The sequence below is a fragment of the Marinoscillum sp. genome (genome assembly GCF_965229915.1).
In the GTDB taxonomy this organism is placed as follows: Bacteria; Bacteroidota; Bacteroidia; order Cytophagales; family Cyclobacteriaceae; genus Marinoscillum.
Genome location: NZ_CBDDJZ010000001.1, coordinates 4,829,289 through 4,886,959 on the forward strand (window position 1 = coordinate 4,829,289; position 57,671 = coordinate 4,886,959).

Genomic DNA, 57,671 nt, shown 5'->3' on the forward strand with positions numbered 1-57,671 from the left:
TGTGAATCCTGTGGTGTTCACCCCAGAGGTATTGGTGTCAGCTTTGTTGCTAGTGCCGTCACCATCTATATCGCTATCTTGATAATTATAAAGGCCATCGCCATCAGTGTCGGCGCTCGGATCGATACCTACACCACCATCTTCAGAGGCATTGGCCAATCCATCATTGTCTTGATCCAGGTCATACGCGTCGGCAACTCCGTCTCCGTCTGTGTCAGGATCTCCAAAAAGATAGTCCGGAATTATGCCATTTGGATCGTCATTTGCTGTGGTAGCTTCTGAGTCTGTATTGATGCCATCATTGTCGTCATCTACGTCCTGAAAATCCCAGGTACCATCCAGATCGGTGTCCTGCACGGCAGCTGTTGACCCGGTGACATTCGAATTTCCTTTGCTGGAGACATTGTCATAAATGTCCAGAAGTCCATCTTCATCAGTATCTGTGTCAAATCCAGTATCATCAAAATTTCCATTTTGATTTGCATCCCAGTCGGCATACAGGTTTTTGTCGGAATTATGTCCCTCAATACGATCCAGCACTCCATCATCATCAGCGTCCGTGTCCAAATAGTCTTCGCTGCCTGTGCCGTCCGTGTTGACCGGGGTGATCAGCGTAGCTCCGACATTAGGATCGAAGGCATCATCTAGTCCATTTAGATTGGAATCAACGCCAGATAGGGCAATATAGGAGCTCTTAGTTTGAGCTTCTCGTATGTCCACAATGCCGTCGTTATCTGAGTCAAGATCCAAATAATCAGGGATTACAGCTGAGACTGGTTCTGATCCACTGTCTGTGTTGAGTGGAGTGATTGGAGTTACGGAGGCATTTACTGAAGTGCCGATGTATCCATCTTGCGTATCATTAAAGCCGTCATTGTCACTATCAGTAAATGAAGCGATACCGCCAGTGCCTGAATCAGCTGTTAAGCCAAATTCAATAACGTCTACAATTCCATCATTGTCTGAATCCAAATCTCTGAAGTCTTTGATGCCGTCATTGTCAGAGTCTAACAGATCATATGGGAATGATTCTACCGCATCACTAAATCCATTACCGTCTTTGTCAAAATCGTAGCTATCATCTATTCCATCATTGTCGTTATCATTACCCAGGGTGTATGATACGTCATACAGATCATCTATTCCATCACTGTCCGCATCTGTACCACCTGTCTGATCTACATCGACATTAGCTGGGATTCCGTCCTGGTCAATATCCAACAAGTTATCTACTATACCATCAAAGTCACTGTCTGTTCCACCGCCTTCGATGATATCTGGGTAGCCATCATTGTCTGAATCCAGATCGAGATAATCGTCCAGTCCATCACCATCTGTATCTCTACTTGTAATCGCACTTCCGCCGTTATCGGGATCCACTGCATCGGCCAATCCGTCACCATCAGTATCCGTAGCATAGCTATCAATGAGTCCGTCACTGTTGGTGTCACTTACTCCATTTTCGATAGCATCGGTAATGCCATCATTATCCGAATCAATATCTTTTAAATCGGCATAGCCATCATAATCGGAATCTGGATAGGCGAGGGCCGTGCCGCCATTATCGGTATCTACCAGGTCTGCAAGTCCATCATTGTCCGTATCGGTAGTATTGTCCACTTTGCCATCGCCATCAGTGTCAGTGCCTCCAGCCTCAACCAGATCAGGAATCCCATCATTGTCGGTATCCAAATCTACCTGATCATTGATGCCATCGCCATCTGTATCTAATGGAGTAAGTGCAGTACCACCATTGTCAGGATCATATGTGTTTGGAAGACCATCACCGTCTATATCCGTGTCAGCAGAATCAATGATGTCATCACCGTCCGTATCTGTACCTCCCGAAACACTAAAATCAAACGCATCATCAATGCCATCTGAGTCGGAATCCGCTCCGCCTGTATTGTCTACGTCTACATTGTCAGGTATGGTATCCCAGTCACTGTCATCCAGACCATCGATCATACCATTGCCGTCTGTATCAACCCCACCGACCTCAACCAGGTCAGGAATTCCATCGTTATCCGAATCGGCATCTCTAAAATCAGGAATCCCATCCAAGTCAGTATCATAGACATCATACACTCCATCACTATTGATGTCAGCTGTACTGGTCAAACCTGCCAAAACGGTACCATCATCGGAGTCTCTAAAGTTTGGTATTCCATCACCATCTTCATCACCGCTTGGGTCGATTGACTGCCCACCATCTTCATCTGTATCGGCTATTCCATCGTTATCAGAGTCACTATCCAAGGCATCAAGAATGCCGTCCTTGTCATAGTCTCCATTGAATAGGTAATCAGGGATGCCCGCGGCCTGGGTTTGATCATCTTGCAGGTTGCCATTGGAGTTGGCATCTTCGTTCATGGTAAGAATACCATCTGCGTCATCGTCGGTGTCTCTGAAATCTAGTTCATCGAGACCATCCGTATTTTGTAGGGATGCATTGGAGCCAGTACTGTTTCCTGTGGTTCCCAGAGTTACATTGTCAAAGGCATCAGGCAATCCATCTCCATCTGAGTCGGTGGAGAAGTCTGCCTCGTTGGTGGTGCCATTTTGATCATCGTCCCAGTCACCAAAGCCATCATAGTTGCTATCACTGCCCTCGACTATGTCGAGTACTCCGTCGTTATCCGAATCATCGTCCAGATAGTCTTGAAGATCTAAGCCGTCAGAGTTAATTGGAGTGATTAGTACGCCTCCCTGATCTGGGTCAAAAGCATCGTCGATACCATCTCCATCAGTATCCGTGTTGGTCAATTGAATGAGGTTGCTGGTTGATTGACTTTCAATCAGGTCTACAATTCCATCACCGTCGCTATCAATGTCTACATAATCCCGATATCCATCACCGTCGGAATCAGGATTGGCCAGAGTAGAGGATCCGCCTGCTGCTGCTGGTGACGAATCAATGTAGTTCATCAGTCCGTCATTATCCGGGTCATTCAGTGTGAATTGTCCCGAGGTTTGATCCAAACCATTAGGTATGGAACCTTCATAGGCTTCTACTGCATCCCACAATCCATCATTGTCTGAGTCTAGATCAAGGAAATCAGGAATTCCATCTAAATCTGTATCAAAGACATCAAATACCCCATCCCCATTCTGATCAGCCGAGGAGGTCAGTGAAGCTCCAACACTGGCATCTTTATAGTTTGGTATGCCATCAGCGTCATCATCACCACTTGGATCAATGGATTCACCATTTGCTTCTATGGTGTCTGGGATTCCATCATTGTCAGAATCTGTATCTGAAGCGTTGGCGATGGCGTCCCCATCAAAATCACCACTGAACAAGTAATCAGGAACTGTATTGCCTCCTTCGGTGAAGTCATCTGACCAATCATTGTTGGAGTTGGCATCCTCTCCAGCAGTTAAATTGCCGTCATTGTCATCATCATCATCTTGCCAGTCTTTTTCATCAGCACCATCAGTGTTTTGTAGAGGAGCATTGAAGTTTTCAAAAATATCAAGTAACCCATCTGCGTCTGTGTCATCTGTAATGTCACCACTGCAGGCATCCGTTCTGGTCAGGGTAAAATTGTCAAAAGTCAGAGTGCCGGAGGTGCCATCTTTGTAGGTCCATACTTCTACATAAACGGTATTTGCAGGAGCTGTGGCGGTGACAGTGTATTGTGTGTAAGTAGTAGCCAGCACTTGCTGCTGTGGTTCGCTCAGTCGGGTAGACTGGTCTGCGTCCCAGAAGGTGATACCGATAGCCGAGTAACCCGGTCCGCCTGCTATTTTGGCATAACCAGTAAACTGATAGTTCGCTCCTGCTTCTGCTGGGAGGAAAGTGCTTACGGAGGTGCCGGAGACACTAGGGCCTACAATAATTGCCGCATCTCCTGATTGTGCATCATCAGTCACAAATGCATCACCTGAGAACGAAGACAAGGACTTCAGTCCATTTTCAAAGTCAGCATTTTCAGTGAGCAGCATTCCGGCTCCAGAATAAGCTACGCACGCATCAGTGTTGTCCAATACTCCATCAGCGTTGGTGTCCAAATCCGAGATACCATCACTATTGGAGTCATATCCCTCTATAAAATCTTCTACGCCATCACCGTCAGCGTCTGTGTCTCGATAGTCTACGTCGGAGTCTCCATCCGTATCTATCGGTGTGATCAAATCTCCACCGTTTGCCGGATCATAGACATCTATAAGTCCATTGGAGTCTGTGTCTGCTGAACTTGAAGCAATATAATTGGAGCTAGTCTGACCCTCTACGTTATCAATCAATCCATCATTGTCACTATCTATATCCAAATAATCAGGATAAGAGTCTCCATCCGTATCCAGAATCACAGTAGGAGTGATCAAGAAGTCATCGTTAAGTCCATCGCCATCTGTATCTGTGAACGCAATACGACCTGTGCTGACATCTACAGATAGATCATTTTCGTAGGTGTCGGTGATACCGTCATTATCCGAATCAAGATCCAGGTAATCTGCTATACCGTCTCCGTCTGTATCAGGTAGTGGTAATGGTGATGCCTCAAGGTTGTCATCCACACCATTGGCACTGGACCAAATGAAGGATCGACATTCAGCAATGGTGATGGTGTAAGATTGAAGGTTTCTATTCGATACAGCATAGGCTGTGGTGCCATCCAGATTTAAGCCCATCGAGTTATTGTTACCATTGCTGGGATCAAAATTGGTGGTAACAATTTTGATCTCACTGGTAGTCTCCAGTATTTGAAGCTGAACGGTAGCGGTACCAGAGCCTGAGTAGAAAGGCACACTTGTGTAGGTAACGACAAAGGTTCTGTTTGGTGCTATACCATTGGTTCCATAGGTTACAGTGCCTCCGTTGTTTGGGCTCCAGTCCTGATGGTTTAAAAAGATGGTGTTGGTATAGGTAGCACTTGGCATAGCTACTGCATTCCATGGGTTGCCCACGGCCGTAAGGTTGGAGAAGCTCACCCAGCCATTAGGAGATATGGTTCCTGTGGTACCGCTGGTGATGGTGGTGCCAAAAAAGTCAATGTCAAAAGGTGTAGAAAACGTGATTTCGTCATCATCAGTGGTTGGTCCGGTGGTATGTCCAGTCTGGCTAGCAAATGTGGTGCTACAACCGGTTGTTTCTGAATATGCCGGGGAGCCACTACCTGAAATGTCGGTAAACCCGTCTACTTTGCCGTCATTGTCTGAATCCGTACCACCAGCTTCTACCAAATCGGTGATGCCGTCATTGTCACTATCAAGATCCAGAGCATTGGGAATGCCGTCCAGATCGGTATCGTAGTTGTCATTGACGCCATCGCCATTGGAATCTACAAATCCAGCTAAATCAGCATCCAAATAATCTGGAGCTCCATCTCCATCCGTATCAGCCAATGCGTCGCCCTCTGTAGCATTGGGAATACCATCATTGTCAAAGTCTCCATCGTTACTATCAGAGACTCCATCACCATCTGCTTCACAGTTGTAAGTGAATGTGATATTTTGAGTATTGATTTGATAATATCCAAAGGACCAGGTGTTGATCAAATCATCATCACCGCTCGTCCATGTATGTAGAGAAGTATTGGTACCGTCTAGCTCAATTTCGGGGTTGGCATTGGTGAAAATGTCGCTATCATCCCAATAGATCAAGTCAAAACTTGTACTTGGTCGAACATCAAGCATATTGATCCCCACGGCATTCTCCTCCACATCCCAGAGGGGAACATGTATGGGTCCTGCGGTAAAGCGACCTGAAATACTGATATCTGTGCCACTTGGTACTGTGCCACCCAGACCATCCAAGCCATCCCAAATGATGGTGGTATATCCTTCGGACGTGATCTCAGCTTCAATAATGCGGTCTTCAGTTCCTGCCTGATATCCATTGGTCCCATTAAGATCTACTATAATAGCTACTTGCCCCACTTGATTGGATTCAAACGTGATGGCAGCCTCACCACCATTGGACGATGCGCTACAATAGAAGTTGGCATTGGAGATTTTTACAGTGGGTAGCGTGGTGGTAGGGTACTCCTGCAGATCAGGATTGTTGATGAACAGGTCATAGTCAATATCTGCTACCTCATTGGTCAAACTCATTCGATAATCCTGAAAATCAGCAGTCCCGTCACCGTTAGTATCTCCATCTGATCCATCTGATCCCTGAGCATTTGCATAAACTACAAGTGAAAATGGATTTAGTCCACCCAGATCAATTTGTTTGATGTAATTCCCCTGGTTAGCTCCATCGATGACCGATGGAACTCTCACATAAAACTGACAATCATCTGACAACAAGTTGTCAAAATCCTGGGCTGTTAAACTCCAACGCTTACAGTGCAGCCTTCCTGGTTTTTCTTCGTTTCCGTCATAAACACTAAAATCCCACAGATCGTACCAGCTTCTGACATCTATATCTGTGGTGGCACCATCATCCTGAATGAAGGCTATATAAAAGTCTTGATCACCTTCCGGATCATTATTGGTATATTCCAGAGGTGTGTAACCTCCAGAATTATAGGTAGTTGAGTTATAGGTGAATTGAGGTCCAAGTAATGAAGATGCCACTGTTTGTATGACACCAGGCTGTCCGGCATCTAGCCATGCTCCATGTGATGGACTGTTGTCGTTTGTCAGTGTGGTGGTTTGAACTATATTGCCATCAGCATCATAAACGACAATGGTCAAGTATTCATGATTGCTGTGTTCTAATGCAGCATTGGTGTAGGCATTAGTCTGGTCATATTTGACCGGAATACGTCTGATTCCGTATCGAAGTGTTTCTCCAGCTTTGAGTCGAATGTAGAGTCTTTCATCAGCAGGTGCAGAAGGGTCCAGGAAGTTGTCCTGAGCTCCTCCAAATCCATCATGCTCTAACCAGGCCATATTATTATTGGCAGCTCCAGGAGCTACCAAAGAAGTGGTGTCTCCATAGTTTGGCGCTAAGGTCCTGGACCCCTCGGCAATAGCTGGGGTGGTCATGATAAGCAAAAGGATAAAAAAGAAAAGTAAGGTAAGAAGGGTAAATAATCTTTTCATAAACAAGACGATTACAAAGGCGGTGTAAAATAAACGGACGCAAAAATAGGTATTTTTACAGCTAATAGCTTTTAAATCATGTGATTTAGGTCATATCTCAACTTCAAATAATCCACTACAAATTAGTTGGATTTAGTGAAGATGTAATGTAAGTATTAGATGAGTAGCGTTTTTTGATCGTTGTTTCGACGAATTAAACCTTTTCTTCCATTTTTTGGATATAATCGAAGGCCTTGATTACTCCTGTACTGGCTGGTTCTAAAATGTAGTGAATTTTGGGGTGGGACCTCATAGCAGGTAGGTTAGGATCTACTATGATTTTGGGTACATCTTTGCTAACGTAATCAATCAAACCGGCGGCAGGATAGACAACAAGAGAAGTGCCTACTACCAGGAAATAATCGGCTTTCATGGATTCGGTCATGGCCACTTCCATCATGGGTACCAGCTCCCCAAACCACACGATGTGAGGCCTCAGTTGACTGCCACGGTCGCAGAGGTCTCCTTTTTTCAGCTCCCAGCCATCCAGGTCATAGATGAGTGTTTCATCCAAAGTGCTTCTAACCTTGAACAACTCGCCATGGAGATGAATCACGTTGGTACTGCCGGCTTGTTCATGTAGGTTATCTACATTTTGGGTGATGACCGTGACATCAAATTGCTCCTCCATAGCGGCAAGTGCCAAATGACCCGGGTTGGGTTTTGCCGTTAAGGCTTGTTTTCTGCGCTGATTGTAAAAGTCAAGCACCAGTTCCTGGTTAGCAGCCCAGCCTTGTGGACTAGCCACTTCCATCACGTCGTGTCCTTCCCATAAGCCTCCAGAGTCTCTGAAGGTTTTTAAACCACTTTCAGCGCTTATTCCTGCACCCGTAAGTACGACAATTTTTTTTCTCATTGCCTAAAACTAATGAGTCTGTCATACAGTATCAATCATCTCTGAGGTATTTAGCGGGATTAGAACTGGCTGCTCTGAGTGCTGTGATAGAAACCGTAAGCACTATCAGTAAAAAGATAGATAGGGCGGCGGTCAGGTAGATCAACCAGTGATTTGGTATGTGGTAAGCAAAATTAGAAAGCCAGTTATTGACCAGGACATAACTCACTGGCAGCGCAATGCATCCAGCAGTAAGAAATACAATCATTACTCGTCTATTGAAAAGCATCATTAATGACTTGATATCTGCTCCCAAAACCTTCCGTATACTAATTTCCTTCAGTCTTTGCTCAATGGAGAAAGCAGTTAGGCCAAATAAGCCAACTAGTGAAAGGATTATGCTTAGCGCTGCAAAACCGGTTATCATTTTAGTGAATCGCTGATCTTGCTGATAGAACCTTGCGAGCTTATCATCTAAGAAGCTGTAGGCAAAGGGTACTTCCGAATCAAATTCTTGCCAGGAAGCTTCGAGTTTTGGCATCAGGGATGTTAGATTTTCTGGATCAAATTGGACACTGAGGTTCCAGAAATTTCTTTGTGCGAGGTATAATGCGGCAGGAGTTACTTCCTGATGAAGGCTTTGGAAATTGAAATCTTTAACCACTCCAATTACGTTCATGGAGCGACTGTCCTCACCGAATAGTTTTATTTTGGAGCCCACGGGTGATTCGAGCCCTAGCTTAGTTGCAAGTGTTTGATTGATTACCACAGCGTTCGAGTCAGAAGCCATCTGAGCCTCAAGATTTCTTCCTTCACTCATTTGCAAGCTGTAAGTAGGAATAAAATGTGGATCTACTGAAAAGTATGTGCTCATCACACCATTTTCATTGGCATTGGTTTGACCCTCCTTTATGGCAAAATAGGAGTTGTTTGTATAACCGGTACCTATTATATCTGTAGTGATACTTGCTGATTTAACTTCCGGTAATTGGCGCAAAACCTCAGCGAAAGCTTGGGATGAAGAGGATATTTTTCCAGAATTCCCAATGTTGAGGATCAGTACATTGTTTTTACTAAATCCTAACTCTTTGTTTTGTACAAAGGAATACTGCCTAAAAACCACGATAGACATGATCAAAAGGCCAAATGTGATCATGAATTGAATGCCCATGAGTACATTTCGGACATAACCCTTTTGACTTCTATTGGTCAGTTGACTCTTCAACCCATCAGAAAGTTTGATCCGTGAAATGAAAATAGCGGGATAAAGTCCTGAAAGCACGCCAATAATCAACGTAAGTCCCGCGAGAATACTTGAGGTTTGGAGACTAACAAACGGACCGTTCAGGTTTTCAAAAAGATCTGGCATTTTGCTTATCATCAGATCGGATAAAGTAATAGCGATAAGGCTGGCACCTAAAACCAGAGTGATACTCTCTGCCAGAAATTGTGCACCTAGTGACATTTTTGTAGCTCCCATCACCTTGCGCATGCCTATTTCTTTGATCCGTTTGAGTACGAGTGAGATGTTAATATTGATGTAGTTAACAACAGAGATGACCAAAATCAATACTGCGATCAGTGATAGGATCCTTATGCTTGTTTCATTACCAGATCGGTATCCTGGTAGAAATTGCACATGCGCTGTTTTTAAGTAAATATCTTCCAAGGGGTAGACACGGAATGAAATATTGTCTTCGGGAAATTCCTCCCGGTGCCTGGATGTCAGGGTTTGAGCTAGTTTATCGGGATTTTCAGGTTGCGCCGTTTTAAAGTATTCATTGAGTGAATACCGGTACCAATGCCCCAATGGGTGTTCAGAATCCTTTGGTCTGGAATCCCATGATACCAGGCAATCGTAGTTAAAGTGCGTATTCAGGTTGTCTTTGATGACACCAGTGACTTGTAGCGGCATCAGGTAGTCTCCAAAAACCTCTACTTGCTGCCCTATTGGATTTGCATCACCAAAGAGAGCGGTAGCAGTAGTTTCTGATAAAATGATACTATTGGGTTTTGACAGGGCGGTTTTTGCATCACCTTTCAGCAGCGGAATGTTGAAGTAATCGAAGAAGTTCGGCTCGGTCAAGGTTAGAGTTGGTTCGGTTTTTACATTCCCATTACGGATCAGTGCTTTGCCGATATTTCTAATCACATGAGTAGATGCAATTTCTGAGTTTTTGGATTTTAACCATTCGTTGGTACTCATGCTGAAGAGGCCTACTTCTCTGGAGGATGCTTCGGTTTGCTGTACGGCCGTGATCAGGTAGGTGGAGCGAACGTTTTGCTGAAAAGCATCAACTGAAAGCTCAGACTGAACAAACTGGTAGATGGTGAATATACCAGCAATTGCCACTGACAAGCCCAATAAGTTAAGGGCAGTGAAGGTTCTGTTTTTTCTAAAGTTTCTTAAACTGGTGAGTAGAAAGTTCTTAAGCATGACAATTTTTTTCTGTTCAAAAGACTATTGTCGTGCCAATGTTTAAAATGCAGTTTGAATGATTAAAAACGGCTACTCGAAGAGTGTGCACTGTTTCAAACTGAAACAACTAGTGTCAGCATATGGTACAAAAAGAGGTTCTAATTACTCATCAAAAACAAGCTTGGATTTAATAGGGCCATGGCGAGAATTTCAAAGTTCGAAATACTGCTAAGGATCAAACTTGTCGTTGTGTATTAAACGCGGTAATTTGCAGCACTTTACAATTTCGACTGAAAATGAAAATTCCTTTTTTAATTGTTTTATTGGCTTTACTGGGTGGAGATCAAGATTTTGAGTGGTTGAGTTTCAAAATGGTGAAGCGGGTGAACGCTCAGGGCAAGACAACCAGAATGGATGCGCTCATCTTTTTCAAGAAGAATGGAGATATGGTTACCTATCTTGATAAGCCAACAGAACTGTTTATTCTGAACAATAGCGAAGGAGAATTGCAGATATATAATCCGGACCAAAATTCGGTATACAAATCGGTCAATGCCAATTATGGTAGTCAGAACAACCCGTTTTATTACTTCCTTGGTGAAGTGCCCAATATGGGACTGGAGCAGGTAGGCTACAAGCTGACAGACACCAAAGTAGATGACGGTTTTCTGGTGAGTACCTGGGCTGCACCACCAAGCCTTGGATCAGAGATAAAATCCATTGAGTTGGTGAGTGATGGTGATAAGGCCGTATTCATGGGCTTCAAGGACAAAGAGGATGCTTATTTTAAGAAAATGTATTTCTACCAGTTTACCAAATTGCGCGGACTTACTTTTCCAGAGGCAATTACAGAAATCGACTATATAGAAGAAGACTCCATCATAACCAAGACCACTTTTCATGATTTTAATTTTGACAATGTGGGTGATAAGGAAATTCTGAATTTTCAAATCCCTGAAAACGCCACTTTGCTGAAATGAAAGGATTGTTCTCACTTTGTTTGGTGCTGATGCTCACTTGGAGTTCCGCTCAGACGATTAAAAATGATTTGTCATTGCTGAAGGCCAAGGAAAAGGCAAATACTACCTCCAAAGTGGAATTTAAAGGGGTTCTCAAGTTTTATAGCAGCAGCGTATCGGAGCAGATTCTAAACGATTGTATTTATGAGTATTCTTGCTCAGAGTTCAGTCAGGGTTCATTCAATGAATACGGTTTGATGAAAGGCCTCATGATGACTTGTGATCGCCTGACTCGATGCAATCGTGCCACATTAGTGGAGACCTCCAGGTTTTTATTGAACCGACAAGGACATATAAAAGAGCATTGGGATGAGTACAAAAAGCCTCAATAGCTTTTTCCTTTTTATTGTTGTTTCCTGCTGGGCTTATGGTCAGAGTTTTCATGATCAAGTTCGGTTTTTGGAGCATCTCGAGACCATTGGAGAGTACAAGGAAGCATTGTTCTACATTGACCAACTGCATGAACAAGGTGGTTTGTCGTCTTTTGAGATGGATTCTCTTTTCTTTTTCGAAGGGAGATATCATTACGAACTGAAAGAAATCGAGCAGTCCATTGCCGCATTTAATAGCGTGGGTGTTCGTAGTAAGTCACTTCACGAGATATCGAGTATTTATGCTGGATTTCAGCTTTCTTATCTTAGAAAGTTTGAAGAGGCTGAGCAGCGATTTGACTCCTTTCAGAGTTCGGATTCTCTTAGGTTGGCCCTGGTCAATTATCAAAAAGCTTCTTTGTCCCTTTTGCAGAGAAACCTGGATCAGTTTAACCATTATGCTAATCGGTTCAATGATACATACTATGTGCTGACAGACTATCAGAAGGACATGACAGGGATCTACCAGGAGTTGGCAAAGCACAAACGGAAATCTCCATTTGTGGCGGGGTTGCTGTCAGCAATAATACCGGGTAGCGGCAAGCTGTATAATGGGCAAATTGGGCCAGGAGTGATGGGGCTTGTGAGTACAGGGATTTTTGGACTGCAGGCTTATGAAGGATACCGAAAAGATGGTTTGAAAAGCGCACGATTTATCATTTTTGGAGGTCTGTTTACCACGTTTTATGTAGCCAATATATGGGGGAGTGTGGTCAGTGTGCGAGTCAGCGAACAACGATATAATCATACAGTGGATGAAGCGATTTACATTAATATGCATTTGCCTATCAGGCTGCTTTATAGGTAACGCACAGTTATCTGGAGACTCTTTGTACGAGTCAGGTCAATATTTTCAAGCAGCCGTGGCATACGAGAAAGAGGCGTTTTTCGCATCAAGTGCAGAAGTGCGTGATGAACTATTGCTTAAAAAGGCCTATTCATATAAGGCGCTGGGCAATTATTCCAAGGCATTTGATATTACTTCAAGAATAGGCAAAAGGAATGATTCATTAAACAGGCAGGTCTTGTACGAACGCATATTGTTAACATACTTGTCTGAGGAATATCAAAAGGCTCAAAATGAGTTGCTGAAATGGCAGGTAAAGTACGGAGAGCAATCTGAGGAAACGATTCCGTTGAAGTTTTTGACCCTTGTTCAAATTGACCGATTGGAGGAGGCAAAGGAGTTCTTGAATGCCAATGCCTCCACTCTGGAAATGGAACAACAGGAAGTGGATAGTTTTTTCGAAAAGAAATGGAAACTAAAAAACCCGGATAAGGCATATATGTTGTCGCTATTCTTGCCAGGAGTTGGCCAGATGTATGCTGGGCATTTCTTTAAAGGGATGTTTTCTGGGGTAGTTCAGACAGGATTGGTGGTCTTTACCGCCTGGAATGTATATAATGGTTATTTTTTTACCGGAGGGATGACAGGCGCTGCACTTTTCTATACCTTCTATCTAGGAGGAGCCAGATATGCGAGGAACCTGACCATAGAATACAACGATCAGGTCAAGTCAAAAATATCAAGTAAGTTCTTACAAACTGTTACTAAATAATAAAGGGAGCCAGATTCTGGCTCCCTTTATTTGTTAATAGCTTTTCAATGGTATCAATTACCACATGAAGAATTTGTCATTGTCTACGAACTGACTAATGTCTCCTTTGATAGCTCCAACAAGAAGAACTATCCAGTCGATAAGTGGAACAATACCAAAGATACCTCCACAAGTGATGATGTAGATAAGGATTAAGCCTCCTTTACCACCAAGGTATACACGGTGAACACCAGTCCAACCAACAACCCATGCAAGTGCAAAAGCAACCCAAGCATTTGGCTCACCTTGGATAGCAGTGGTACCTAAGATACCATCAACTTGCTCTTGTGATAGATTGAAGTCAACCTGAACAGACTGCTCAATTACAGTTTCTACCTGGTTGTCATCGATTGTGTACTTGCTGTTGCTAAACCCTGCAACAGCGAACATCATAGCTACTACTAGTAGTATTGATTTTTTCATGTTGTAATAAATGGTTAGTTTAAAGTTAATCTCAGTAAACCTAGCACTCTTATCCGATCAAACCTAATCCTCAGAACAACTTTTTGATTTTTTTATTTGATCGAGTTAAGTATTAGTTCCCAGATACCCTCAACGTGCCTTTGTTCAAGATAGGAATTCCCCAATACCAGACGTATGGCGTACTTTCCGTCCACTTTGGTATGGGTGAGAAACGCCTTGCCAGATGCATTGATTCGCTCTAGTATTCCTTTGTTTAGATTATTTAATTCCACCTCATTCATGTCAGGTTTTACATGACGAAATACTACCATGTTCAACTTAGGAGGCGTTAGATGTTCGAATTGTGGATGCACATCAATCTGACTAGAGATCCATTCGCCAAATTTCAAATGGTTTCGAAGGGTTGTGCGCATTTGTTCCACGCCATAGGTTCTCATGACAAACCACAGTTTCAAAGCCCGAAACCTTCTGCCAAGTTGGACTCCCCAATCTCTGTAGTCATTGACCTGGCCTCTAGTGCTGGTTTTTAGATATTCAGGAAGGATTTCAAATGTTTTAAGTAGTACTTCCTTGTCTTTTACAAAATAGGCCGTGCAGTCAAAATTGGTAAATAGCCATTTGTGCGGATTAAATACAAAGCTATCAGCGAGCTCCAGTCCATCTCTCAGCCAGTCTAGCTCTGGAAGGATCATGGCAGATCCCGCGTAAGCCGCATCTACATGTAGCCAAACTGCATGCTTTCGGCAAACGTCACCAATAGCCCGAGTGGGATCAAAAGCTAAGGTCCCGGTGGTTCCCAGAGCTGAAATGACACAGCACGGAGTGTATCCACTAGCAAGGTCTTCTTTGATTTGTCTATCTAGCTCTGCTGCGATCATTGCTTTGGCTGAATCGACTGGAATTTTGATCACATTGGATCGTCCAATACCTGCTATTTTAGCTCCCTTCTCCACTGATGAGTGGGTTTCTTCTGAACAATAAACCCGTAGTTTTTTTGTGGTGAAGCCTTGCTCATTGATGTTAAAATCAGTCACCTTCTCCCGTGCAGTAAGAATGGCCACCAGTGAAGCAGTGGATGCTGTGTCCTGGATGACACCGTGCCAGTGTCTTGGCAAAGCCATGATTTCTTTTAGCCATTCCATCATTCGCTCTTCAAGCTCAGCAGCTGCAGGAGAGGTTTCCCAAACCATGCATTGTGCTCCGATACCTGCTGTAATAATTTCAGCAATAATGGAAGGGTAGCTGTTGTTGGCTGGGAAATACGCATGAAAGTGCGGGTGCTGCCAGTGGGTAATACCTGGCATGATTTTGTCGTCAAGATCTGACATCAGCAGATCGAATGATTCTCCATTTTCTGGAGGCGAATCCGGAATCTGGTGGTAGACATCTTTGGGTTTGACCTGCGATTTAACCGGATATTGTTCGATATTCTCCAGGTAATCAGCTACCCAGTCTACTGCTTCGTGTGCGCGCTTTCTAAACTCTTCGGCATTCATGGGTTGATTCTTTATACGGGAATATATACGATCTTCTTGGTATCAAAGAACTCATCGTCATAGTAATCCTTGATGTTCTTGATGTTGTGAGGCCGGCCAAACTCTTTCAGCTCTTCTTTCAGATCACCACCTTTCAAAAGGAGATAGCCATTGGCTGCAGTAGGGTGATCCGTTGGTCGGATGAGCTTGTTGGACCATTGGTAGATCACTTTGGTTCTGGCTACTGCCCGGGATACGATGAAGTCAAACTTGTCTTTGATCTTCTCTGCTCGGATGTGTTCAGCTTTCAGGTTTTCTAATCCCACAGCATCCGCCACTTCCTGCACTACTTTGATCTTTTTACCAATACTATCAACTAACAGAAACTCGCATTCAGGACACAAAATAGCCAGTGGAATGCCTGGAAATCCACCGCCGGTACCGATATCCAGAATTTTACTGCCGGATTCAAAAGTTAGGTATTTGGCAATAGCCAGACTATGAAGAACGTGTCGCGTGTAAAGCTGGTCAATATCCTTTCTGGAGATCACATTGATCTTCTCATTCCAATCAGTATAAAGACCTTCCAATTGTCTAAACTGGTCTTTTTGTAGGTCGGTAAGATTTGGGAAGTGATCGAATACCTGCTGAACTCCAGAGCTCATCAAATGTGTTTCTTTTTGTCTTTCACCAATTCGTACATGAGCTCTCTGGCGCGGTGTAGCTGAGCCTTCACAGTACCCAAAGGGGCCTCCAATTCCTGAGCTATTTCTTCATAGGAAAGCTCGTCAAAGTATCTGAGCTTAACCAATCGTTGGTACTTAGCGGGAAGTTTGGTCACGAACATGCGCACCAGCTCGATTTTTTGAGCATTGATGGCTTCCTGATCAGGTGTACGGTCGCTGGCTTCTACGTCGATGTTAACAGACTCTCCACTGTCATCAGTAAATGAGGTGTTCAGACTATACGTTTCCAGCTTTTTCTTACGGATAAAGTCAATGGCATTATTGGTGGCTATTCGGAATAACCAGGTGCTGAACGTGTAGTCCTTCTTAAAACGAGCAAGGTTACGGAATGCTTTGGCGAATGCTTCGATGGTCAGATCTTCAGCATCATCCACATTACGGACCATTTTTAAGATCATGTGGTATACCGGCTTTTTATAACGACTCATTAACTCAGCAAAAGCCGATTCATCATTTTCCAGTGTAGCACGGTCGATGAGTTTGAAATCTTTTAATGCCTTATCTGAAAACTGCCTTTTTACTTCTTCCATCTAATATTCCTTTCTAGCATCGCTCTGATAGCTACCAGAGGTAGAAAAATCGCATACATTATATCCATCAAAGGATACCAGGCGACTCGTAAAGGAAGGCCTGTTTTGCTGGCGATTTTCTTGAAAAATAGTCCTTTTATAAGTACCAACAACGCAAAGGGTACAATAATTCTCCAGGGGTTATCTGAAAAACCTATCAAATATAGACAACTCAACCATAAGCTGGAATGGATTCCAGAATGGAACGAGAGCCTTTTTTGAAATTTTTCTTTGTAATGCTTACCAACGGAGAGATGTCTTGTCTTTTGAGTCAGGTACTTCTTCCATGTACGTTCTGGCTCCGAATAGGTTAGCGATTTCGGATGGATATTAACAGCTGGCCTTGCAATTGAATCCATTTTTTGAATCAACAAATCATCATCACCACCGGTGATATGCTGGATTCCATCAAATCCTGCAACCTCTTGAAATAACGACTTGCGATAGGCGACATTTCTGCCGATAGCCATATAAGGCCGACCTGCAATTGTCTCACTTACATATTGTGTTGCTGTAAGCAAGGTCTCGTATTCGGTGATTTTGGAAATGAAATTATGAGTGGCATGATATGGGCCTAGCCCTATCACCAGATTGATATCTGCTGCAAACAGCGACTGAAAGGATTGGAGCCAATAGTCAGATACAGGGACACAATCTGCATCCGTTAGCAACAGCCAATCACTAGCAGCTCGTTGGATGCATTGATTCAATGCATACTTTTTTGAGTCCCAACCTTCAGGAGTCTGATCGATCTCTATCCATTTTAAATGTGGGTGGGATTGCCGTTGTAGCCATTCCTTGGAGCCATCATTACATCGGTCCAGGCCTATGAGTACTTCGAAAGTGGAGTTTTGCTGATTTAGAATAGGAGGCAGGTTCTTTTGAAGGTTGGCTAACTCATTGTGTGCACAAACGATAACCGTTACCGGGATTTGATTCTTCTCCAGGGATTGGTATCTGAGTTGACTGATTCGTTTCCACTGAAGGAAAACCCCGGCTAGATGAAACAGGCCAGTCAGATAAAAAACGATGGTAACAGCTGTCAGCAACACAGCAGGTAAAGATAGAGGGCTAAAAATCATGCTTTTCATGGAGAGCCAACTATTTTTGCGGCGTTCATGAAATTTACCTTAGAAAACAACGACCCATCCTCCAAAGCGCGTGCTGGATTGATCACCACTGATCATGGTCAGATTGAAACACCCATATTCATGCCAGTGGGTACAGCCGGAACGGTGAAGGCTGTGCATCAACGGGAGATCAAGGAGGATATCAAAGCCGAGATTATTCTAGGCAACACCTACCATCTTTACTTGCGGCCCGGTTTGGATGTGATCAAAGCTGCTGGTGGTCTTCATCAGTTCAATGGCTGGGATAAACCCATACTGACAGATAGTGGTGGGTATCAGGTCTATAGTCTCGGGGATAACCGAAAAATTACTGAGCAGGGAGTGAAGTTCAAATCACATATCGATGGGTCCATGCATGATTTCACCCCAGAAAATGTCATGGATATTCAGCGGGTGATCGGTGCAGATATCATCATGGCTTTTGATGAGTGCACTCCTTATCCTTGCGATAAAAAGTATGCCGAGAACTCCATGCACATGACGCATCGTTGGTTGCGCCGGTGTATCGAGCATTTTGATCAGACAGAGCCCATTTATGACTACTCACAAACGCTTTTCCCAATTGTTCAGGGTAGTACCTATCCAGACTTAAGAAAGCAATCTGCGGAGTTTATAGCGGAGCAAGGACGTGAAGGAAATGCCATTGGTGGATTATCGGTGGGCGAGCCTCATGAAGACATGTATGCCATGACTGAGCTGGTATGTGATATCCTTCCGACGGATAAACCGAGGTACCTGATGGGTGTAGGCACTCCTGAAAACCTATTGGAATGCATTGCGCTGGGGGTAGACATGTTTGACTGTGTGATGCCAACACGTAATGCAAGAAATGGCATGTTATTTACTAGTGAGGGCATCATTAATATCAAAAATGAACGGTGGAAAACGGACTTTTCTCCTATTGACCCACCGATAGGAGGCTATGTGAGTACATTTTATTCTAGAGCTTATTTGCGGCATCTGATTATGAGTAAAGAAATACTCGGAGCTCAAATCTGTAGTGTACACAATTTAACGTTCTACTTGTGGTTAGTAAAGGAAGCAAGGGAACAGATAAAAGCAGGTACATTTGCCACCTGGAAAGATCGCATGATTAAAAAAGTGACCACAAGACTGTGAAGAAAATAGATTGGTACATACTGCGTCAGATTCTCACCACATTCATTTTTGTGGTGTTCTTACTCGTGCTGATCATCTGTGTCATCGACTTTACAGAGAAGAATGATGATTTCATTCAAAACAACGTTTCTCGCGCACAGATCATCAAGTATTACCTGACCCTTTTTCCCTACTTCGCCACCTTACTCACTCCCATTACGGCCTTTATTGCCGTAGTCTTCGTCACGGCTAAAATGGCGGCTAAAACGGAGATTGTGGCCATTCTTGCTTCCGGAGTTTCATTTCGGAGAATGTTGCTTCCATATTTTATCGGAGCTAGTCTCATCGCTGCGATGAGCTTTGTTTTTATGGGGTATGTCATTCCTGATGCTAATAAGTTTCGGATTGGTTTTGAGTTGAATTACCTGAAAAAGCCCTTTTTCTACTCTGACAGAAATATCCATTTAAAGATTGCTGACAATGACTATATCTACATCGATCGGTACAACAACCAGCGCGATATTGGGTACACCGTCACGTTGGAGAAAATAATTGATGAGCAGCTAGTAGATAAAATCACGGCCAAGCGGATTCACTGGGATACAGCTACTAACAAATGGAGTTTGAAAAACTGGCAGAGGCGTCAGATTTTTGATGACAAAGAGATCATAACAGGAGGAGGTGCGTCCAAAGATATTGATACTTTGTTGAACCTTTCTCCTGCAGATTTTCAAAATAAGGAAAGGCACCACGAGACATTGACGCTGACCGAACTGAATGACTACATCAAACTACAGAAAAGCAGGGGTGCAGATGATGTGCAATTCTACCAAATAGAAGTGTATATACGTTACATGCAGCCTTTTGGGGTGATCATTCTTTGTTTTATAGGCGTGATCGTTTCGGCAAAAAAATCAAGAAGGGGAACTGGTTTTCAGATTGCTCTGGGCTTTTTGATTGCCTTTATATTTATCCTTTTCTTTATCCTGGCAAGGGCTATTGCAGAAGCTGGAACAATTGATCCAGTTATTGCCGTATGGATTCCGAATCTGATCTTCTCCGTGCTAGGGTTAGTTCTTTACAATACCGTGCCTCGATGACCCAGGAGAACAAGGATTTCGCTTTTCTGCACTTTATTGTGCTGATCTGGGGATTCACTGCTATTCTAGGCGTGTTGATTGATTTGCCATCTGTAGAGATGGTCTTTTTTCGCACCTTGATTGCCTCACTTGGACTGGCTGTGCTTTTGTTGATTTGGAGAAAGGGTTTCAATTTCCGATCGGGTAAGCACTTTCCGGTTACACTGGGTACTGGAGCATTAATAGCGGCTCATTGGATCTTATTTTTCCTTTCAGCCAGGGTTTCCAATGTTTCGGTTTGCCTGGCTGGTATGGCTACTTGTTCATTATGGACCAGTTTTCTGGAGCCACTGACCTCTAAGAAGAAGATAAAACTGTTTGAAGTGATCTTAAGCGTTATAGCGTTTGCAGGAATCGTGATCATTTTCAATGTAGAATTCGATTACATCCTGGGATTGGCATTGGCGGTTCTTTCGGCATTTATTTCCGCTTTGTTTACCGTGATCAATGGAAATATCACCAAAAAAGAAGATCCGTTTGTGATCACCTTTTATGAAATGGTAGGGGCTACCATAGCCATAGCCATTTTCTTCCCGATATACTTGATGCTGGATGGAGTAGATTCACTTGCAATGAGTCCTACACTTAGCGACTGGGGATACCTGTTGTTGCTTGGGTTGGTCTGTACGGTTTACGCCTATAGCTACTCAGTCAAGCTGATGCAGCGGTTGTCGGCCTTTTCTGTCAATCTGACGGTCAATTTGGAGCCGGTCTATGGAATCATCATGGCACTGATCTTCTTTCCGGAAGACGAGCAAATGACTCCTGGTTTCTACGTGGGAACAGGACTGATCTTAACCTCCGTCTTGATTTATCCGTTGTTAAACAGAGCTTTCAAACGCAAAGCCATAGAAACGGATAACTTAAGATAAATGCTCGTTACAACTACCAACAACATTGAAGGAAAGCAAATCACTGAATACTTTGGATTGGTCACTGGTGAGGCGATCATCGGTGCCAATATTTTTAAGGACTTTTTCGCATCCATAACAGACGTGGTAGGAGGTAGATCAGGTGCCTACGAACAAGCATTGAAAGAGGCCAAAGATATCGCTGTACGGGAAATGCAGGAGCGTGCTCAGGCCATGGGTGCCAATGCCGTAATCGCTGTGGATCTGGACTATGAAACGGTGGGAAAAGCTGGAGGAATGCTGATGGTAAGTGCCAGTGGTACGGCGGTGAGATTTTCCTAACCCCTAAACTTATACCTCAACATCAGCTTCACATCTGATCGAAGACTTCCCTGAATTTCATTTAACCCAGAGCCGACCGAGTCTTGATTGGTATAGTCAAACATCGAGTACCGAGCCCATAAGGTTAAGGAGCGGTTGACATTGTATTGGGCCAGGAAATATGTGCGAGTGCCAATGCCATTGTAGGCTGGAATACTGAATGCATAGAGTACATCCTTTTCATAGATGTACTGGCGGTTATTGTAGTCATCGGTATCGAATAGTGCAAAACGCGTGCTCAGTTTCATCTTCCAGAAACTCACATTCACATCCTGAAGTATTGCTAAACCGTGAGTGGTTTGATCCACTTGTGAATAGGACGATCCTTGAATCCGAGATTTGAAACTGAATGCCCGACCGATAGCATAATCCAAATTGACGATGTAGTTTCTTTTAACTGTCTCAGTTAGCTGGCTTAAGGAACCATCCTCAGAACCCACTGATAATTCCTTGTTTTCTTGCCTAAACTGTGCATAGATCGTGATTGACCGGGTAGGTTTATAGGTAAATCGTCCGAGGTATTCGAAACCACTGGAAGGCGCATCTACCCTAAACCGCAGCCAGGGAAAGGTGAACTTGTCGAAGTATGCCGAAAACTGATATTTTCTACTTGGTCTATAAGCAATTCCCCAGTAGGTTCCCCTTTCATTGATCACCCGAGTACCTTCGCCAAAAGCATTGCCATAGTAGGAATGGAAATCCTTATCATAGTGTCTAAAGGACCAGCTAAAATCCAGTTTAGGTGTAAGGGACAGTAATATGCCACTCACGGCACCCATTCCACCTGACTGTGAGCGCGCCACTTCTCCAAAAATCATCAGATTCTGATAGTTGAAGTTGGAGTAAACACTACCGATGAAGTTTTCATCGCCGGAGAATTCATACTGATTGTAGTTATTGGGCTTCTTTTGGAGCGGTCGAGAATAATGTGAATATAGTCCGGTCGCACCAATGGAGAACTGATGCTTGATGTTGTATTCCACAGCCATACCGGTACTGAGTTCATTGATGGTGTTTTTCGATCCTAGTTCGTTAGCAGTGCGGTGGTAGCCGGTTTGCTGGATGGCGTTGACAAATTCCTCAAAATCAGAATAGGTGGTATCATTTTGCAGATTGCCATCCTGCGCGAGGTAAGACCCAAAGCTCGTCACCTCGAGACTGCCAAACTTTAATGTGGCTGCTGCTCCTCGGAAAAAGCCTGATTCCAATACGGAGGTATATGGTTTTACCCCAGTGGAGTTTCGTTTGATCGTATTGATGGTCTCTGCACCCTTGCCAGCCCCAAATCCAGCCCCAAACACTAAACCTTGCCCAAACTGCATTTGGTAATCTCCCAATACCAGTGTTTTGAACTTGCCTTTATTCTGCAAGGCGAAATGGTAAGAGTAAAAGTCAAAACCGTATTGCTGTTCTGAAGGATCGATGGCTAATTGTTCACCAGCATCTTTTTCAAAGGTCATTCCCAAACTGAAATCATCCGAATGACTCACTCGAAAACGGCCGTAGAGCGTATTTCTGTCACCGGTGTATTCTGAATCATCCTCTCGCTGATAACCCTCCGGTTGCTGCACAGTGGTGGAGTATCGTAAGAGCAGGTAGTTGTTTTCTTCATTCAAAATTCTTTTGACCAGAGGCCTGGAGTCCAACACCTCGGTTACGGTCACAAAGGGTAACAGGTCTCGAATGGTGGGAACATCAAAATCAGGAATCGCTTGCAGTTCGTATAACGAGATGAGTTTGCCAACATCCTCGCGGTATTGAAAAAAGGAATTGACCTGAGCCGGTGTGAGAATGTATAATGAGGCAAGATCGGCTTTGGATGCTTTGTTCAGGTTTAATGGGTTGGTGTAGAATAGCAGGAGTGATTCATAGAGGTCTTCATAGCTGATGTCCTCATCCTGGATTTGGAAGCGTTTTTCAGCAAACTCCTCTAGATCTATGTCCTGTCCCCAAGCGAGTACAGTGATCAAAAGTAACGCTATGAAGCAGAATCTCCTCATTCGTCTATTTTTCCAAATTCGATTGAAAGGGTGATTTCATGCACCGCTCCCAAAGGGGCACTGGTAAACGAGTAATCCATCAAAAACCCAGCTGTGTTGATTCCAAAGCCAAAAGCGGCATTAGTAGTCGTGCCGGATTCAGTACCTTGAAGGTTCACTCCGGTTCTGAGTACTAAAAAGTCCATCAGTCCATATTGCAGACCTGCCTTAAAAATCTCCCGTGCTTCCAGCTGCTTTTCTACTTCCCAATTTAGCGCAATGTTTTCCAGCGGTGCGATGGACATCCCGGCTTTCATGGTGGTGGGGTATTGGGCTCCATGTTTGAAATTGAAAATATGTGCTCCAAAGGAGATGATATCAGTGATCTCCGCCAGCCCGCCAAATTCTCCTACCAGTTTTCGGTCATCTTTCAGACCTTCTGCATGCGTTTGAATGATGCTTACACCTCCACCCAAACTCACCATTTGCAACTTGTTACTTATGACCAGTCCTAGTAGCTGCTGATTGAACAGATCATCTCCAAATTTGAAGTATTTGACACCAAAGTTGAGAAGCCTGGTATGATAGATGGCGCCACCACCTACCACATGAAATCCCTCGATGTTGTAGCGATTTTGGTAACTCACCATCACCGAAGTGGCTTTCAAGCTTCCAGAGGCACCCGGATTGTTGAATAACGACCATGAATTGACTGTAGCCACGGATGCATCCGCCATGGCGCTACTGCTTGCTCCCAGGTTGTAGTCTCCATCCTGAGCGTGCACAATGAATGGGAGAAATAGTATCAAGGCGAGTAAAAAGCGAAGCATAACGCAAACTAGGTTTTTCCTGTTATTATATCAATACTCCGTATGTTTGAAATATGAAGAATTCTTTTTGGTCCATACTATACATAGTCCTCACATTAGCTGCCAATTCTGGATTGGCCCAGGATACTCTTTGGTATGAATCAGGTGCAGTCAAAGCAGTAGGGGAGATCAAGAAAGGAGTGAAGGAGGGGTATTGGGAGTATTTCTACCCATCTGGGCAGTTGAGTGCCGGATTAGGCTATGAAGATGGACGGTTAGAAGGTGATCAAGCTTATTTTTATCCAAACGGAACCCTACAAGCACTGGAATGGTGGGAAGCTGATCTACCAGTAGATTCGGCATTTTATTACCATGAAAATGGTGCCTTAGATCGCAAAGGGATTTATCGGGATGGATTGTATGAAGGTTTTTGGGAGTTTTATTATCCTTCGGGTACGCTTAGGCAAGAAGGGAACTATAAGGATGGAGCACCTCATGGCTTGTGGCTCAACTATGCAGAAACTGGATCAGTTCTCCAGGAAGGGGAGTACCGAGAAGGGCTGGAGCATGGATTTTGGCGCTTTTTTGATGAAGAGGGTCATCCGACTTACGAAGGATCTTTTGACATGGGTGAAAAAACTGGCCAGTGGTATTTTTTCAAGAAGAATGGCAAGAAAAAAAAGTGGAAGAATTTTAAAGATTAAAGTTCAGCCATCACGTTTGGCGCAAATTTGAATTGCCCTTCAGAGTTGTAGGAGTATTCCAGACGCAAGGTGATGTCATACAACATGACCAGGTCCAATCCCACTCCAAGGCTGTAGAGCGGTTTGTCTGTTAGTCGACTGTTCTGCTCATAGTTCTCATAGTTTACCACATAGCCAGCATCAGCAAAGGCCTTTGCATAGATGGCAAAGGGTATTTTCTTGAATTTTTTGATAGGCATAAAGCGACCAAGGTTAAACTTGGTTTTCAAAATTTCTCGCTTGATGGAGTTTTTGGTGAGAAAATTATATGGACCTTCTACTATAAACTGCTCAAACCCTCTCACGTAATAGGTACCCTGACCGAATTCTGTGTAGTTGAAATAGGAGGCATTTGGTGAGCTGAGTTGAGCACCAATACCAGACGAGAAGTACCATTTCTGACCCAAGTCTACAAAATGCTGATACTGCAAGTCCATGCGCCAGATGTCTACATCTTTAAAGATCCCCAGGCCAAGTTTTTCCAGAACCCCCAGCCCATAGTAGCCTGAAAGTGGGTAATTTCTGTTGTCTCGCCGATCTCTTACGTAAGAGTAAGAAAGCCCAAGGGCCGTCTGATTGGTGGCACCATCACCAAAATAGTTAGGATTTAGCCTGGCTATATCATCCGAGATAGTCATGTCATAACCCTGCAGTGTCAGGTAATGATAATCATAAAAGGAAGGTCGGTATTTATAAACCAGAAATCCAGACCAGGCTTCTGCATTAACCTGATTGACATATTCAGAAGTATCCGTGATGAAATTGTTCACATGACCGACAGTCTCATAGGGCATTTTTTTATTTAGAATAGAACTGGCCCCGAGGACCAATCCATGTTTCTGATTCTTATCGATATATGGGATGGAGTATTGAAAGATGAAGCGTCGATCAAAGCCAAACAAGCCAATAAAGCGCAAGGACTCCTTTCTACCGCGAACATTGTAAATGTCCAGTTTGGGTCCAAAACGCACACGACTGAAGTCTTTGTCACGATTAGTCCACCAGTCTACAAGATTTCTATCGATAGGTTTGAGTGTAAACGAAGGCCAAACGTACCACCGCTCTTCCAGATTGATTGTGAGGTCTATGGTTGCCGAATCGATAATTGCAGTTTCGAATTCTACTGTAGAGAACAGGTTGGTGTTGTAAACGTTGTTTCTGGATTTTTGAAGAATTTCTTCTAGCTGGTGGGTGGCAATGCTGTCACCGCTAACAAAACTTAGCTCTCGAGTGATGATGTATTCCTTGGTTTTGTCATTACCCACTATCTCAATGCTGCGAACGGTGATATAGCCGGTACTGTCCAATGAATCCAGTGCCTTACGAGATTTCTGAGCGTTCGCTACCAAGCAAGAAGTTATTGCTAGTGCTGTCAGTACCAATTTGTATAAATCCAATCTCACCTTCCGTCTATAATCTTGCTAGTTTGTCTATTATAATCTGCAAACAGAGCGAATATAATTGTTCGCGCCAAATATGCACTGTACTTTTGATACGTGAAGAACGTAATTCGTAAGCTTTTTATTCTTCCTGTACTTTTTTACCAGTACGGCATCTCTCCCTTTTTTCCTAGCACGTGCCGTTATACACCTACCTGTTCCACTTATGCTAAAGAAGCTATACTGAAACATGGTATCTTCAAAGGTACGTGGTTGGCGATCAAACGGATTTCCAGCTGTCATCCGTGGGGAGGTAGTGGATATGATCCAGTGCCGTGATTTCAATATGCAATAAACAAAAGTGCAATAGGCTTTTTATATAATTCCCCTTTGTTCAATTCCTCTTGCCAACTGGCCGTTTGCCTATTGTCTACTGTTTAACTCTTCCAATTCTTCCTTAAACCCACTTGAAAGAATCGGAAAGCGACACCACGTTCTAGGATCCACGTTAAAGTCATCTAAATGAAAACTAGGAGCAATTCGTTCCCTTTTCCATTGATTGATGGACCAAAGACGGAAAAACTTGGTGATCCATTGCTTCAATAATACATGGTCAGCCCAACGTCCTTTCAGTCGATCATATACTTCTATCGGGGATTTCTTATCTCGGATAGCCTTCTCTTCGATATCCACGAGTACCGCATAAGGCATCAGATCTTCTTCATCTGTTTGGTGTTGATCTTGAGGTCTTAGCTCTGCAGTAGGGGTGAGGCTATTCACACCTGCCAAGCCATGATACCCTAGCTCTTTCTCAGCATAGACCAGCCATTTCAGAATAAAGTTCTTATCTACAGCGGCAATAGGGGAGATGCTACCACTGGTATCTCCATCCATTGTGGCATAGCCCACATCACCTTCGCTTCGGTTGCTGGTAGAGAGGAGGAGGCAATTTTTAATGTTGGCGAGCATCCAGATGATTGGTGATCGTGCACGTGCCTGTATGTTTTGCAAGGCTATGTCATCTGTAGTCCAGTCCAATTCTCGGCCCAGCATCTGCTCAATGGATGAAGTGTACTGTTGTACTTCTTCATCGATGGTCCAGTGATAAAAGTTAGCCCCGATACTTTCAGCAAGTAATTTGGCCGAATTCAGCGTGTCATCCGAACTGTTTTTGGTTCCCTGATAGGCAGTATGAAACAGTTTGTTGACGATTTGTTTGTAGCTGTCATTTGGGAGTACTTCCACTCCAAGTTTTTGTCCTAGCAGTTCTGATCCCAACTCATCCAATCCCAGTTTAACAGCCTGAGCTACCAGCACGGCAATCGAGCTTGAGTCAGCACCTCCACTCAGTGACAGCACAAAACCTTTACTTCGAGCTTTGCGCATGTAGTCAAACAGTGCTAGTGGAGCTGCTTTGCTAAACTCTTCAAATCGATTTTCAGCATCCGGCCGGATAATTACTTCGGAGTTACGCGGTTCCTCAAAATCAATCTGACAACTCAGCGTTTTGAAATTCTTAAAACTAAGTCGGGCATTTTTTCCTTTGAGCTCCCCTTTCTGAGCGATGATAATATCTCCATCGTAGATCATGCGGCCAGCTTCGTTTCCCAGCAGGTTTGAGTACACATAGACGCAGTTGATCAGCTCGGAGCTCTTGATGACCAGGTTTTCCCGGAAATCTGCCTTGCCGAAAGCAAAATGACTTGCTGATGGGTTGAGGATCAGATCCACGTTCTTGTTGACCAAATGACATCCTGGACGATCTTCACGCCAGGCGTCTTCACATATTTCGAAACCTATTTTGAGGTCAATAAAATCAATAGTGATGTGCCCAAAAGGGTAGGTCTTTCCATCAAGTTCAAAATCAATTACTTCTCCCGGTACCCAAGGCGTGAACCAACGTGGTTCGTAATGCACTCCATCGTTGGCTAGTTTCTGTTTCGCATAGAAGCCTTGGATCTCGCCATCGCTAACAAAACATGTGGTATTAAAATGCAGTCCGTTGTAGGTGATGGGTAAGCCGATAGTGACCGCAATGCCTTTGGTGTGAGGTAGTAATTCGAGGAGTTTTTTCTGCGCTTTTTCAGACACCCAATTGGACAAAAACATATCCTCACAGCCATAGCCTGTAATACACAATTCTGGTAAGCAAAGTATCTCTATGCCTTCTTTTTTCGCTTGCTCGATCGCACCAATGATATTGGACAGGTTGTTTTTCCAATCCATTGGTATTTGGTTGAGGCATGCTCCGCCTATTCTTGCTGATTTAGGCACCTATTCGATTTTTAGTAGTTCCAATGTCTTTTGGGCAGCATCTTGCTCTGCTTTCTTTTTGCTGAATCCATATCCCTTTTCCAAAGGCTCGTCATCGATGAAAACCTGTGAGATGAACTGCTTGTCTCGTGCATCTTCGTTTGATTGAATAATCTCAAAGCGAATGGATTTGTTTTCCTTTTGTGACCATTCGATGATCTTACTTTTGTAGTTAGTCGTTGTTTTAGCCAGTTCTTCAAAGTCAAAATGCGGCCTCATGAGACGGTTTTGAATGAACCGCTTGGTGAATCGAAATCCCTGATCGATATAAATTGCTCCGATGAGTGCTTCCAGCGAGTCTCCATAGACTGACTTGTGGGAGACACTGCTACCTTTATGTTTGTGGTATTTGACCAGACCTTTGAGGCCTATTTTTTTCGAGAGGTTATTGAGCGATTCTCTATTAACGATCTTAGAACGAAGTTCCGTTAGGAATCCTTCTTCTTTGAAGGGAAACCGCTTAAAAAGCATCTCTGCCACCACCATACCAAGAATCGCATCACCTAAATATTCCAGGCGCTCATAGGATTCTTTAATACCTTGATTGTTCGTCTCAGCGGCACTTACGTGACGTGTCGCCCGCTCATACAAAGCAATGTTGTTGGGTCTGCGACCTGTAATGATTTTGTAATTCCGGTAAAGCTCTTTGTCTTTAAAGGAAAAAAGATACCTTAGATAGCCGTGTGACTTCCTAAAGATCGAAGGCACTAGCCGTTGTATTTACCGAAAACAATGGACGTGTTGTGACCACCAAAACCAAACGTATTGCTAACCGCCACGATCACTTCACGCTTTTGCGCTTCGTTAAATGTCAGGTTGAGTTTCGGGTCAATTTCTGGATCATCCGTGAAGTGATTGATCGTAGGAGGGATGATTCCTTTTTCGATGGCCATCAATGTAGCCACACTCTCGATAGCACCGGCTGCTCCAAGCAAGTGACCAGTCATGGACTTGGTACTACTGATGTTGATGTTGTAAGCGTGATCGCCCAGCACAGTTTGTATAGCCTTTACTTCACCAGAGTCACCCAGTGGAGTAGATGTGCCGTGTGTATTGATGTAATCAATGTCTGTAGCTTTTATGTTAGCATCGTTCAGTGCTTCATTGAGCACTAACACAATACCATCGCCATCTGGATGTGGAGCTGTAATGTGGTAAGCATCAGCTGACATCCCAGCACCTAAGACTTCAGCATAGATTTTAGCTCCACGTGCCTTAGCATGCTCAAGTTCCTCTAATACAAGCGCTGCAGAACCTTCTCCCAGCACGAAACCATCACGATCCTTGTCATATGGTCTTGACGCTGTTTCTGGAGAGTCATTTCTTTCTGAAAGTGCTTTCATTGCATTGAATCCTCCAATTCCGGATTCGATAACCGCAGCCTCTGATCCACCCGTTAAGATGGCATTTGCTTTGCCAAGACGAATGTAATTAAAAGCATCAGTCAGGGCATTGTTAGAAGAAGCACAAGCAGATACGGTGGCGAAGTTTGGTCCGCGAAAACCATATTTAATAGAAAGAAGACCAGGAGTAATGTCCAGAATCATCTTTGGTACGAAGAAAGGATTGAATCGTGGAGTTCCGTCACCTTGACCGAAACCAACTACTTCATCCTGAAAAGTGGTGAAGCCACCAATACCACTTCCCCAAATGACGCCAATTCTATCCTTATTGACTTTTTCCAAATCTAGCCCGGCGTCTTTGATTGCTTCATCGCCAGTGACCATACCGTATTGGGTATTCGGGTCCATTTTTCTGGCTTCTTTGCGATCAAGGAATTCCAAAGGATCGAAACCTTTTACCTCACAGGCAAATTTGGTACGGAATTTCTCCGTATCGAATCGAGTTATAGGAGCGGCACCACTAACACCCTTAGCGAGTGCGTCCCAATATTCATTTTTATTGTTTCCTAACGGTGTAAGTGCACCGATTCCTGTAACTACGACTCTTTTCAATTCCATGTTAAATGGGATCTAATTATTTTACGTTTTCTTCTAGATAAGAAATTGCTTGTCCAACGGTTGCGATATTTTCAGCCTGGTCGTCTGGGATAGAAATATTAAACTCTTTTTCAAACTCCATGATCAACTCTACAGTATCAAGAGAGTCAGCTCCCAAATCGTTGGTGAAGCTTGCCTCAGGAGTTACTTCTGATTCTTCAACACCTAATTTGTCAATAATGATTGACTTAACCTTTTGTGCTATTTCTGACATTTCTATAATATTTAGTTAAAAATCCAGTGCAAAGAAATACATTCTACCTATTAAAATCAAAACAAATTAAACTCTAAAGAAATGGCATCTGTATGCCTATTTGGGTATTTTAGCTTCTCATCAGGAGGAGAATGAAAAAGAAGAATCGGTTAGCGTCTGATTATCCGTTAGATTTTGAGTTGATTGGTATCGTGTCCTCTGCTAAAGAATACAAGCTAGCCTGGCATATAAACCAACTGCCAGAATTTCATCTGATCAAAGACGAGGACATCAAGATCGAGTTTTCGGATAATAAGCTCATTCGAGTATCTAACCTGAAGGACGAAAGTGAGTTTCGTCAGGTTTATTTGCTGAAGAATAAATTGGTAACTTCCAATTCAGCGATCAATCAATACCTGCTCTCGGAGCTACAGCAGTTTGATTACCTACTGAAGTTGAGCAGTCAGACGCAGGATTTTTGGGCCAAGGAAGTGAATGAGCAGTTGAAAGCAATCAATGAGATTGATTATTCTTTGGTGATCGATGTGGAGAAAATCAAAATGAAAGACAACTTATTATTCTAAACATAAACTAATCATTGGGTGAAAAGCCCAATCAACGGATATATTTGCCGTCAGAAATCAGAATTAAAATAATTGATTATAAAGCATGAAGGAATCGCTTTTTAAAAAGACAAAGATTGTTGCAACAATAGGACCTGCGAGTAGAAACAAAGAAACGCTACGTGAGCTGATTAAAGCCGGAGCGAATGTGTTTCGACTGAATTTCTCTCACGGTACTCATGATGACCATAAGAAAACCATTGACATGGTGCGTGAGCTGAATGAGGAACTGGGATCTAGTGTTGCTTTGCTTCAGGATTTGCAAGGGCCAAAAATCAGAGTAGGAAAGGTAGAGAACGATGGTGTGTCAATCGCTCCTGGTCAGCAGCTGATCATTACTACTGAAGACATACTGGGTACTAGCGAAAAGGTTAGCACTGTATACGAAGGAATAGTCAATGATGTGAAGCCTGGTGATACCATCCTGATGGATGATGGTAATATCGAGCTGAAGACTATTAAAGTAGAAGGAAATGAGGTCTATACTGAGGTTATTCATGGTGAACTCCTGAAGTCCAGAAAAGGAATTAATCTGCCGGATTCCAATGTTTCTGCACCTTCTATGACAGAAAAAGACATAGAAGACCTTGAATTTGCTTTTCAGTTTGACTTGGAGTGGGTAGCACTTTCGTTTGTCAGAAAAGCGAGTGACATTCATGAAATCAAGAAAAGAATTGAGAAAGCTGGGGTACACACCAAAGTAATCGCGAAAGTGGAAAAACCGGAAGCGATCGCTAATCTGGACGAGATCATTGAAGCCACTGATGGCGTGATGGTGGCTAGAGGTGATCTGGGTGTGGAAGTTCCTTCTGAGAAAGTGCCATTGCTGCAAAAGCGAATGGTGAAGAAATGTAACCGTTTGGGCAAACCGGTGATCATTGCTACACAGATGATGGAGAGCATGATAGAGAATCCACGACCAACACGTGCAGAAACCAATGATGTAGCTAATGCAGTGTTTGATGGAGCAGATGCGATCATGTTGTCAGCCGAGTCTGCCTCAGGTAAGTTCCCGGTGCAAGCAGTACAGCAGATGAGCAAAACGATTGTGGCGGTAGAGAGTGAATCACAGTCTATCTGGTCTAAGTTTCAGGATGAAGATCAGGATTCGACCACAAGATTGAATGACCTGTTGATTCGATCTGCCTGTCGTCTGGCTGATAACGTGCAGGCAAAAGCGCTAATCGGGATGACCAAGTCTGGATATACTGGATATAGATTGGCTATGCACCGGCCAAAGGCACATATCTTTTTGTTTACCAATCAGAAGTATTTGCTCCGTCAGATGAACCTTGTTTGGGGTGTGAAGGGATTTTACTATGACAAGACCGAGGGTATTGATGACACGCTGGAGCAGATTGAGAAGGAGCTAGTGGCTGAAGGCTACCTGCAGAAAGGGGATGTATTTATCAATACAGCAAGTATGCCTTCTCACTGGAAGGGACACACTAATATGGTAAGAGTGAGTGAAGTGCAATAAGTGATACTTTTATAGGATATTGGAAAACCTCAGCGATTTCGTTGAGGTTTTTTGTTGCTATTTTTTCCACGCAGCAAGTCTATCTAGAATTAATTTGTCTTATCGGGGGATAGAAAATTATTATGTACTCTGTATGGTATAACCTGCTATTATTGCTTCTCGAAAATTAAGCATTAAAAGTTATATCATGAAAAGAACCCCCGCAATAAGCGTTATGATCGCCTTGATCGGGCTGATTTCGGCTTGCAATAATGAATCGAAGGACATGGCTTCAGATGGGATGTCCGGAGCTACGAAAGTGAGCGAATCCAATAGGGCTGCCACTCAAAATGCAGCTTGGTGGCCTAATCAGTTGAATTTGGCTCTTCTTCGTCAGAACTCTTCCTTGTCTGATCCTATGAACGAGGAGTTTAATTACATCGAAGCTTTTAATAGTTTGGATTATGATTCTTTGAAAAATGATATTCGCAAAGTTCTGACAGAATCGCAGGACTGGTGGCCGGCAGATTATGGACACTATGGAGGTTTATTTATCCGAATGGCTTGGCATAGTGCAGGTACTTATCGAAGTGCTGATGGTCGGGGTGGATCTCGTTCTGGACAACAGCGCTTTGCACCCCTAAACAGCTGGCCAGACAATGCCAATTTGGATAAGGCCAGAAGACTGATCTGGCCAATCAAACAGAAATACGGTAACAAGATATCCTGGGCAGACTTGATGGTTCTGACAGGAAATGTGGCATTGGAAGACATGGGGTTCAAAACCTTTGGCTTTGCAGGTGGACGCGAAGATGTATGGGAGCCTGAAATCGATGTTTATTGGGGAGCAGAAGATACCTGGCTGAGCGATGATAAGCGCTATTCCGGCAACAGAGAACTGGCGGATCCTTTGGCGGCGGTGCAGATGGGACTTATTTACGTCAATCCAGAAGGTCCTAATGGTAATCCTGATCCAGTGGAAGCAGCAAAGGATATAAAAGCCACTTTTGGAAGAATGGGTATGAATCATGAAGAAACCGTGGCACTGATCGCTGGAGGTCATACCTTAGGTAAGGCACATGGCGCAGGTCCGGCTTCTCACGTAGGAGCAGAGCCAGAAGCAGCACCTATAGAGGAGCAAGGGTTTGGCTGGAAAAGTGATTACAAGTCTGGAAAAGGAAAAGATGCGATCACTTCCGGTTTGGAAGTTATCTGGACTCCAACACCTACCAGATGGAGCCAACTGTATTTTGTGAGCTTGTTCGAAAATGAATGGGAGCTCACCAAAAGTCCAGCAGGTGCGCACCAGTTTGTAGCGAAGAATTCCAAGATGAAAGTGCCGGATGCGTTTGAAGAAGGTAAATTCCACGCGCCAACGATGTTTGTGACCGACTTGTCGCTAAGATTTGATCCGGAATTTGAGAAAATCTCTAGAAAATTTTATGAGAATCCGGACCTGTTCAATGATGCATTTGCCAGAGCTTGGTTCAAACTAACGCACAGGGATATGGGCCCAAAAACCACTTATCTGGGACCTGAAGCTCCAACCGAGGATTTGATCTGGCAAGATCCTATTCCTGTGGTGGATCATGAGTTGATCACTTCAAGTGATGTATCTAGTCTTAAAGCCAAATTATTGAACTCAGGTCTGAGCATCAGTGAAATGGTAGAAACTGCCTGGGCGTCGGCATCCACTTATCGTGAGTCTGATCGAAGAGGAGGTGCTAATGGCGCACGCATTCGCTTAGCTCCTCAGAAAGACTGGGAAGTCAATAATCCAAAGCAACTGGCCAAAGTACTTGCGGTTTATGTACAGATTCAATCCGACTTCAATGCCAAGTCTGAAGACAAGAAAGTATCTATGGCTGACTTAATTGTCCTGGCAGGCGATGCTGCTGTAGAAAAAGCTGCAGCCAATACTGGCTATCAGGTCAATATTCCTTTTGTGCCAGGAAGAATGGATGCACTTCAGGAGCAAACAGATATTGAGTCATTCAATTTATTGGAGCCTATGGCTGATGGGTTCAGAAATTATCTGAAAACCAGATATAAAATTCCAACAGAAGAATTGTTGATAGATAAAGCACAGTTGCTCACTTTAACTGCTCCGGAAATGACTGTACTACTGGGTGGAATGAGAGCTCTGAATGCCAACTATGACGGTTCGAAAACAGGCGTTTTCACTGAGAAGGAAGATCAGTTGACCAGCGACTTCTTCGTGCATCTACTGGATATGAGTACCGAATGGAAGCCAACCGACGATACCAACGAGCTTTTCGAAGGTAGAGATCGCAAGACCGGTGAGGTGAAATACACAGCATCCAGAGCTGACTTGATTTTTGGTTCTAACTCTGAACTGAGAGCGCTCGCTGAGGTTTATGCAAGTGAAGATGCTCAGGAAAAATTTGTAATGGATTTTGTGGCTGCCTGGGACAAAGTGATGAAGTTGGACCGATTTGATTTGGTGTATAATTAAAAGTAAAGTTAGATTAGTTTGGTAAAGGTCAATCCCAATCGGGGTTGGCCTTTTTTTGTGCTATTCTTTGATGAATTTGATAGATACTGGCAATTCATTTTTCTTACCACTTAGTAAATAGGTTCCTCGTTTCAAATAACCTAAATCCAGGGATTTAGAAACTTCCAAAGATTTGGTGACCACCTTTCCTTGAAGATCATAAATCCGAATATCTGATAGTTCGTCACCAAAATAAATGGTGTTAGTGATGGGATTTGGCCAGAACAGAACGTTATCCTCTGTACCTTCTGAAAGTATTGGATTTCCATTTTGATCTACCTGATTGAAATTCAGCACTCTTTTGACCAACCAGCTTTTTGGGTCAAATTCCAGTTTTGCCACATTACCATTTGCTCCAATTCTGAATGTTTCGGTCAATTGGCTGGGAGTCACTCTAAATAATTTGGTTAGACCACTTTGGAAGGTGATTCGAAACTCCATTGGAGTAGTGAACAGTGCGGTGGAGGCCGTTGGCTTTTGACTTATTTCAAGGTTGATGGTGTCGTTATTGTCTTTCCTCCATTGGATGTCATACTCAGGATGGCCCTCGCCATAATACCATTGATTAAAGAAATCACTGAAATCAAGGCCAGTCTCACGCTCCATTGTTCTCTGAAAGTCCTCACCTCTGGCTGTTTTATTTCCAAACTCATCAAGGTATGTTCTAACTGCTTCAAAGAAGAGTTCATCATCATTGACGAGGTGTCGGATCATGTTTACTAACAAGCCTCCCTTGGCATAAGTGAGTCTAAAGTTGAAGATTCTGGAATCATCAGTAGCACCTGAACCAGGAATGTAGACTGATCCATCTGGTGTACCTGTCACGCTGAGTATGTCGTCTTTGACTACTGCGTAGTAGTTGTTGGTGGATAATAGCTTCTCAGTAGCGAAATACTCACAAAACCTGGCAAATCCCTCGTTGATCCATATATCACTCCAGCTGCCACAGGTTACGTGATCTCCAAACCACTGATGTCCGAGTTCATGTGCATTGAGTCCGAAGGTGAAAATGCCCATGGTGCTCATCGTTTGGTGTTCCATACCACCGCCGAAAGGCGCCATCACATGACCATACTTTTCCTCATAAAATGGGTAGATTCCAAAGTAGTCACTAAACAGCTCTAACATCTTCGGGATTTCGTCAAGTTGATCCTGATAGAATTCCAGCGTCTCCGGGTTGTTGTAGATATAGTTTTGAATCAACACAGAATCACCATTCAGAGCACCTGGATAAGCAAAATTGTTGTATTCTACATACTCGCCTACAGTGAAGGCGATCAGATAGTAAGCTATGGGGTAGTGTGACTCCCATTCGTATTTTATCTTATTGTTGTCTATCTGCGTCAATTTGACTAATCGGCCATTGGACCCAACCTTCAAGTGATTTTCAGTGGTGATCGTTACGTTTACTGAATCAAATTTGTCCGTTAGTTCTTCCTTGCTCGGCCACCAATATCTGGCATAAAATGGCTCTGACAATGTCCAGGTAATCTGATTGCCCCACGCATTGGAGAAATCATTGAAAATGCCATTTGAATTTTGTCCATTGGGATTTGGATCTCCGGCATAATGTACTGTCACTGTCTGCAATAAATTGAAATCTGGATTGGTGTAATCGATGGATAACTGATTTTCTGAATGTTGGAATGTGGCTTCTACTCCATTGATAAGCACTTTGGAAACTGCTAACTCATCCACCAGATGCAAATCTATCGTCTGGCCGATTTGATTTAATGTAAATGAAAACCGGGCATAACCATCAATGTAGGTAGAGGTATTGGTAGCAGACAGGTTGATTTCTACATGTTTTAGATCGTAGAGTGTCTGACCAAAAGCATATATACTCAGCTGGCCAACAAATACTAATACAGATATGAAGAGGCGGTTCATGGGGTTAAAATACGTAAATCCTGGGATATTAGATGCTCACTTGGTTGGGGTGATTTTTAGGCTCTACCATGATGATGTCCTCTTTCTCTACGACCACTGCACCAGGAGGGTCACCTTTGCGTTTTCTGATGTATTTCTTAGGAGTATATATCACCGGACACAGTGAGTCTGTTTTACGTTTAGAATACCATGCCGCTAGTTCGGCGGCAATCTCCAATACATCTTTTGGAATGTTTTTTCCAGCCTGGTGGCGAATGACTACATGAGAGCCAGCTACGTCTTTGGCATGAAGCCAAAGGTCATTTTTATTGGCAACTTTCAAGGTGAGTTCATCATTATGCCTCGCATTTTTACCTACCAGCACTTGATAGGAGCCTACTTCATACAGGTGGTAAGCCAGGTTGGTGCTGTGTTTAGCAGTGGTTTTGGCAGGAGTTTCCTTCCGCAGGGCTTTGATGTCTTGTGATTGCCTCACTTCTTCAAGTTGGACTTCCAGCTCCTTTAGGCGTGCTCTTCTAGTTGCGATATTTTCTTCGAGCTTGGCCACTTCCAGGTTCTGGTTTTTTGCTTTACGGTATAGGTTTTCGGCGTGCTTCTGAGGTGAAAGTTCTGGATTTAGTTTGATCTCAATTTCTTCATCAGTGTAGAAATCATGTAGAGTTACTCGATCCTGACCTTTGTGTATCTCATGGAGGTTAGCCATGATGATATTAGCAATTTCATCATATCCCCGTCGGTCGAGCACTTGATAGAGCTTCGCTTCGGTGTTGTCAATGTAATTCTGAGTTTTTTTGATCTGATCCTCTAATGGTCTGGTGGCCTTGTTTTTGGCTTCATATAGATAGAACCATTTGCTGTAGCGGATGTAAAACTCATTGGCTGTGGCTATGGCGTCATGACTTTGGTGTGCATTACTGACTGATGGTTTGAGTAAAGACAGCTGCGGCTTTTCATCATGCTCATAGATGTAAAAAAGGCCAGACTCCAGCTCATTTATTGTAGTCATGACCAGTTCGTGTTGATCCGCCAGATCCAAATCAGCTATTCCTTTCTCTTTCAGGTAAGCCTTTACCTCTTTACCTAATGCGGGTAAGAATTTGGTGAGGTTTCCGTTAAGCTCTTCGAATCGTTTCAATGATAGGTCTGCAGTTTTGTAGAGCTCGGAGGGAACCAGTGATTCATCATTTTCAAGTTTGCTTCTAAAGAGCTCAATTACTTCATTGTCTTTGGCTAGAAGGATGTTGGATCTGGAACCATGCATCTTGAAGATCAGGCTCATTTCATTGGAAAAGTCGATCCAAAAAGAGCGTTCATATTGAAAGACATTGACTGACGTGACTGCTTGTCCAATCAACTCGTGGAATAGATCGACGCTATTTTTTTTCGCTCTACTGAACTCATTAGTGATCTGCAGTAAGCTGATTTGAGGGATTAGATTTGCACGGATGTAGGTTGATTCTTCCTTATCGGCAAAACCTAAAATAAGTTCGTCCTTGTTTTGAGAAAAGCACTCAAGAAGTTCCTTGCCAATCAGTAGCTCATTGACCTGATTGGCTAATTTTTTCAGAAAAAAGTAGTTGTGAAACACTACAGCTCCACTTTAAGTCCGTCGAAAGCAAAATCAATTCCCTCCGGCAGCTCTTGTTCCACCTCTCGCTGTTTACCCATTTTGTGACTCATGTGGATAAAATAGGTCTGCTCTGCACCTATTTTTTGTGCTAATTGGATGGCCTCTTCTAGTGTGAAATGGCTGATATGATTTTCCTTTTGTAGCGCATTAAGGACCAGCACGCGTGTGCCTTTGATTTTCTCTAATTCCTCATCAGCAATGAAATTGGCATCCGTGATGTAGGTAAAGTCCTGAATTCGGAAACCAAATACGGGTAGTTTATAATGCATCACCTCAATTGGAAGTATCCGTGTACCAGCGATCTCAAATGCTTCGTTGGTGATTTCATGCGTTTCCACCTGCGGTACTCCAGGGTATTTGTGCTCTGCAAACACATACGAATACTCCTTTTCTAGCTGCTGGATCACTTCTTTTCGTGCATAAACGGGCATGTCCATTTGCTGTTTGAAATTGAAGCTACGCACGTCATCCATACCAGCGGTGTGATCTTTATGTGCATGGGTAAATAGCACGGCATCCAGGTGTTTGATGCGTTCGCGCAGCATCTGACTTCTGAAGTCTGGACCAGTGTCTACAACCAGACTTTTGCCATCTACTTCTATGTGAATGCTGGTCCTGGTGCGTTTATCTCTAAAGTCTATTGATTGACAGACGTCACAATCGCAGGCTATTACCGGTATTCCTTGTGAGGTGCCAGTTCCGAGAAAAGTAATGATCAAAACGAGAGTTGTGTTTGATTGATTTCCTGGTACAGTTTTTTGTTTTTGTCGCTAAGGACTTTTGAGTCAATTTCTATCTGTTTGACAATTTCCAGTAAACTATTGATTTTACCATCTAGTGAATAGTATTTGTTCACTATGGCAATTTTAGTGTCTTTCAGGATACAGTAGCCTGATTGGAAGTTGCCCTTTTCATACCGGAGCATATAGTCAGTTTCTGAGAAGAGGTCTTCCAGTCTGTTCAAAAAATGCTTCGTGTATTTAATTTCCATGTGCTAAATAATTATTTACTACAGTAACCAGGTTGTCATAATTGAGTGGCTTTGGCACAAATTCATTGATGCCTGCTTCTTTGAAGTCTTCCATGCTGTAGTTATTTGCATTGCCTGTGATGGCAATGATCGGGATATTGGCAGCAGCCCCATTCATTTGCCGGATGGCTCTGGCGCATTCCATGCCATCCATTACCGGCATGTGTATATCCAGCAGGATGAGATCATATTCCTCACTACCCAGTTTATCTATGACCTGCTTGCCATTTTTCACAGCACTAATCTGGTAGTTTTGAAGGGTCAAAATCTTCTTGGTCAGGTTTTGAATGACTGAGCTGTCCTCAGCTACTAAAATTTTCTTACTCATTGCTAGGTGTTCATAAACGTATGATAACTCTCCTTAAACTCGGCCAGGCAGTACTCCAGGTTCTTCATGTCCTCTATGAGTCCGTCATATACTCCCGTTTTTAACTGTTGCTCCATTTTCTTGGCGATAGTGGCCAGTCGTTCTATCCCAAGTGTTCCTGCATTTCCCTTCAATGTATGCAGTTCCTGGCGCATTAACTCAAACTCATTTTTACTCATGAGTTCTTTAGAATCTGAGACTTGCTGGGTTGCCTCCTCATCAAAATCCTGTAATACACTTTCAATGAGTTCCTTTCCCCCAAATTTATACAACTGATTCAATGTATTCTGATTTATGACCAGTTCTTCTGTAGTTTCTTTGAAAACTTCTGATCCCACTGACTTTGGCTCGAAGTGCAGCCAGCTCTTAACTTTCTCTATAAGATTGATGGCTTTAATAGGTTTGGCGATGTAATCGTCAAGCCCCATACTCAAGAACTTGGATCGGTCTTCTTCCATGGAATAAGCAGTCATAGCCACTATAGGAGCTATATTTTCCAGATTTAAGCCTTTTATTTTTTGTGTTGCTTCTACGCCATCCATTTCAGGCATCTGGATGTCCATAAAGATCAGATCAAACTTTTTGGCTTTCACTTTTTCTATTGCTTCAAAACCACTTTCGGCTTGCTCTACCTCGCACCCTGATTTGGATAGGATGGTGGAGGCAACACTTCGGTTGATGTGGTTATCATCCACCAGTAGAATCCTTGGACTCGTGTCTTTAAACTCCTTCAAGAAAGCACCGTCTTCTTTTTTGGCTACAACCTTGCTTGGTTTGACTGATTCTGCATAAAATGTGAACCAAAAGGTACTACCAAATCCGGGAGTAGATGCCACACCAATGTCACCACCCATCGACTTGACCAGTTCTTTAGAAATGGCCAACCCTAGACCTGTTCCGGAGAAGTTTTTGCTGCTAGAGCTGTCGATCTGGCTAAAGTTTTGGAAGAGTTTGTCAATGTCTTTTTTAGATATACCGATACCCGAATCTTTGATGGAGACTTTGAACTTGTATCGGTTCCTTTTTTGCTCCATCACGCGGATACTCAAATTGATGGTGCCTTTTTGTGGAGAAAACTTGATGGCATTGGAGGTGAGGTTAGACAGTACCTGCATCAACCGTGTTTCATCTGCCAGGATGTATTCAGGGAGTTTATCATCCAAGTGGTAGTAAAGAGAATTTTTACTCAAATGTGCCTGTTGTGAGTAGAGCTCATATACTTTCTCGAAGGTGTCGAAAATCCGCACTGGCTCCTGACGAAGTTTCATCTTTCCGGCTTCAATCTTTGATAGATCCAGAATGTCATTCAGAATGTGAAGTAAACTATCAGAAGATTTTTTAATGGTACGGATGTATTCTGACTGTTCCTCATCCAGATTGGTAGATCCAAGGAGGTCGATCATGCCGATCACGCCATTCATCGGTGTGCGGATCTCATGACTCATATTGGCCAGGAATCTTTCACGAATTTGAAGTGATCGTTCTGCTACTTCTTTGGCTTCTCGGAGTTGTTTGTTGGTTTCTTTGAGTTTGGAGATGTCCCGAGCTACTCCTTCTATTTCATACTGATTGCGGTTTCGTTTAATCAGGCGTACGTTGCTCAAAAACTGTATTTCTTCTCCATCCTTGGTTTTGACTTCACCTTCAAAGTTTTGGACCTGTTTGTGTTCGTACAGGCTTTTGAAAAGCTCAGATAGTTTACTCTTACTGATAAAAAATTCGGTGATTTGCTTGCCGATGATTTCCTTCGGACTGTAGCCCAATACACCTTGAATGGAAGGACTTACCATAGAGATGATTCCATTCATATTGCATCGGAAGTAGATATCCTGAAAGGATTCGAAGATATTTCTAAATTTCTCTTCGCTTTCTTTGAGGGCTGTTTCGGAGCTCTTCTTCTCAGTGATATCGTTAGCAATGACCGAGATTTCATGAATGCTGCCATCTGGGAGGAAGATCGGATTGAGGAATACGTCCCGCCAGACTTTCTCACCTTTTAGTGTCTTTATGTTGTGTTGGAAATTGACACTCTTCCCAGCGAATGTCGTGTCATATTTTTTCTTCCAAAAGGTAATGGTTTGCTGCTTCACGTTCTTATGACTCAGACTAGGCAAAGCCATTCCTACTTCAGGAGCAAAGCCGTAGTATTGCTCAAATGCTTCCGCATAGTTTTGGTTGAACGAGGTGAATCGATAGGATCTATCAAGTGACCAGATCTGGTGCGTGCTACTCTCAAAAATAGCGTTGATCCTTGCCGCTTGATTTTGAATTTTTTCTTCATTGATTTTACGCTCTAGGGCTAGCGTGATTTGACCAGAAATGAAATCCAAAAGTTCCAAATCCTTGTGATTGTACGCAGATTGGTCCAGATAAGAAAACACGCTCAGAACGCCAATCGGTTGGTTATCCAAGTGGATCAATACACCCAGCCAGATGTTGGGGAGAGGGTCTTCAAGACTGATTTTCTTTTGCCTGGCAATTTTCTCTATTCCTTCATTGTAGATAATCAGTGGTTTTCCACGCTCGAAGGTGTAATCCGCTAGGAGTTTTTCAACATCTTTCTTTAGTGTAGATCCAGTAGTTTGCTCATGTTCATTAATCCAGTAGGCATAGTCATAGGACTTTCCTTCCTTCATGGACACGCTGAAGTTTCGGACCTTTAGGATTTCGTTTAGCTCATGAAATATTTGTCCATAAAAGTCTTCTAATCTGTTTTTGGTGATCGTAATGTTGGCGATTTTGTAATAGAGACTCTGGGCTCGTTCAGCTCTAAATCGCTCCGTGATGTCAAAAAACACACATCTGTACTCGACTGGCTCTTCATCTTCAAATACAGAGGTGAGCTTACCGATGACGTAGATGTTTTTACCGTATTTGGTCCGTAGGACCGTTTCAAATCGTTCTAGCCGACTACCTGCAGTTATTTTAAGGAGGTTGGAGAGCGTTTTTTTTCGATAGTCCGGGTGGACCACATCCATGAACTTCAAGTCGAAAACCTCTTCCTCGCGATAGCCCAGTTTGTTTCTCCAGGCTTCATTGACGAATCGAAAGTCGCCACTTGGTTTGAAGATCTGGATGAGGTCATTGGACGAATCAAAAAGCTCTTTGAGGTGGAAGTTGGTTTTTTCCACAAGGTCATAGAAGTTTCTATGGGATTTCTCCAATTCTTGTTTGAGTTCTGCGTTTTCTCTCTGAAGCGCTTCTATGTCCGACTTAACTGCATCCATTTCATTAAAATTAGCGAATTCATGCTACTTTCGAACTGGAAATGAGTGGTAAAAAAAATATACTGGTCTCGGTAGTCGGCCCAACAGCTGTAGGCAAGACCAGTATGGCTATTGAGATAGCTAAAACATTTCAAACGGAGATCGTTTCGGCTGATTCACGACAGTTTTATCAGGAAATGGAAATCGGTACGGCAAAGCCAGATGCTGCTGAATTAGCTGCTGCACCACACCACTTTATTAATTCCCACTCCATCAAAGAATATTACAGTGTGGGTCAGTTTGAACAAGATGCTATCAGACTGCTGGATCAGCTGTTTCAGAAGCATCAGGTGGTGGTAATGGTTGGTGGTTCTGGATTGTTTTTCAAAGCCATTTGGGAAGGGTTTGATGAGATGCCCAGTATTGATTTAAGGCTTAGGGATCAACTCAACGAGGAATTTAAGCAGCATGGTTTAGAGCCGCTGCTTGAAGAGTTAAAAGTAAAGGACGATAAATATTACCATGAGGTAGATCGTCACAATCACCAACGTGTCATTCGCGCGCTTGAAGTCATTCGTACCACAGATCAGCCATTTTCATCTTTCCGAAAGGGGCATCAAACTAAAGACCGAGGTTTTGAAAATGTAAAAATTGGGTTGGAACTGGAAAGGCCTGATTTATTTGATCGGATCAACCGACGTATGGATTTAATGATCGAGCAGGGACTGTTTGAAGAGGCGGAGCGATTAATGCCATACAAAGATCATAATGCCCTACAAACGGTGGGTTATTCTGAGATTTTTGGCTTTCTGGATGGCGAATACGATAAAGAGGAGGCCATTCGATTGCTGAAGCGAAACAGCCGAAGGTATGCCAAACGGCAAATGACCTGGTTTAAAAAAGATGAGGAGATATGCTGGATGCAACCGAATGACCTGCAACAGGCCATTCAGTTGGTCCAAAATCAATTAAATGCTTAAAATCTCTACCAATCGCATCAATTCCTGATTAATTGGTTTGGCTTTGGAGATGGCCAGTTTGAAGCTTGTAAAAGTGATTTTATCATTAACCACACCTACCATCACGTTCTTTTCTCCGTTCACCAGACCTTCTACGGCTGCCATACCTAATCTCGATGAAAGGATACGGTCGTAGGAAGTAGGAGAGCCGCCTCGCTGGATATGTCCCAAAGTGGATACTCTAATGTCTAGTTCAGGTAATTCCTTCGATACTTTGGCTGCTACTTCGTGTGCATCTCCTTGCTCTCCGCCTTCTGCTACCACTACGATAGAGGAGGTTTTTTGCTTGTCTCTACCTTCTTTGAGCGTACTGATCACATCGTTGATGGTTGTAGAGGTTTCAGGTACCATGACCATTTCAGCACCACCACCGATACCACTTTGTATGGCGATGTAGCCAGAGTGACGACCCATCACTTCGATGAAAAACACTCGATCGTGTGAGTTGGCTGTATCGCGGATTTTATCAATAGCATCTAGGGCAGTGTTTACTGCCGTATCAAAACCGATGGTATAATCAGATCCGTAAAGGTCATTATCAATAGTACCCGGAGCACCAACGATTGGAATGCCATATTCCTCGTAAAAAATGTTGGCTCCAGTGAAGGTTCCATCTCCACCAATCGCTACCAGCCCTTCAATTCCGCGTTTGGTGAGTTGTTCGTATGCTTTTGCCCGACCTTCTTTGGTTTTGAAGTCCATGGATCGGGCGGACTTAAGAATGGTTCCCCCTCGTTGTACGATGTTGGATACGGAGTAGGATTTCATTTTGTAGATATCTCCATCGATCATCCCATTGTATCCGTATTTAATGCCGTAGACATCTAGTCCAAGGTATAGTCCCGTTCTTACAACTGACCTGATGCAGGCGTTCATTCCTGGCGCGTCACCTCCTGATGTAAAAACACCAATGCTTTTCATATTTCCAAAGTTATAAAATTAGGGGGCTAAGTTGTTTCTTTGCTTTCGGAGGCCAATATTAAAGAAAATTCCCCGGCTATTGAAGTTTGATATTTAATAATGCAAGAATTTAATCCCACCCAAAATGCAGATTCCATTTTTTGATCTAAAAAGGCAAATTCAGAATTTGAAGCCGGAGTTGGATGAGGCCATCAATCGGGTGTTAGGTAATGGAAATTTTATACTCGGAGAGGAAGTTTCAAAGTTCGAGCAGGAGTTTGCATCTTATCTTTCAGTAGCTCATTGCATTACATGCGCCAATGGTACAGATGCGCTTGAATTGGTGCTTGAGGCGCTAGGGATTGGGAGGGGAGATGAAGTGATTTTGCCTGCTTTTGGCTGGGTATCGGGAGCGCATGCTGTCCGCAGAGCAAGGGCGAAACCCGTTTTTGTGGACGTTGAAATCAGTACAGGCAACATCGATGTTCGATTAGTTCAAGATGCCATCACTGATCAGACAAAAGCTGTTATGCCTATTCACCTTTATGGGAATCCTTGTGATATCACGACTTTACGAAATATCTGTGATAAGCATCAGCTGTATTTGATTGAAGACTGTGCTCAGGCGCATGGAGCAGAAGTGGAAGGGCAAAAAGTGGGTACTTTTGGGGATGCAGCCATTTTTAGTTTTTATCCTACAAAGAACCTTGGATGCTTTGGCGATGGAGGAGCGGTGGTTACCAATGATAAGAATTTAGCTGATCAAATTCGGATGCTTCGGGATTATGGAAGAGATGGCTCCGGTAAATTTCTCTTCGATGGACGAAACTCCCGATTGGATGAGATTCAAGCGGCTGTATTACGAGTGAAACTTGGTTATTTGGATCAGTGGAATGCGAGAAGAAAAGAAATTGCGTCGACATACGAATCAGCGCTGAAAGGTGAGGGAATAGTTAAGAGTGATGGTTCTGTTCACCATCAGTGTGTGATTAGCGTGTCAGATCGAGATGCATTGCGATCGCACTTAGAAAAATCAGGAATTCGAACAGCCATTCATTATGAGTTTATAGACACTGCAGCCCATCATTTTACACAATCCAACACCCTTTGTCAATCGGTACTGTCATTACCTTGTTTTCCCGAATTGACAGAAAAAGAAATAGTATACATTTGTGACGAACTAGTCTTATTGCAAGCACAGAATCTATGAAAATTAACAAACAGAGCCTTTATCATTTAATTCCCATTGCCATCGTTTTCGTTATCATCAGTGTTTTCTTCGCGCCACTTTACTCGGGCAAGACGCTGGTACAAAGTGATAATGTTCAATTAACTGGTGTGAACAAGGAAGTGAGTGAGTATAGAGAGCAAGGAGAGCAGATTCATTGGAATCCAAGAGAGTTTTCTGGTGTCCCCTTGATCATGTCCTCTGAATATAATCTGTTTGGTTATCTAAATGGGTTATTCTTTTACGGATTGTTCCCTAAGCCGGTGATGATGGTGTTTGCGATGTTTCTGGGTTTTTACGTTCTGATGCTCGTAAATGGTGCGTCTAAATGGGTGTCAGCCATCGGCGCCATGGCTTATGCGTTTGCTAGTTTCAACATCATCAGTGTGGAGGTAGGGCATGACAACAAGGTGATTGCTATGGCATTTATGGCTCCAGTACTGGCAGGAGTGATAGTGGCTTACAAAGGTGAGTTGTTGAAAGGAGGACTTATTACTTTGATTTCAGCTGGGTTTCAGTTGTATTATGGACACATTCAGATTACCTACTATTTGTTGATTATTGTATTGGCATATCTTATTGTGGTTGTAATAAGAACCTATCAGTCCGGGAATTGGAATTTATTTCTGAAGGCTTCAGGGGTATTAGCTATTAGTACCATTATTGCGATAGGTTGTAATTTCACTAAGCTCTACTCCACGCTAGAATATGCCGACTATTCCACTCGAGGGGGCAGTGACCTCACTCAAAAGGATGAGAACGTTAGTAATGATGGGTTGAGTAAAGATTATGCCCTTAGTTGGAGTAGTGGTAAAATGGAGACGTTTACGTTGATGTTTCCATATTTTCATGGTGGTGCTTCAAGCGAGCAGCTGGATCAGGATTCTGAGGTATATAAAGCCCTTTCTTCTCGAGGCGTAGATCAGGGTACCATTACCAGTGTTACCTCAAATGCCCCGCTGTACTGGGGGGATCAACCGTTCACTGGAGGGCCGATCTATTTTGGTATTACTGTATGTTTCTTGTTCATCTGTAGTTTGTTTTTTCTGCAGGCGGAGATTAAATACTGGGGAATCACGCTGATCGCATTGTCCCTATTGCTAGCTATGGGCAAAAACCTGGAATGGTTTACAGATATCTTCTTTTACTACGTGCCTCTGTATAATAAATTCAGATCCGTCACGATGATCCTAAGTATCGCTCAGCTGATCGTACCGTTCATGGCTTTTATGGCATTGGATAAGTTATTAGCTACCTCCGGGAAAGGTGATAAAAAAGACAAGAAAGTCCTACAAGCTGTTGGTGCAGTATTGATAATTGGAGTCTTTTTTCTGCTATTTAAAAATGCTTTTTTTGATTTTCAAGGCAATAATGACGGGGCTTACGGATTTCCGGATTGGCTGGTCAATGCGTTACAAGCAGACCGAAAAGTATTGTATGATAGTAGCATCATTCGAGGGTTGATATTTACCGTCTTACTAGGTGGCGCATTATGGATGTATTTCAAAGAGATATTGAAGGTTCAATATGTGCTGGTTGGAATCGGGCTGCTCGTGTTGGTTGATTTATGGACCGTGGACAAACGCTATGTGGGAGAGGATGACTTTCAAACACAAAGAAGGATGTTTCAACAAGTTTTTCAACCAACCAAAGCCAACATGCAGATTAGCCAGGATGATGGATACTATCGGGTTTTAAATTTATCCTCTTCTAATCCGTTCAGTGATGGTATCACACCCTATCATCACTACTCAATCCTGGGTTATAGTGCGATTAAAATGCAACGCTATAACGAGGTAATCGATCAATACATTCGAAACATGACTCAGCCAGTTTTAAACATGCTGAATACCAAGTATTATATCGTGAAAGGCCAAAATGGGCCATCAGCTCAACGAAATAATGGGGCCCTTGGAAACGCCTGGTTGGTTGGGGAAGTATCGATGGTGCAGGGAGCCGATCAGGAATACGAGCGACTTGGATCAATTGCCCCTGCTGAAGAGGCGATAATTGATGCAAGTAGGTTTTCATCTTATGGGGATCAAACTTATTCTGCTGAGGGGAATGTGGAACTTACCAAGTTTCACCCCGAGGAGCTGATTTATAATTTCCAATCAGCAGAGCCACAATTTGTGGTCTTTTCTGAAATCTATTATGCTCCAGGATGGAATGCCTACCTGGATGGCAATGAAGTAGATTATGCTCGTGTGAATTATGTGCTGCGTGGAATGGAGGTTCCTGCCGGAGCTCATGAAATTGTGTTTAAGTATGAACCGTTCAGCAGTACAGGGGGTAAGTATGTCGTTATATTTTCCTATTTATTGGTGCTTGGTTTTGTGGGACTATTTTTCTGGTCAGAATTCGCTAAAGGAAAAGCCTAAATGCAAAATTGTCATCCAATTGCATTATTCACTTACAATAGGCTGCATCATTTAAAACGGACCATCAACTCCCTTTTAACCAATGAACTTGCGAATTCTTCGGATCTCTATGTGTTCTCGGATGGATACCAAGGATTACATGATCAGCAAGCAGTTGAGGAGGTTCGTAGTTTTCTTAATAACATTGAAGGTTTTCAAAGGGTGGAAATTTGCGAGCGGCCAAGAAACTACGGGTTGTCGCGAAATGTCATTTCTGGAGTTAATACGGTCCTTTCCAAGCATCAGGCAGTCATTGTCCTGGAGGATGACTTGTATTTAAGCAGTTCGTTCCTCACAGTCATGAATAATCTCCTGGATCGTTACCAATCAAATACTCAAATCGGATCTGTGTCAGGGTATCGATATCCCTTTTCTGTACCGGACGAATGGCCTGACTTTTTCATGTTACCCCGTGCGTCATCATGGGGCTGGGGCACCTGGTCAGATAGGTGGGATGAAGTGGACTGGGACGTGAAGGATTATCAGGAGTTTATCAAAAATTCAGATCAGAAGAAAAAGTTTAATTCCGGTGGAAATGATTTGGTGCCCATGCTTGTAAAATGGAAGCTTGGATTAAACGACTCTTGGGCAATAAGGTGGGCATATTATCATTATAAAATGAACAAGTATTGTCTTTTTCCTAAATATAATCTGGTTGAGAATATTGGAAATGATGGGAGTGGAACACATAGCCCAAAATCGATCAAGTATTCAAATGTCGTCTATGACTCCCAAAGTATTGAATACCCTGATCGACCTGAAGTTCATGAAGAGCTGGTACGTTCCCTGCAGCGTTTTTTTGGTTTAACAGTAATTAGAAAATTGATTAACCTTGTCATCCTCAATTTAAAATCTATTGGTCGATGAATTACGGACTAAAGGTGCTGTTAAAAGAGCCATTTCATTATCTGAAAGATACTGAAGGAAGGACTTTCCTGAAGCTATGTGCCCAGTACGGCAACATCCCAAGACATCAGAGCAGAACGCTTAAGTTGCTCAATAAACAGTTTACGTTTGTTGATAGTTGGTCTTTCTTATGGCAGTATTATGATATTTTTTTTCGTAAGTCTTACCAATTCATGGTTGATTATGATCAACCAGTTATCATAGATTGTGGCGGGAATGTTGGGACCTCCGTTTTGTTTTTCAAATGGCTTTATCCAAAATCAAAAATTCATTGCTTTGAGGCTGATCCAAATGTCTACGAGGTGTTGTCTACTAATACGGGGCACCTGGAGGATGTAAACCTACTTCATAAGGCGGTATGGAGTCACAATGATGGCCTAAAAATGGAATTGGATCACGCTGATGGGGCCCATGCATCGGATCATGGAGAAGTTATTCCGAGTGTTCGATTAAAAGAGGTCCTTGGGCAATACGATCAAATTGATCTATTGAAAATGGATATTGAAGGGGCTGAATTTGAAGTGTTGCGAGATTGCCAGGATGACTTAAGTCATGTGGATCGGTTGTTTGTTGAGATCCATACATTTGCAGGACAGGAGCAGCGAGTGTCCGAGATCCTACAAATTGTTGAAAAGGCAGGTTTTAGATATTACATTGAGCAAGCAAGTGAACAGAAAATGCCACTTTTAAAGAAGTGGAAAATTAGTCCAACGGGAATGGATACTCAGCTGAATATTTTTGGGGTAAGATGAAGGTATTGTTGTTAAGTACTTTCGGTAATTATGGAGGCGCAGCAGTTTGCTCAAAACGCTTGTATCAGGCATTAAGAAAGCAAGGTGTGGATGTGGAATTGGGAGTACTGCATGCTTTCGATGGAATCGAGAGTCGTTTCCTCTTCAATAGCCAGCCAATAGGCTTCCTTAAAAAATGGTTTTATTTCATTCTGGAGCGTCTTACTGTACTTTTCTCCATCCGAATGAATAAGAATTTGTATCGATTTTCAACAGGAGTAACAGGACCAAATTTGCTTAATAATCCAATGATACAAAAAGCAGATGTCATTCATTTACATTGGATTAGTTTCGGGTTCTTAACTATCCAGCAAATCAAGGAGCTGTCAAGAATCAAGCCAGTGATTTGGACAATGCACGATATGTGGGCATTTACTGGAGGATGCCATTACGCTCTGGGGTGCACTATGTATAAACAACATTGCGATAGTTGCTTTTATCTCAAGCGCCCTGAGTTGGCTAAACAGGTTCATGCCAAAAAGATGGAGGCCTGGTCTGGTGATGTAGCGTTCAAACTAGTAGGGACAAGCTCCTGGATAGCTAACTGCGCAAGTGATAGCACCATATTTCACCACTATGAGGTGGATACCTTAAGTACCCCAATTGATACTGAATTGTTCTGTCCATTGAATAAAACTGACCTTAGAAAGAAATTCCAACTTCCAGCGAACAAACATTACCTGCTTATTGGAGCGGTGGACTTTGGTGACGATCGCAAGGGTTTCAAATTTCTTAAGTTAGCCTTAGAAGAGTTAATTGAACGTTTTCCTAATCTTCATCTCCTAACTTTCGGTAAAATCAATCAGGAATTTCTCCAGAGCATTGAGTGTACTTCATTCGGGCAAGTTTCAGATCTGAGGTACCTAAATGAAATTTATAATCTCGCTGATTTGTTCGTGTTGTCTTCTGTTCAGGACAATTTGCCTAATACAGTAATGGAGGCCCAAAGTTGCGGTCTACCAGTAGTAGCCTTCAAATCTGGAGGAGTGGTAGATATGATAACCCATAAGGTAACGGGTTATATCGCTGAAAATGGAAATGCTAAAGATCTTGCCGAAGGAATTGCTTACCTACTTCAACAAGACAACCTCAGAACTTACGCAAATAATGCTCGCCAAAAGATTTTAGACACTTATTCGGAAGACATCATTGTGGAACAGCACCTTTCCGCTTATCGAAAATTGCTTGGTAATTTTAGAAAGTGATAATTACTTTTTGTACGCACCAATGAGTAAGAATCGCCAGATGAATTTGATGTGAACCAGACATACCTTCCAATAACTGAAGTGCCTAAGAAGAATGATAAAGCGTTCTTTCCAACAGGTTTTTAGCTGAACATCAGAAATTCCACCTTGTAAATACTTGGAAATGGGTTGATCCGATTTGACGATACTCTGGCATTGATCTACAATTTTCAGCATCCAATCTATATCTGAGCTGCACTGATATCGAAGATCATATTTAGGACATAATTCCAGCCTGGGGATAAACGATTGATGACTGACTACCTGACCGTTTAGAAAATCATTCTTTGTCAAATGAGTCGGTAGCTTTCTGCTAGTGAGTTGTGTGCGAGTCCCAATTACTCTTTTTTCTGGGTTCATTATGAGTGTTTCTCCATATATGAGGTCCGGCTTTTGTTCGTGATCAAAAAGAGACGCTAAAGTAGACGGGCTGGCTAATTCATCTCCTGCATTTAAGAACAGGATGTATTGACCAGAAGCAAGTTCAAGTCCCTTGTTCATTGCGTCATATACACCTTGGTCTGGTTCTGAGATATAAGAAGTGATACCAGCTTCAAACTTTGAAATAATGTCCAGCGTGCTATCTGTACTTTTACCATCGATAATAAGGTATTCATAGTCTTTATAGTCCTGATCGATTACACTTTCTACGGTGGGTTGTAAAACGCCTTCACCGTTGTAAACTACCGTAATGATGGAGATTTTTGGCATGTAATCAATTGTTACCTTTCTGTCGTTCTCTTATCTCATACAAGGATGGCAACTTTTTCAGTAAATGAAACCTGAATTTAATAATTCTTAGGATTTCGAAAACGAACTTAAAATTATAAAGCCAATTTGATTTCATTGGTTGTACTTTGAATGATTTATCGAAGGTGAGATCCTGAAAAAGTTTAGTCCATGCATTAACTGTTTTCTCTTGTGAGAATTTTTCTTCTACAAACCGGGTTCCAGAATTCCCCATACTCAACACTAGTTCAGGATTGTCAAGCAAGTGAAGAATCTTGGCAATCAGTTCCTTATTAGAACCTACAAGAAAACCAGTTTTCTTATTTTTTACGGTATCAAGGTTGCCATAACGCGCACCTGCCACTACCGGAGTTCTACAAGCCTGAAACTCTATGGCACTTCCCGGGCATATTTCGCTTTTACCATGGGGATTGATAACGCCAACGGAAGCTTTTTGCATAATTGGAATTTTTTCATGTCCAAGAAGACCTGCAAAGTGAACGGAAGAATGAATCACCCCATTCTTGTCCAATAATGGATCTGAAAATAGTTTTTCGTAGGATTTTTCAGCTAAACCGAATGGCCCTAATTCACTCTTACGATCATATAGAGCACCCGAGCCAATGACCGTGAGTTTGGCATTTGGATTCTTTTTAAGAATCTGAGGCCAAGCCTGAGCTAAAAGATGAAAGCACTTAGCTGGGTGTAAGCTTCCAAGGTAAACGACGGAATTAACATCCTTTTTTATTTGAGATAAAGGCAAATATGGAGAAGAATCAAAGCCGTTGTAAATGATGTTAGATTTGTTAATCACAGGATGATCTCGAATGAGATCTAGAGCCTCATGACCTACGAATATCACTGATTTTACTATTTCGGAGTTTGCCAGTTTTCGGAGTGTTGTTGGACTTGGGATATTATGAACCCACGCAATACATTTCTGATTGAGCTGGACCAACAGGTCGATAAATGAATCTTTCATATCTGGTCTCCAAATCACATAATCAAAACCCCCATGCCTTATTGCTGATTCTATTTGCTCCACATTATCACAAAATTTTTGATGTATCCCGTTTGGTAGTTTTAGCGGTGTGAAGGTCAGTAAGGTCCACTCAATTTTCATCTCTGAATGCCTCATGAAATAATATGGAAGCGAAATGAAATTAAACTGGGTTCCACCAATTCCAGGATTACCTTTCCATGGTTCACTTAGATCTTCCGGAATATTCGGGAATGGAAAAATCAATGCTACTTTTAGCATTCGTTAATGCTTTTTCCTGAGAATCACCTTTCTAAATATCATTCCCGGCAGTCTCTTAATTGCATGAAGGGTTCCGAAAATACCTGGTTTTCGCTTGACGGCCCAATCATGTACTATTGGGTGCACAATATCAATCATCGACGCAGGAAGTACATATTCCTTAGGTATATCCATACTTATCTCGTTTTTAACAAAAAGAAATGAATTCTGTCTGTAGGCTGGGCCTACCTTCTCATTAGCCCAAAATCTGGATCGGATACAATCAATGTAAGAGAACCCTCTTTGTTTAAACTTATCTACCCAGAAACTGGCGGGTTGTTCATTGATATGATTTTCTCCGCCTTGACCTGGCAAAGCAGCACTAAACAGGACGATATCCGCTGCTTCTGTGATATCTCCTATAAAACTATCTGCTCGCTTGTACGAAAGGTGTTCTCCAACTTCTAACGAAATGGCAAGGTCAAATTTTCGACCTAATTTTATTTCATCTTCAAGGTTGGTGTTAATCAGTTCTATTCTTGGGTCAAAAAGATCTTCTTTTTTAACCCAGTAACCTTCTATGCCAACAGCTTCCTTAACACCAATATCTAAGGCTGCTTTAAGCCATGTTCCTCTGCCACAGCCAAAATCGATTACAGATTCTGGTTTGATTAGATTAAACACAAATGGAAGCACTTCCCTGGCAGAGCCTAGACTACCGGTGGTTTGGTCATTGAAAAAAGTTTTATCATAATGCCTTTCTAAACTCATGATTACGAATGTTATATCAATTGGATGTCTTTTCTCTAAAATGAGGTGGGTAATTCAGCATTTGGAGATCTATATCCACTAACTTTTCTAGTTGCTTATTAGAATCGTGAAAATAATCATTTAAAAAGGATACCGTTTCATCATTGAGTATGTATTCGGCTTTTTTTCCTTTCTTAAGAACTTTTTTACTTAGGTCAACTACTGGATCAGGTAAATAATTTGATATTGGAAACTCACCGAAAATCTTTTTTTTCAAATTTCTAATCAAATTATAATGTGATGATACCCCACGATTTTCAATGGGAGCATTATTGAGCAGTTCAAATGATTTTTCTTTATCAAGCTCAAGAGGTTCGGTAATTGACGAAATCCCCTGTATGGACGGTTTTGTAATATCCTTGAAAGTAAGAACTATTACATTTTCTTCTCCGAAGAGTCTATTACATAAATCGATTGTACGATCATATTTAAGAGATTCTAAATAACTGTATTGTAAAGTATTTGATTTTTTCACCCATTCATCTATCCCTATAGGTTTTCCATGAATCAAGTTTGCCGGATCAAAGGGGTGTTCACGGTATTGAGATTTGATCAATTTTACCTGATTTCGGATAACGATTATTACTCCGTTAAATCCAAGACTATGAATCCGATTTATTTTTTCTTCAATATCAGGAAAACAGAAAAAAGTACTAGTAACAAATTCGCTACTGAAGACACTTACATTTTCATTTTCCAAGGTTTTGGATGCAAGTTTCTTCCAGATGTGATTAATTGGGTTTTCAATCTGGAATGCATCAGAGACAAGATGATCAATGAACAGTTTTAATTCTGGATAATTTTCGTAATGTGAGCCCGCTGGTTTTTCCGTCACAATTCCAGTGTTTTCATTGGGAATTGAACCTAGATAATTGATCTCTGGATGATTATTAAAGAAGTATTTCTGAAGCATGGAACTTCCGGCCTTAGGATAGCCTATATGGAAATAAATTTTCATGGCTTTCGCAAAACAAAACTAGCAGCAGATCCGAGTTTTAGCGGATTAGTTAAATACTCCAACAAAAAGAAAATCTGATTTTTCAATCCTTTTCCTAGTTGAACAGGAGAGGTCTTTCTCATGACTATTTCGAAACCCAATTTCTCAAAAAAGATTGATAATTCTGGCACGGTATATTCTCGCACATGACCCATATGACCAATCTGATGGATTTTATTCCATTCATGATAGAGGTCATTGGAGCTTGAATAGCTGATTCCTTTGAAAATAAATTTATAAATACCCATGACCGATCTGAAATTTGGAGTCGTCAGATAGAGCAATCCGTTCGGTTTTAATGATTTCTTCAAATTAGATAATGATTTTACAAGGTCTCCTCTTAAATGCTCAAACACTTCAGTCAATATGATGAAATCGTACTTTGACTCAACTTCTTTGTTCCAATCATCCAGGTTTATTTGTTGAATATTCAAACCTAATTCTATAAAATCATCAAATCGTTCAGGAGCAATATCATAGCTATCAATTGGGTATCCTAAATCATGTAAAGCCATACTGGTTGCAAATGGTGCAGCACCATAATCGCCAATCATGGAAGATCTATCAGGAATTAAACGTGTAATTAGTTCGAGATCTTTAAGGAACCTTGTTTTATGATGGACAATATACGTAGCGAACCAATCATCATTGTTTACTTCAATTAATTTGGAAATTGACTGATCTAGGGTTTGCTTCAGCATTTTACAGAAATCGATGAATTAGTTTTTTAAGAGTGAGATTGAACTCAGAGGAAACACTGAAAGTGTACACCATACCCAGAAAGACAACGGTGGTTAATACCGCACGAATTGGAATTGCATAAAATTCAGTAAAAGGAATTGGTAACATTGTAAATATCCAGATTGTCATTCCCCCTATTGCGAAAAGCTTTAAATGATTGATAATGAAAAGTTTTATTTTCATTTGACTTCTAATTAGGATGAATCGGAATATCTGATCTGCTAAAGAGGTTATTAGAAAAGCAAGTGCAGCTCCGTTAAGACCGAAGATCGGAATCAGTAGCCAGTTGAGAAGGATAATCAGTACAGCACTTGTTAGCATGAAATAAAGCATGAAATTTTTAAGTTTCGAATACATAAGTAATTCACCACTTGGCCCAAAGAACATAGCTGATAACTTGGAAATGGCCACTGCTATTACTACCCATAGACCATCTGCTAATTGAGCTCCTTTGGGAACAATGGAGAAGAAGTCGTTGATATTAGTGATTATACCAATGGTGAGTAATAAACCAATGATACTAAGGTTTAGACTGGCCCTTTGATAAATATTTTCAATTTCTTTTCCATTATTTTTTTTGAACGAATTTGATATTAATGGACCGACTATCAAGTTCATTGCGCGCTTAGGCATTTCAATGATAATACCAATAAACATGCACGTAGTGAAAATGCCATTTGCCTCTAGTCCTAAATAAGAGGAGGTCATTACATAGCTGATATTTGTGATTATTGAAACTCCAATTGACAACATTAGTGTATACCCTGAGTAATTAGCAACCTGCTTCAGAAGTGATCCTTTTAATCGATTAAACTTGAAATTAAAACGTAATTTTTTCTTGATAAATAAAAATAGCAGGAAAATGCCAGTGTTAACGAGGTATAATAGAGCTAATACAGAAATGAAATCAGTAAAATTGATAAGATTGAAACCATAACTTACTACAAGTACCATATTACCACCTCTAAGTAAAACCTCTTTCAGGAATGAAGGGAAAATGACGTCCAATTCCGACCTTGCGATGCTGAATAAATATTCAAAAGTTGATTGAAAAACCAATATCAGGACTGTGATGGTGAGATAATCAACATAGGCAGGTGATTTTTCAATGAACAGAGAAGCTATTTCAGAATAGAAAATAGTCGAAATCAAGAGAATGATAAAGTTAGAGCAAACCAGAATCAGTATTTGAAGTGTTATGATTGCATCTTTAACTGAGGGGTCATTCTTTACTGCTGGGTAGTATTTGATGATTGATCCAGACATTCCTAAAACTGATAATGGGATCAACATAGTGGCATTGCTTTGAATTAACCTTACCAACCCAATTTGATCAAAATCCATGAATTTAGGCATGAGAATGAGAGTATTGAAGTAACCTACAATCACGCCAGTGTACATAATAAATGAAACCCAAAAAC

General features: G+C 42.4%; 47 protein-coding genes (1 of these 47 only partly in view). 19 read left to right on the top strand and 28 right to left on the bottom strand.

Annotated elements, in window-relative coordinates; translation table 11 throughout:
• The 3 genes from ACO067_RS20635 to ACO067_RS20645 form a co-directional block, all read right to left on the bottom strand.
• Nucleotides 1–6,996, bottom strand: partial view of a T9SS type A sorting domain-containing protein gene (locus ACO067_RS20635; protein ID WP_421877736.1) — the 5' portion only. 4,116 nt of this gene lie to the left of the window's left edge; 6,996 of the gene's 11,112 nt are visible here — the first part of the coding sequence; its start codon is at nucleotides 6,994–6,996; its stop codon lies beyond the left edge, outside the window.
• 193 nt (nucleotides 6,997–7,189) lie between these two features.
• Nucleotides 7,190–7,891: an SIR2 family NAD-dependent protein deacylase gene (locus tag ACO067_RS20640; protein ID WP_421877738.1), complete on the bottom strand. Its 702-nt coding sequence runs from the start codon at nucleotides 7,889–7,891 to the stop codon at nucleotides 7,190–7,192.
• 31 nt (nucleotides 7,892–7,922) lie between these two features.
• Nucleotides 7,923–10,307, bottom strand: coding sequence for an ABC transporter permease (locus ACO067_RS20645; RefSeq protein ID WP_421877740.1), 2,385 nt, complete (start codon nucleotides 10,305–10,307; stop codon nucleotides 7,923–7,925).
• A gap of 278 nt (nucleotides 10,308–10,585) precedes the next feature.
• Between ACO067_RS20645 and ACO067_RS20650 the strand changes: the two genes are divergently transcribed.
• Genes ACO067_RS20650 through ACO067_RS20665 form a run of 4 tightly spaced genes read left to right on the top strand, consistent with a single transcriptional unit; the run spans nucleotide 10,586 to nucleotide 13,238 of the window.
• Nucleotides 10,586–11,269 (top strand): hypothetical protein, encoded by a 684-nt coding sequence (locus ACO067_RS20650; RefSeq protein WP_421877742.1) that lies wholly within the window; start codon nucleotides 10,586–10,588, stop codon nucleotides 11,267–11,269.
• Entirely contained in the window at nucleotides 11,266–11,640 is a 375-nt protein-coding gene (gene yidD, locus ACO067_RS20655; protein WP_421877744.1) for a membrane protein insertion efficiency factor YidD, read from the top strand. Before ACO067_RS20650 ends, yidD (ACO067_RS20655) begins: the two co-directional genes overlap by 4 nt.
• On the top strand, nucleotides 11,618–12,487 hold the full coding sequence (locus ACO067_RS20660; protein ID WP_421877746.1) for a hypothetical protein: 870 nt from the start codon (nucleotides 11,618–11,620) through the stop codon (nucleotides 12,485–12,487). Before yidD (ACO067_RS20655) ends, ACO067_RS20660 begins: the two co-directional genes overlap by 23 nt.
• A complete protein-coding gene (locus ACO067_RS20665) occupies nucleotides 12,435–13,238 on the top strand; it encodes a tetratricopeptide repeat protein (RefSeq protein WP_421877748.1) in 804 nt (267 codons plus the stop codon). The genes ACO067_RS20660 and ACO067_RS20665 overlap by 53 nt, the downstream gene beginning before the upstream one ends.
• 57 nt (nucleotides 13,239–13,295) lie before the next feature.
• Here the strand turns inward: ACO067_RS20665 and ACO067_RS20670 are convergent, their stop codons facing one another.
• The 5 genes from ACO067_RS20670 to ACO067_RS20690 all read right to left on the bottom strand — a co-directional run bounded on the left by ACO067_RS20670 (nucleotide 13,296) and on the right by ACO067_RS20690 (nucleotide 17,581).
• Nucleotides 13,296–13,700, bottom strand: coding sequence for an NINE protein (locus ACO067_RS20670; protein ID WP_421877750.1), 405 nt, complete (start codon nucleotides 13,698–13,700; stop codon nucleotides 13,296–13,298).
• A gap of 92 nt (nucleotides 13,701–13,792) precedes the next feature.
• Nucleotides 13,793–15,196 carry a pyridoxal phosphate-dependent decarboxylase family protein gene (locus tag ACO067_RS20675; protein WP_421877752.1) on the bottom strand — a complete coding sequence of 468 codons (1,404 nt, stop codon included), beginning with the start codon at nucleotides 15,194–15,196 and terminating at the stop codon, nucleotides 13,793–13,795.
• A gap of 11 nt (nucleotides 15,197–15,207) precedes the next feature.
• Nucleotides 15,208–15,840: a 16S rRNA (guanine(527)-N(7))-methyltransferase RsmG gene (rsmG, locus tag ACO067_RS20680; protein ID WP_421877754.1), complete on the bottom strand. Its 633-nt coding sequence runs from the start codon at nucleotides 15,838–15,840 to the stop codon at nucleotides 15,208–15,210.
• Complete coding sequence (locus tag ACO067_RS20685; protein WP_421877756.1) at nucleotides 15,840–16,451, bottom strand: sigma-70 family RNA polymerase sigma factor; 612 nt, start codon at nucleotides 16,449–16,451, stop codon at nucleotides 15,840–15,842. Before ACO067_RS20685 ends, rsmG begins: the two co-directional genes overlap by 1 nt.
• Nucleotides 16,439–17,581 (bottom strand): glycosyltransferase, encoded by a 1,143-nt coding sequence (locus ACO067_RS20690; protein WP_421877758.1) that lies wholly within the window; start codon nucleotides 17,579–17,581, stop codon nucleotides 16,439–16,441. The genes ACO067_RS20685 and ACO067_RS20690 overlap by 13 nt, the downstream gene beginning before the upstream one ends.
• 27 nt (nucleotides 17,582–17,608) lie before the next feature.
• Here ACO067_RS20690 and tgt point away from each other — a divergent pair, with 27 nt between their 5' ends.
• The 4 genes from tgt to ACO067_RS20710 are packed head-to-tail and all read left to right on the top strand — an operon-like array spanning nucleotide 17,609 to nucleotide 21,050.
• Complete coding sequence (gene tgt / locus ACO067_RS20695; protein WP_421877760.1) at nucleotides 17,609–18,739, top strand: tRNA guanosine(34) transglycosylase Tgt; 1,131 nt, start codon at nucleotides 17,609–17,611, stop codon at nucleotides 18,737–18,739.
• On the top strand, nucleotides 18,736–19,818 hold the full coding sequence (locus tag ACO067_RS20700; protein ID WP_421877762.1) for an LptF/LptG family permease: 1,083 nt from the start codon (nucleotides 18,736–18,738) through the stop codon (nucleotides 19,816–19,818). The genes tgt and ACO067_RS20700 overlap by 4 nt, the downstream gene beginning before the upstream one ends.
• Entirely contained in the window at nucleotides 19,815–20,729 is a 915-nt protein-coding gene (locus tag ACO067_RS20705; RefSeq protein ID WP_421877764.1) for a DMT family transporter, read from the top strand. The genes ACO067_RS20700 and ACO067_RS20705 overlap by 4 nt, the downstream gene beginning before the upstream one ends.
• Complete coding sequence (locus ACO067_RS20710; RefSeq protein WP_421877765.1) at nucleotides 20,730–21,050, top strand: heavy metal-binding domain-containing protein; 321 nt, start codon at nucleotides 20,730–20,732, stop codon at nucleotides 21,048–21,050.
• Here the strand turns inward: ACO067_RS20710 and ACO067_RS20715 are convergent.
• Nucleotides 21,047–23,089, bottom strand: coding sequence for a ComEA family DNA-binding protein (locus tag ACO067_RS20715; protein WP_421877767.1), 2,043 nt, complete (start codon nucleotides 23,087–23,089; stop codon nucleotides 21,047–21,049). The two genes, ACO067_RS20710 and ACO067_RS20715, sit on opposite strands and share 4 nt — an antisense overlap.
• Nucleotides 23,086–23,898, bottom strand: coding sequence for a hypothetical protein (locus ACO067_RS20720; protein ID WP_421877769.1), 813 nt, complete (start codon nucleotides 23,896–23,898; stop codon nucleotides 23,086–23,088). The genes ACO067_RS20715 and ACO067_RS20720 overlap by 4 nt, the downstream gene beginning before the upstream one ends.
• 53 nt (nucleotides 23,899–23,951) lie before the next feature.
• Here ACO067_RS20720 and ACO067_RS20725 point away from each other — a divergent pair, with 53 nt between their 5' ends.
• Nucleotides 23,952–24,581, top strand: coding sequence for a toxin-antitoxin system YwqK family antitoxin (locus tag ACO067_RS20725; protein ID WP_421877771.1), 630 nt, complete (start codon nucleotides 23,952–23,954; stop codon nucleotides 24,579–24,581).
• Here ACO067_RS20725 and ACO067_RS20730 read toward each other — a convergent pair.
• Nucleotides 24,578–26,017 (bottom strand): BamA/TamA family outer membrane protein, encoded by a 1,440-nt coding sequence (locus ACO067_RS20730; RefSeq protein WP_421877773.1) that lies wholly within the window; start codon nucleotides 26,015–26,017, stop codon nucleotides 24,578–24,580. The two genes, ACO067_RS20725 and ACO067_RS20730, sit on opposite strands and share 4 nt — an antisense overlap.
• Before the next feature lie 99 nt (nucleotides 26,018–26,116).
• Here ACO067_RS20730 and yidD (ACO067_RS20735) point away from each other — a divergent pair, with 99 nt between their 5' ends.
• The gene (gene yidD, locus ACO067_RS20735) at nucleotides 26,117–26,338 is read left to right on the top strand and encodes a membrane protein insertion efficiency factor YidD (protein WP_421877775.1); all 222 of its coding nucleotides are present in this window, start codon (nucleotides 26,117–26,119) and stop codon (nucleotides 26,336–26,338) included.
• A gap of 84 nt (nucleotides 26,339–26,422) precedes the next feature.
• Here the strand turns inward: yidD (ACO067_RS20735) and nadE are convergent, their stop codons facing one another.
• From nadE to ACO067_RS20755, 4 genes are read right to left on the bottom strand one after another with little or no spacing between them, the layout of a single operon-like run.
• Complete coding sequence (gene nadE / locus ACO067_RS20740) at nucleotides 26,423–28,273, bottom strand: NAD(+) synthase (RefSeq protein WP_421877777.1); 1,851 nt, start codon at nucleotides 28,271–28,273, stop codon at nucleotides 26,423–26,425.
• A complete protein-coding gene (gene rnc / locus ACO067_RS20745; protein ID WP_421877779.1) occupies nucleotides 28,274–29,020 on the bottom strand; it encodes a ribonuclease III in 747 nt (248 codons plus the stop codon).
• Nucleotides 29,020–30,273, bottom strand: coding sequence for a beta-ketoacyl-ACP synthase II (gene fabF, locus ACO067_RS20750; RefSeq protein ID WP_421877781.1), 1,254 nt, complete (start codon nucleotides 30,271–30,273; stop codon nucleotides 29,020–29,022). The genes rnc and fabF overlap by 1 nt, the downstream gene beginning before the upstream one ends.
• 16 nt (nucleotides 30,274–30,289) lie before the next feature.
• Complete coding sequence (locus ACO067_RS20755; protein WP_143396709.1) at nucleotides 30,290–30,526, bottom strand: acyl carrier protein; 237 nt, start codon at nucleotides 30,524–30,526, stop codon at nucleotides 30,290–30,292.
• A 131-nt stretch (nucleotides 30,527–30,657) separates the two neighbouring features.
• Between ACO067_RS20755 and ACO067_RS20760 the strand changes: the two genes are divergently transcribed.
• The 3 genes from ACO067_RS20760 to katG all read left to right on the top strand — a co-directional run bounded on the left by ACO067_RS20760 (nucleotide 30,658) and on the right by katG (nucleotide 35,063).
• Nucleotides 30,658–31,089, top strand: coding sequence for an IPExxxVDY family protein (locus tag ACO067_RS20760; RefSeq protein ID WP_421877783.1), 432 nt, complete (start codon nucleotides 30,658–30,660; stop codon nucleotides 31,087–31,089).
• A gap of 85 nt (nucleotides 31,090–31,174) precedes the next feature.
• Nucleotides 31,175–32,608 (top strand): pyruvate kinase, encoded by a 1,434-nt coding sequence (pyk, locus tag ACO067_RS20765; RefSeq protein ID WP_421877785.1) that lies wholly within the window; start codon nucleotides 31,175–31,177, stop codon nucleotides 32,606–32,608.
• 265 nt (nucleotides 32,609–32,873) lie between these two features.
• On the top strand, nucleotides 32,874–35,063 hold the full coding sequence (gene katG, locus ACO067_RS20770; protein WP_421878330.1) for a catalase/peroxidase HPI: 2,190 nt from the start codon (nucleotides 32,874–32,876) through the stop codon (nucleotides 35,061–35,063).
• 60 nt (nucleotides 35,064–35,123) lie between these two features.
• On the opposite strand, the gene ACO067_RS20775 is transcribed toward katG, so the two are convergent.
• From ACO067_RS20775 to ACO067_RS20800, 6 genes are read right to left on the bottom strand one after another with little or no spacing between them, the layout of a single operon-like run.
• The gene (locus ACO067_RS20775) at nucleotides 35,124–36,992 is read right to left on the bottom strand and encodes a M1 family aminopeptidase (protein WP_421877787.1); all 1,869 of its coding nucleotides are present in this window, start codon (nucleotides 36,990–36,992) and stop codon (nucleotides 35,124–35,126) included.
• Between the two features lie 28 nt (nucleotides 36,993–37,020).
• Nucleotides 37,021–38,580: an NFACT RNA binding domain-containing protein gene (locus tag ACO067_RS20780; protein ID WP_421877789.1), complete on the bottom strand. Its 1,560-nt coding sequence runs from the start codon at nucleotides 38,578–38,580 to the stop codon at nucleotides 37,021–37,023.
• The gene (locus ACO067_RS20785; RefSeq protein WP_421877791.1) at nucleotides 38,580–39,341 is read right to left on the bottom strand and encodes an MBL fold metallo-hydrolase; all 762 of its coding nucleotides are present in this window, start codon (nucleotides 39,339–39,341) and stop codon (nucleotides 38,580–38,582) included. The genes ACO067_RS20780 and ACO067_RS20785 overlap by 1 nt, the downstream gene beginning before the upstream one ends.
• Nucleotides 39,338–39,613 (bottom strand): hypothetical protein, encoded by a 276-nt coding sequence (locus ACO067_RS20790; RefSeq protein WP_421877793.1) that lies wholly within the window; start codon nucleotides 39,611–39,613, stop codon nucleotides 39,338–39,340. Before ACO067_RS20790 ends, ACO067_RS20785 begins: the two co-directional genes overlap by 4 nt.
• Complete coding sequence (locus tag ACO067_RS20795) at nucleotides 39,603–39,980, bottom strand: response regulator (RefSeq protein ID WP_421877795.1); 378 nt, start codon at nucleotides 39,978–39,980, stop codon at nucleotides 39,603–39,605. Before ACO067_RS20795 ends, ACO067_RS20790 begins: the two co-directional genes overlap by 11 nt.
• A gap of 2 nt (nucleotides 39,981–39,982) precedes the next feature.
• A complete protein-coding gene (locus ACO067_RS20800; RefSeq protein ID WP_421877797.1) occupies nucleotides 39,983–43,246 on the bottom strand; it encodes a PAS domain S-box protein in 3,264 nt (1,087 codons plus the stop codon).
• A 41-nt stretch (nucleotides 43,247–43,287) separates the two neighbouring features.
• Here ACO067_RS20800 and miaA point away from each other — a divergent pair, with 41 nt between their 5' ends.
• A complete protein-coding gene (miaA, locus tag ACO067_RS20805) occupies nucleotides 43,288–44,205 on the top strand; it encodes a tRNA (adenosine(37)-N6)-dimethylallyltransferase MiaA (RefSeq protein ID WP_421877799.1) in 918 nt (305 codons plus the stop codon).
• On the opposite strand, the gene pfkA is transcribed toward miaA, so the two are convergent.
• The gene (gene pfkA / locus ACO067_RS20810) at nucleotides 44,194–45,165 is read right to left on the bottom strand and encodes a 6-phosphofructokinase (RefSeq protein WP_421877801.1); all 972 of its coding nucleotides are present in this window, start codon (nucleotides 45,163–45,165) and stop codon (nucleotides 44,194–44,196) included. The two genes, miaA and pfkA, sit on opposite strands and share 12 nt — an antisense overlap.
• A gap of 124 nt (nucleotides 45,166–45,289) precedes the next feature.
• On the opposite strand from pfkA, the gene ACO067_RS20815 reads away from it, so the two are divergent.
• From ACO067_RS20815 to ACO067_RS20835, 5 genes are read left to right on the top strand one after another with little or no spacing between them, the layout of a single operon-like run.
• Complete coding sequence (locus ACO067_RS20815) at nucleotides 45,290–46,354, top strand: DegT/DnrJ/EryC1/StrS family aminotransferase (RefSeq protein ID WP_421877803.1); 1,065 nt, start codon at nucleotides 45,290–45,292, stop codon at nucleotides 46,352–46,354.
• Nucleotides 46,351–48,753, top strand: a complete 2,403-nt coding sequence (locus tag ACO067_RS20820; protein WP_421877805.1) for a YfhO family protein — start codon at nucleotides 46,351–46,353, stop codon at nucleotides 48,751–48,753. The genes ACO067_RS20815 and ACO067_RS20820 overlap by 4 nt, the downstream gene beginning before the upstream one ends.
• Nucleotides 48,754–49,659 carry a glycosyltransferase gene (locus tag ACO067_RS20825; RefSeq protein ID WP_421877807.1) on the top strand — a complete coding sequence of 302 codons (906 nt, stop codon included), beginning with the start codon at nucleotides 48,754–48,756 and terminating at the stop codon, nucleotides 49,657–49,659.
• Nucleotides 49,656–50,450: an FkbM family methyltransferase gene (locus ACO067_RS20830; protein ID WP_421877809.1), complete on the top strand. Its 795-nt coding sequence runs from the start codon at nucleotides 49,656–49,658 to the stop codon at nucleotides 50,448–50,450. Before ACO067_RS20825 ends, ACO067_RS20830 begins: the two co-directional genes overlap by 4 nt.
• A complete protein-coding gene (locus ACO067_RS20835) occupies nucleotides 50,447–51,694 on the top strand; it encodes a glycosyltransferase (protein ID WP_421877811.1) in 1,248 nt (415 codons plus the stop codon). The genes ACO067_RS20830 and ACO067_RS20835 overlap by 4 nt, the downstream gene beginning before the upstream one ends.
• Nucleotides 51,695–51,697: 3 nt before the next feature.
• Here ACO067_RS20835 and ACO067_RS20840 read toward each other — a convergent pair whose 3' ends face one another.
• From ACO067_RS20840 to ACO067_RS20865, 6 genes are all read right to left on the bottom strand, one after another.
• Nucleotides 51,698–52,444: a glycosyltransferase family 2 protein gene (locus ACO067_RS20840; RefSeq protein WP_421877813.1), complete on the bottom strand. Its 747-nt coding sequence runs from the start codon at nucleotides 52,442–52,444 to the stop codon at nucleotides 51,698–51,700.
• Nucleotides 52,445–52,448: 4 nt separating this feature from the next.
• Nucleotides 52,449–53,585 carry a glycosyltransferase family 4 protein gene (locus ACO067_RS20845; protein ID WP_421877815.1) on the bottom strand — a complete coding sequence of 379 codons (1,137 nt, stop codon included), beginning with the start codon at nucleotides 53,583–53,585 and terminating at the stop codon, nucleotides 52,449–52,451.
• Between the two features lie 141 nt (nucleotides 53,586–53,726).
• Nucleotides 53,727–54,473, bottom strand: a complete 747-nt coding sequence (locus ACO067_RS20850) for a methyltransferase domain-containing protein (RefSeq protein ID WP_421877817.1) — start codon at nucleotides 54,471–54,473, stop codon at nucleotides 53,727–53,729.
• 16 nt (nucleotides 54,474–54,489) lie between these two features.
• Nucleotides 54,490–55,470: a hypothetical protein gene (locus ACO067_RS20855; protein WP_421877819.1), complete on the bottom strand. Its 981-nt coding sequence runs from the start codon at nucleotides 55,468–55,470 to the stop codon at nucleotides 54,490–54,492.
• A complete protein-coding gene (locus ACO067_RS20860) occupies nucleotides 55,467–56,210 on the bottom strand; it encodes a class I SAM-dependent methyltransferase (protein WP_421877821.1) in 744 nt (247 codons plus the stop codon). The genes ACO067_RS20855 and ACO067_RS20860 overlap by 4 nt, the downstream gene beginning before the upstream one ends.
• A gap of 1 nt (nucleotide 56,211) precedes the next feature.
• Entirely contained in the window at nucleotides 56,212–57,594 is a 1,383-nt protein-coding gene (locus tag ACO067_RS20865) for a lipopolysaccharide biosynthesis protein (protein WP_421877823.1), read from the bottom strand.
• Nucleotides 57,595–57,671 lie beyond the last annotated feature (77 nt).

Excerpts from the sequence above, each read along its gene's own strand:
- ACO067_RS20775 (WP_421877787.1), bottom strand. The coding sequence starts at position 36,992 with ATGAACCGCCTCTTCATATCTGTATTAGTATTTGTTGGCCAGCTGAGT.
- ACO067_RS20725 (WP_421877771.1), top strand. The coding sequence starts at position 23,952 with ATGAAGAATTCTTTTTGGTCCATACTATACATAGTCCTCACATTAGCT.
- ACO067_RS20685 (WP_421877756.1), bottom strand. The coding sequence starts at position 16,451 with ATGGAAGAAGTAAAAAGGCAGTTTTCAGATAAGGCATTAAAAGATTTC.
- ACO067_RS20840 (WP_421877813.1), bottom strand. The coding sequence starts at position 52,444 with ATGCCAAAAATCTCCATCATTACGGTAGTTTACAACGGTGAAGGCGTT.
- ACO067_RS20790 (WP_421877793.1), bottom strand. The coding sequence starts at position 39,613 with ATGGAAATTAAATACACGAAGCATTTTTTGAACAGACTGGAAGACCTC.
- rsmG (WP_421877754.1), bottom strand. The coding sequence starts at position 15,840 with ATGAGCTCTGGAGTTCAGCAGGTATTCGATCACTTCCCAAATCTTACC.
- ACO067_RS20800 (WP_421877797.1), bottom strand. The coding sequence starts at position 43,246 with ATGGATGCAGTTAAGTCGGACATAGAAGCGCTTCAGAGAGAAAACGCA.
- ACO067_RS20660 (WP_421877746.1), top strand. The coding sequence starts at position 11,618 with ATGAGTACAAAAAGCCTCAATAGCTTTTTCCTTTTTATTGTTGTTTCC.
- ACO067_RS20645 (WP_421877740.1), bottom strand. The coding sequence starts at position 10,307 with ATGCTTAAGAACTTTCTACTCACCAGTTTAAGAAACTTTAGAAAAAAC.
- ACO067_RS20675 (WP_421877752.1), bottom strand. The coding sequence starts at position 15,196 with ATGAATGCCGAAGAGTTTAGAAAGCGCGCACACGAAGCAGTAGACTGG.
- tgt (WP_421877760.1), top strand. The coding sequence starts at position 17,609 with ATGAAATTTACCTTAGAAAACAACGACCCATCCTCCAAAGCGCGTGCT.
- ACO067_RS20755 (WP_143396709.1), bottom strand. The coding sequence starts at position 30,526 with ATGTCAGAAATAGCACAAAAGGTTAAGTCAATCATTATTGACAAATTA.
- ACO067_RS20670 (WP_421877750.1), bottom strand. The coding sequence starts at position 13,700 with ATGAAAAAATCAATACTACTAGTAGTAGCTATGATGTTCGCTGTTGCA.
- ACO067_RS20850 (WP_421877817.1), bottom strand. The coding sequence starts at position 54,473 with ATGAGTTTAGAAAGGCATTATGATAAAACTTTTTTCAATGACCAAACC.
- ACO067_RS20705 (WP_421877764.1), top strand. The coding sequence starts at position 19,815 with ATGACCCAGGAGAACAAGGATTTCGCTTTTCTGCACTTTATTGTGCTG.
- yidD (WP_421877744.1), top strand. The coding sequence starts at position 11,266 with ATGAAAGGATTGTTCTCACTTTGTTTGGTGCTGATGCTCACTTGGAGT.
- ACO067_RS20715 (WP_421877767.1), bottom strand. The coding sequence starts at position 23,089 with ATGAGGAGATTCTGCTTCATAGCGTTACTTTTGATCACTGTACTCGCT.
- ACO067_RS20830 (WP_421877809.1), top strand. The coding sequence starts at position 49,656 with ATGAATTACGGACTAAAGGTGCTGTTAAAAGAGCCATTTCATTATCTG.
- ACO067_RS20665 (WP_421877748.1), top strand. The coding sequence starts at position 12,435 with ATGAAGCGATTTACATTAATATGCATTTGCCTATCAGGCTGCTTTATA.
- ACO067_RS20820 (WP_421877805.1), top strand. The coding sequence starts at position 46,351 with ATGAAAATTAACAAACAGAGCCTTTATCATTTAATTCCCATTGCCATC.
- miaA (WP_421877799.1), top strand. The coding sequence starts at position 43,288 with ATGAGTGGTAAAAAAAATATACTGGTCTCGGTAGTCGGCCCAACAGCT.
- ACO067_RS20845 (WP_421877815.1), bottom strand. The coding sequence starts at position 53,585 with ATGAAAATTGAGTGGACCTTACTGACCTTCACACCGCTAAAACTACCA.
- ACO067_RS20720 (WP_421877769.1), bottom strand. The coding sequence starts at position 23,898 with ATGCTTCGCTTTTTACTCGCCTTGATACTATTTCTCCCATTCATTGTG.
- ACO067_RS20795 (WP_421877795.1), bottom strand. The coding sequence starts at position 39,980 with ATGAGTAAGAAAATTTTAGTAGCTGAGGACAGCTCAGTCATTCAAAAC.
- ACO067_RS20710 (WP_421877765.1), top strand. The coding sequence starts at position 20,730 with ATGCTCGTTACAACTACCAACAACATTGAAGGAAAGCAAATCACTGAA.
- ACO067_RS20815 (WP_421877803.1), top strand. The coding sequence starts at position 45,290 with ATGCAGATTCCATTTTTTGATCTAAAAAGGCAAATTCAGAATTTGAAG.
- ACO067_RS20825 (WP_421877807.1), top strand. The coding sequence starts at position 48,754 with ATGCAAAATTGTCATCCAATTGCATTATTCACTTACAATAGGCTGCAT.
- ACO067_RS20760 (WP_421877783.1), top strand. The coding sequence starts at position 30,658 with ATGAAAAAGAAGAATCGGTTAGCGTCTGATTATCCGTTAGATTTTGAG.
- ACO067_RS20640 (WP_421877738.1), bottom strand. The coding sequence starts at position 7,891 with ATGAGAAAAAAAATTGTCGTACTTACGGGTGCAGGAATAAGCGCTGAA.
- ACO067_RS20650 (WP_421877742.1), top strand. The coding sequence starts at position 10,586 with ATGAAAATTCCTTTTTTAATTGTTTTATTGGCTTTACTGGGTGGAGAT.
- pyk (WP_421877785.1), top strand. The coding sequence starts at position 31,175 with ATGAAGGAATCGCTTTTTAAAAAGACAAAGATTGTTGCAACAATAGGA.
- ACO067_RS20835 (WP_421877811.1), top strand. The coding sequence starts at position 50,447 with ATGAAGGTATTGTTGTTAAGTACTTTCGGTAATTATGGAGGCGCAGCA.
- katG (WP_421878330.1), top strand. The coding sequence starts at position 32,874 with ATGGCTTCAGATGGGATGTCCGGAGCTACGAAAGTGAGCGAATCCAAT.
- ACO067_RS20860 (WP_421877821.1), bottom strand. The coding sequence starts at position 56,210 with ATGCTGAAGCAAACCCTAGATCAGTCAATTTCCAAATTAATTGAAGTA.
- fabF (WP_421877781.1), bottom strand. The coding sequence starts at position 30,273 with ATGGAATTGAAAAGAGTCGTAGTTACAGGAATCGGTGCACTTACACCG.
- pfkA (WP_421877801.1), bottom strand. The coding sequence starts at position 45,165 with ATGAAAAGCATTGGTGTTTTTACATCAGGAGGTGACGCGCCAGGAATG.
- ACO067_RS20865 (WP_421877823.1), bottom strand. The coding sequence starts at position 57,594 with ATGGATTTTGATCAAATTGGGTTGGTAAGGTTAATTCAAAGCAATGCC.
- ACO067_RS20690 (WP_421877758.1), bottom strand. The coding sequence starts at position 17,581 with ATGAAAAGCATGATTTTTAGCCCTCTATCTTTACCTGCTGTGTTGCTG.
- ACO067_RS20855 (WP_421877819.1), bottom strand. The coding sequence starts at position 55,470 with ATGAAAATTTATTTCCATATAGGCTATCCTAAGGCCGGAAGTTCCATG.